General features: G+C 40.0%; 66 protein-coding genes and 3 pseudogenes (1 of these 69 only partly in view). 4 read left to right on the forward strand and 65 right to left on the reverse strand.

Annotated elements, in window-relative coordinates:
• The 18 genes and pseudogenes from LKD46_RS11775 to LKD46_RS11855 all read right to left on the reverse strand — a co-directional run.
• Positions 1-81, reverse strand: the beginning of a protein-coding gene (locus LKD46_RS11775) for a hypothetical protein (protein ID WP_110103126.1). 324 nt of this gene lie to the left of the window's left edge; the window shows 81 of its 405 coding nt (coding positions 1-81); its start codon is at positions 79-81; its stop codon lies beyond the left edge, outside the window.
• A 51-nt stretch (positions 82-132) separates the two neighbouring features.
• Positions 133-708, reverse strand: a complete 576-nt coding sequence (locus LKD46_RS11780) for a hypothetical protein (RefSeq protein ID WP_227574170.1) — start codon at positions 706-708, stop codon at positions 133-135.
• A 420-nt stretch (positions 709-1,128) separates the two neighbouring features.
• Entirely contained in the window at positions 1,129-2,931 is a 1,803-nt protein-coding gene (locus LKD46_RS11785; protein ID WP_147603554.1) for a DUF4209 domain-containing protein, read from the reverse strand.
• A gap of 123 nt (positions 2,932-3,054) precedes the next feature.
• On the reverse strand, positions 3,055-4,437 hold the full coding sequence (locus tag LKD46_RS11790; protein WP_227574171.1) for a DUF6034 family protein: 1,383 nt from the start codon (positions 4,435-4,437) through the stop codon (positions 3,055-3,057).
• Positions 4,438-4,547: 110 nt separating this feature from the next.
• Positions 4,548-5,807 (reverse strand): sensor histidine kinase, encoded by a 1,260-nt coding sequence (locus LKD46_RS11795; protein ID WP_118069960.1) that lies wholly within the window; start codon positions 5,805-5,807, stop codon positions 4,548-4,550.
• A gap of 2 nt (positions 5,808-5,809) precedes the next feature.
• A complete protein-coding gene (locus LKD46_RS11800) occupies positions 5,810-6,469 on the reverse strand; it encodes a response regulator transcription factor (protein ID WP_117738848.1) in 660 nt (219 codons plus the stop codon).
• Between the two features lie 170 nt (positions 6,470-6,639).
• Positions 6,640-7,419, reverse strand: coding sequence for a CPBP family intramembrane glutamic endopeptidase (locus LKD46_RS11805; RefSeq protein WP_227574172.1), 780 nt, complete (start codon positions 7,417-7,419; stop codon positions 6,640-6,642).
• Positions 7,420-7,522: 103 nt separating this feature from the next.
• Positions 7,523-8,779, reverse strand: a complete 1,257-nt coding sequence (locus LKD46_RS11810; protein WP_015525011.1) for an RNA-guided endonuclease InsQ/TnpB family protein — start codon at positions 8,777-8,779, stop codon at positions 7,523-7,525.
• 54 nt (positions 8,780-8,833) lie between these two features.
• The gene (gene tnpA / locus LKD46_RS11815; RefSeq protein WP_192925805.1) at positions 8,834-9,244 is read right to left on the reverse strand and encodes an IS200/IS605 family transposase; all 411 of its coding nucleotides are present in this window, start codon (positions 9,242-9,244) and stop codon (positions 8,834-8,836) included.
• 273 nt (positions 9,245-9,517) lie between these two features.
• Positions 9,518-9,787 (reverse strand): annotated as a pseudogene (locus LKD46_RS11820) (AAA family ATPase); the annotation flags it as partial.
• Positions 9,785-9,898, reverse strand: a pseudogene (locus LKD46_RS16875) (helix-turn-helix domain-containing protein); the annotation flags it as partial. The pseudogenes LKD46_RS11820 and LKD46_RS16875, both read right to left, overlap by 3 nt.
• A 119-nt stretch (positions 9,899-10,017) precedes the next feature.
• On the reverse strand, positions 10,018-10,413 hold the full coding sequence (locus LKD46_RS11825) for a DUF6483 family protein (protein ID WP_015525010.1): 396 nt from the start codon (positions 10,411-10,413) through the stop codon (positions 10,018-10,020).
• 24 nt (positions 10,414-10,437) lie between these two features.
• Positions 10,438-10,938, reverse strand: a complete 501-nt coding sequence (locus LKD46_RS11830) for a GNAT family N-acetyltransferase (RefSeq protein ID WP_110103120.1) — start codon at positions 10,936-10,938, stop codon at positions 10,438-10,440.
• A gap of 45 nt (positions 10,939-10,983) precedes the next feature.
• On the reverse strand, positions 10,984-11,361 hold the full coding sequence (locus LKD46_RS11835) for an SdpI family protein (protein WP_015525008.1): 378 nt from the start codon (positions 11,359-11,361) through the stop codon (positions 10,984-10,986).
• Positions 11,362-11,404: 43 nt separating this feature from the next.
• Entirely contained in the window at positions 11,405-12,421 is a 1,017-nt protein-coding gene (locus tag LKD46_RS11840; protein ID WP_110103119.1) for a PDDEXK nuclease domain-containing protein, read from the reverse strand.
• Between the two features lie 33 nt (positions 12,422-12,454).
• The gene (locus LKD46_RS11845) at positions 12,455-12,784 is read right to left on the reverse strand and encodes a hypothetical protein (protein WP_015525006.1); all 330 of its coding nucleotides are present in this window, start codon (positions 12,782-12,784) and stop codon (positions 12,455-12,457) included.
• Between the two features lie 126 nt (positions 12,785-12,910).
• Complete coding sequence (locus LKD46_RS11850; protein WP_015525005.1) at positions 12,911-13,090, reverse strand: hypothetical protein; 180 nt, start codon at positions 13,088-13,090, stop codon at positions 12,911-12,913.
• 97 nt (positions 13,091-13,187) lie between these two features.
• A complete protein-coding gene (locus LKD46_RS11855; protein ID WP_021652238.1) occupies positions 13,188-14,636 on the reverse strand; it encodes a L,D-transpeptidase family protein in 1,449 nt (482 codons plus the stop codon).
• 531 nt (positions 14,637-15,167) lie between these two features.
• Here LKD46_RS11855 and LKD46_RS11860 point away from each other — a divergent pair.
• Positions 15,168-15,581: a hypothetical protein gene (locus LKD46_RS11860; RefSeq protein ID WP_044961941.1), complete on the forward strand. Its 414-nt coding sequence runs from the start codon at positions 15,168-15,170 to the stop codon at positions 15,579-15,581.
• Positions 15,582-15,690: 109 nt separating this feature from the next.
• Here LKD46_RS11860 and galT read toward each other — a convergent pair whose 3' ends face one another.
• From galT to LKD46_RS11920, 12 genes are all read right to left on the reverse strand, one after another.
• Entirely contained in the window at positions 15,691-17,181 is a 1,491-nt protein-coding gene (galT, locus tag LKD46_RS11865) for a UDP-glucose--hexose-1-phosphate uridylyltransferase (protein ID WP_110103117.1), read from the reverse strand.
• Positions 17,175-17,525 (reverse strand): DUF2500 domain-containing protein, encoded by a 351-nt coding sequence (locus LKD46_RS11870; RefSeq protein ID WP_158526443.1) that lies wholly within the window; start codon positions 17,523-17,525, stop codon positions 17,175-17,177. Before LKD46_RS11870 ends, galT begins: the two co-directional genes overlap by 7 nt.
• Position 17,526: 1 nt before the next feature.
• Positions 17,527-17,706, reverse strand: a complete 180-nt coding sequence (locus tag LKD46_RS16770) for an AraC family transcriptional regulator (RefSeq protein ID WP_110103116.1) — start codon at positions 17,704-17,706, stop codon at positions 17,527-17,529.
• Between the two features lie 427 nt (positions 17,707-18,133).
• A complete protein-coding gene (locus LKD46_RS16880) occupies positions 18,134-18,244 on the reverse strand; it encodes a DUF2316 family protein (protein WP_158526445.1) in 111 nt (36 codons plus the stop codon).
• A gap of 12 nt (positions 18,245-18,256) precedes the next feature.
• Positions 18,257-18,736, reverse strand: coding sequence for a hypothetical protein (locus LKD46_RS11885; RefSeq protein WP_110103114.1), 480 nt, complete (start codon positions 18,734-18,736; stop codon positions 18,257-18,259).
• A 61-nt stretch (positions 18,737-18,797) separates the two neighbouring features.
• Positions 18,798-18,992, reverse strand: a complete 195-nt coding sequence (locus tag LKD46_RS11890) for a zinc ribbon domain-containing protein (protein WP_110103113.1) — start codon at positions 18,990-18,992, stop codon at positions 18,798-18,800.
• A 79-nt stretch (positions 18,993-19,071) separates the two neighbouring features.
• Entirely contained in the window at positions 19,072-19,452 is a 381-nt protein-coding gene (locus tag LKD46_RS11895) for a DUF4825 domain-containing protein (RefSeq protein ID WP_055056114.1), read from the reverse strand.
• A gap of 92 nt (positions 19,453-19,544) precedes the next feature.
• Entirely contained in the window at positions 19,545-19,877 is a 333-nt protein-coding gene (locus tag LKD46_RS11900) for a DUF1648 domain-containing protein (protein WP_110103112.1), read from the reverse strand.
• Between the two features lie 306 nt (positions 19,878-20,183).
• The gene (locus LKD46_RS11905) at positions 20,184-21,161 is read right to left on the reverse strand and encodes a hypothetical protein (RefSeq protein WP_055056117.1); all 978 of its coding nucleotides are present in this window, start codon (positions 21,159-21,161) and stop codon (positions 20,184-20,186) included.
• 85 nt (positions 21,162-21,246) lie between these two features.
• Entirely contained in the window at positions 21,247-21,450 is a 204-nt protein-coding gene (locus LKD46_RS16885; protein WP_055056118.1) for a PF20097 family protein, read from the reverse strand.
• Positions 21,451-21,550: 100 nt separating this feature from the next.
• Complete coding sequence (locus LKD46_RS11915) at positions 21,551-21,883, reverse strand: DUF3784 domain-containing protein (RefSeq protein ID WP_055056119.1); 333 nt, start codon at positions 21,881-21,883, stop codon at positions 21,551-21,553.
• A gap of 245 nt (positions 21,884-22,128) precedes the next feature.
• The gene (locus tag LKD46_RS11920; RefSeq protein WP_226844624.1) at positions 22,129-22,653 is read right to left on the reverse strand and encodes a hypothetical protein; all 525 of its coding nucleotides are present in this window, start codon (positions 22,651-22,653) and stop codon (positions 22,129-22,131) included.
• A gap of 506 nt (positions 22,654-23,159) precedes the next feature.
• Between LKD46_RS11920 and LKD46_RS11925 the strand changes: the two genes are divergently transcribed.
• Both LKD46_RS11925 and LKD46_RS11930 read left to right on the forward strand, forming a co-directional pair.
• Positions 23,160-23,639: a sigma-70 family RNA polymerase sigma factor gene (locus LKD46_RS11925; RefSeq protein ID WP_110103111.1), complete on the forward strand. Its 480-nt coding sequence runs from the start codon at positions 23,160-23,162 to the stop codon at positions 23,637-23,639.
• Entirely contained in the window at positions 23,636-25,078 is a 1,443-nt protein-coding gene (locus tag LKD46_RS11930) for a DUF4367 domain-containing protein (RefSeq protein WP_110103110.1), read from the forward strand. Before LKD46_RS11925 ends, LKD46_RS11930 begins: the two co-directional genes overlap by 4 nt.
• Before the next feature lie 274 nt (positions 25,079-25,352).
• On the opposite strand, the gene LKD46_RS11935 is transcribed toward LKD46_RS11930, so the two are convergent.
• The 20 genes from LKD46_RS11935 to LKD46_RS12025 all read right to left on the reverse strand — a co-directional run bounded on the left by LKD46_RS11935 (position 25,353) and on the right by LKD46_RS12025 (position 48,529).
• Positions 25,353-26,219, reverse strand: coding sequence for a DUF2971 domain-containing protein (locus LKD46_RS11935; protein WP_055056206.1), 867 nt, complete (start codon positions 26,217-26,219; stop codon positions 25,353-25,355).
• A 57-nt stretch (positions 26,220-26,276) separates the two neighbouring features.
• Positions 26,277-28,025, reverse strand: coding sequence for a M56 family metallopeptidase (locus LKD46_RS11940; protein WP_015542764.1), 1,749 nt, complete (start codon positions 28,023-28,025; stop codon positions 26,277-26,279).
• Between the two features lie 6 nt (positions 28,026-28,031).
• Positions 28,032-28,421, reverse strand: coding sequence for a BlaI/MecI/CopY family transcriptional regulator (locus LKD46_RS11945; protein WP_059085781.1), 390 nt, complete (start codon positions 28,419-28,421; stop codon positions 28,032-28,034).
• 132 nt (positions 28,422-28,553) lie between these two features.
• On the reverse strand, positions 28,554-29,456 hold the full coding sequence (locus LKD46_RS11950) for a hypothetical protein (RefSeq protein WP_015542765.1): 903 nt from the start codon (positions 29,454-29,456) through the stop codon (positions 28,554-28,556).
• Between the two features lie 411 nt (positions 29,457-29,867).
• On the reverse strand, positions 29,868-30,653 hold the full coding sequence (gene srtB / locus LKD46_RS11955) for a class B sortase (RefSeq protein ID WP_059085779.1): 786 nt from the start codon (positions 30,651-30,653) through the stop codon (positions 29,868-29,870).
• Positions 30,654-30,721: 68 nt separating this feature from the next.
• Entirely contained in the window at positions 30,722-37,240 is a 6,519-nt protein-coding gene (locus tag LKD46_RS11960) for a SpaA isopeptide-forming pilin-related protein (RefSeq protein WP_330409231.1), read from the reverse strand.
• Positions 37,241-37,394: 154 nt separating this feature from the next.
• A complete protein-coding gene (locus tag LKD46_RS11965) occupies positions 37,395-38,660 on the reverse strand; it encodes a DNA primase (RefSeq protein ID WP_110103109.1) in 1,266 nt (421 codons plus the stop codon).
• A 64-nt stretch (positions 38,661-38,724) separates the two neighbouring features.
• Positions 38,725-39,885, reverse strand: a complete 1,161-nt coding sequence (locus LKD46_RS11970; protein ID WP_110103108.1) for an ERF family protein — start codon at positions 39,883-39,885, stop codon at positions 38,725-38,727.
• A 36-nt stretch (positions 39,886-39,921) separates the two neighbouring features.
• Positions 39,922-40,635 carry a hypothetical protein gene (locus LKD46_RS11975; RefSeq protein ID WP_110103107.1) on the reverse strand — a complete coding sequence of 238 codons (714 nt, stop codon included), beginning with the start codon at positions 40,633-40,635 and terminating at the stop codon, positions 39,922-39,924.
• A gap of 16 nt (positions 40,636-40,651) precedes the next feature.
• Positions 40,652-41,170, reverse strand: coding sequence for a hypothetical protein (locus LKD46_RS11980; RefSeq protein WP_110103106.1), 519 nt, complete (start codon positions 41,168-41,170; stop codon positions 40,652-40,654).
• Positions 41,171-41,226: 56 nt separating this feature from the next.
• Positions 41,227-42,339, reverse strand: coding sequence for a hypothetical protein (locus tag LKD46_RS11985; RefSeq protein ID WP_110103105.1), 1,113 nt, complete (start codon positions 42,337-42,339; stop codon positions 41,227-41,229).
• An 18-nt stretch (positions 42,340-42,357) separates the two neighbouring features.
• The gene (locus LKD46_RS16555) at positions 42,358-42,489 is read right to left on the reverse strand and encodes a hypothetical protein (protein ID WP_005423021.1); all 132 of its coding nucleotides are present in this window, start codon (positions 42,487-42,489) and stop codon (positions 42,358-42,360) included.
• 476 nt (positions 42,490-42,965) lie between these two features.
• The gene (locus LKD46_RS11990; RefSeq protein WP_005423033.1) at positions 42,966-43,193 is read right to left on the reverse strand and encodes a cold-shock protein; all 228 of its coding nucleotides are present in this window, start codon (positions 43,191-43,193) and stop codon (positions 42,966-42,968) included.
• 113 nt (positions 43,194-43,306) lie between these two features.
• Positions 43,307-43,810, reverse strand: a complete 504-nt coding sequence (locus LKD46_RS11995; RefSeq protein WP_118050886.1) for a hypothetical protein — start codon at positions 43,808-43,810, stop codon at positions 43,307-43,309.
• On the reverse strand, positions 43,770-44,459 hold the full coding sequence (locus tag LKD46_RS12000) for a hypothetical protein (RefSeq protein WP_110103103.1): 690 nt from the start codon (positions 44,457-44,459) through the stop codon (positions 43,770-43,772). The genes LKD46_RS11995 and LKD46_RS12000 overlap by 41 nt, the downstream gene beginning before the upstream one ends.
• Before the next feature lie 70 nt (positions 44,460-44,529).
• Complete coding sequence (locus tag LKD46_RS12005) at positions 44,530-45,183, reverse strand: hypothetical protein (RefSeq protein ID WP_110103102.1); 654 nt, start codon at positions 45,181-45,183, stop codon at positions 44,530-44,532.
• Positions 45,184-45,201: 18 nt separating this feature from the next.
• Positions 45,202-45,654, reverse strand: a complete 453-nt coding sequence (locus LKD46_RS12010) for a zinc-finger-containing protein (RefSeq protein ID WP_110103101.1) — start codon at positions 45,652-45,654, stop codon at positions 45,202-45,204.
• A 91-nt stretch (positions 45,655-45,745) separates the two neighbouring features.
• Entirely contained in the window at positions 45,746-46,708 is a 963-nt protein-coding gene (locus tag LKD46_RS12015; protein ID WP_110925766.1) for a S1 RNA-binding domain-containing protein, read from the reverse strand.
• Positions 46,709-47,266: 558 nt separating this feature from the next.
• Positions 47,267-48,190 carry a thioredoxin-disulfide reductase gene (gene trxB / locus LKD46_RS12020; protein WP_059085771.1) on the reverse strand — a complete coding sequence of 308 codons (924 nt, stop codon included), beginning with the start codon at positions 48,188-48,190 and terminating at the stop codon, positions 47,267-47,269.
• Between the two features lie 15 nt (positions 48,191-48,205).
• Positions 48,206-48,529, reverse strand: coding sequence for a thioredoxin family protein (locus LKD46_RS12025; protein ID WP_005330449.1), 324 nt, complete (start codon positions 48,527-48,529; stop codon positions 48,206-48,208).
• A gap of 166 nt (positions 48,530-48,695) precedes the next feature.
• On the opposite strand from LKD46_RS12025, the gene LKD46_RS12030 reads away from it, so the two are divergent.
• Entirely contained in the window at positions 48,696-49,379 is a 684-nt protein-coding gene (locus LKD46_RS12030; RefSeq protein ID WP_059085770.1) for a Crp/Fnr family transcriptional regulator, read from the forward strand.
• Between the two features lie 120 nt (positions 49,380-49,499).
• Here LKD46_RS12030 and LKD46_RS12035 read toward each other — a convergent pair whose 3' ends face one another.
• The 15 genes and pseudogenes from LKD46_RS12035 to LKD46_RS12105 form a co-directional block, all read right to left on the reverse strand.
• Positions 49,500-51,191 (reverse strand): FAD-dependent oxidoreductase, encoded by a 1,692-nt coding sequence (locus tag LKD46_RS12035; protein WP_059085769.1) that lies wholly within the window; start codon positions 51,189-51,191, stop codon positions 49,500-49,502.
• Between the two features lies 1 nt (position 51,192).
• Complete coding sequence (locus tag LKD46_RS12040; protein WP_015524982.1) at positions 51,193-51,513, reverse strand: rhodanese-like domain-containing protein; 321 nt, start codon at positions 51,511-51,513, stop codon at positions 51,193-51,195.
• Between the two features lie 13 nt (positions 51,514-51,526).
• On the reverse strand, positions 51,527-51,832 hold the full coding sequence (gene trxA, locus LKD46_RS12045) for a thioredoxin (protein WP_005421612.1): 306 nt from the start codon (positions 51,830-51,832) through the stop codon (positions 51,527-51,529).
• Between the two features lie 92 nt (positions 51,833-51,924).
• On the reverse strand, positions 51,925-52,671 hold the full coding sequence (locus LKD46_RS12050) for an SDR family NAD(P)-dependent oxidoreductase (protein ID WP_005421611.1): 747 nt from the start codon (positions 52,669-52,671) through the stop codon (positions 51,925-51,927).
• A 154-nt stretch (positions 52,672-52,825) separates the two neighbouring features.
• Complete coding sequence (locus tag LKD46_RS12055; RefSeq protein ID WP_005339874.1) at positions 52,826-52,984, reverse strand: rubredoxin; 159 nt, start codon at positions 52,982-52,984, stop codon at positions 52,826-52,828.
• Between the two features lie 94 nt (positions 52,985-53,078).
• Complete coding sequence (locus tag LKD46_RS12060; protein WP_015524981.1) at positions 53,079-53,453, reverse strand: desulfoferrodoxin family protein; 375 nt, start codon at positions 53,451-53,453, stop codon at positions 53,079-53,081.
• A 183-nt stretch (positions 53,454-53,636) separates the two neighbouring features.
• Positions 53,637-53,837: pseudogene (locus tag LKD46_RS12065) on the reverse strand (rubrerythrin family protein); the annotation flags it as partial.
• A gap of 89 nt (positions 53,838-53,926) precedes the next feature.
• The gene (gene yaaA, locus LKD46_RS12070) at positions 53,927-54,673 is read right to left on the reverse strand and encodes a peroxide stress protein YaaA (RefSeq protein WP_005421606.1); all 747 of its coding nucleotides are present in this window, start codon (positions 54,671-54,673) and stop codon (positions 53,927-53,929) included.
• Entirely contained in the window at positions 54,673-55,128 is a 456-nt protein-coding gene (gene bcp, locus LKD46_RS12075; RefSeq protein ID WP_005421605.1) for a thioredoxin-dependent thiol peroxidase, read from the reverse strand. Before bcp ends, yaaA begins: the two co-directional genes overlap by 1 nt.
• A gap of 3 nt (positions 55,129-55,131) precedes the next feature.
• On the reverse strand, positions 55,132-55,344 hold the full coding sequence (locus tag LKD46_RS12080) for a DUF6219 family protein (RefSeq protein ID WP_005421604.1): 213 nt from the start codon (positions 55,342-55,344) through the stop codon (positions 55,132-55,134).
• Positions 55,345-55,523: 179 nt separating this feature from the next.
• Complete coding sequence (locus tag LKD46_RS12085; protein WP_015524977.1) at positions 55,524-55,673, reverse strand: hypothetical protein; 150 nt, start codon at positions 55,671-55,673, stop codon at positions 55,524-55,526.
• A 262-nt stretch (positions 55,674-55,935) separates the two neighbouring features.
• The gene (locus LKD46_RS12090) at positions 55,936-56,370 is read right to left on the reverse strand and encodes a bacteriohemerythrin (RefSeq protein WP_015524976.1); all 435 of its coding nucleotides are present in this window, start codon (positions 56,368-56,370) and stop codon (positions 55,936-55,938) included.
• A 76-nt stretch (positions 56,371-56,446) separates the two neighbouring features.
• The gene (gene rd / locus LKD46_RS12095; protein ID WP_015524975.1) at positions 56,447-56,611 is read right to left on the reverse strand and encodes a rubredoxin; all 165 of its coding nucleotides are present in this window, start codon (positions 56,609-56,611) and stop codon (positions 56,447-56,449) included.
• A 276-nt stretch (positions 56,612-56,887) separates the two neighbouring features.
• Positions 56,888-57,259 (reverse strand): hypothetical protein, encoded by a 372-nt coding sequence (locus tag LKD46_RS12100; RefSeq protein WP_059086885.1) that lies wholly within the window; start codon positions 57,257-57,259, stop codon positions 56,888-56,890.
• Positions 57,260-57,268: 9 nt separating this feature from the next.
• Positions 57,269-57,664 (reverse strand): ArpU family phage packaging/lysis transcriptional regulator, encoded by a 396-nt coding sequence (locus LKD46_RS12105; protein WP_015524973.1) that lies wholly within the window; start codon positions 57,662-57,664, stop codon positions 57,269-57,271.
• Between the last annotated feature and the right edge of the window lie 7 nt (positions 57,665-57,671).

Consider the following 57,671-nt stretch of genomic DNA (forward strand, 5'->3'; position numbering starts at 1 on the left):
TTCCTCGTTTAACTCATTGATTTCTTCACAATCCAGATTTTCAATAAATTGCAAAATATCTTCCATTATGTCCACAGACAAGCCATATCCTCCAGAGCTGTATTCATAGAATATATTTCCATAATAATCGCCTTATTTTAAGGTTATCGCAATCACATAGTCCCTGGATTTGTAATCATCAGATAGATCATGGTACATTTTTGTCTTCTCCTTATACTGATATCTGTTCTGGTTTTCTTCCCTATACTTTTCATTTTTTATTTTATCGACTGCATTTTGTTTTTCTATCTTTGCTTCCATTGCAGCATAACCATTTTGCTTAAATTTTTCTATCAGCTCGTCCCCATAACAATCACGAAATTCTTCTCTACATTTCTTTAATGCATCCAGCTGTGTAGATAAAAACTCATCAAAGAAGCTTTCCGGAATATGTAGCCTGCTTGAAAATTGTCTTTTTCTCTTTGGTATCGTTCTTTGAGTGCTGGCATATCCCAACACTCCCATAGACACATCTAACACCCCTGCTAGTTCTACCGAATTTAATTCATATACTTTTTCAATCGCATCATAAATATTTATTTCTACACCGACTCCCTGTTCATCCTGTTGTAAAAGATCCAGAAATTTTTCATAACTTATTTTACATTGATCATAAGGTTTCTTAATATACCAAGGTGCTTTTTTCGTAATCTCGGTATAATACTCCAAAGAAGCTTCCCAGTCATCGCACTCTTCGCCTTCCTTTCATGTGGTATACATGCCACACACACCATTGGAGTCAAATCCACACGTTTTACAAATCTTATCAATTCTCACACTTATCACCTCTCAATCCATCAACATTTTTCTGCATAGATAAATTTTTTCATCAATTCTTTCCTTGTAATTATACACTTTTTCTGATGATATTGTTATCTGCAAGGATATTTGAACTGAAAAACACTCTGACTACTAATAAGTTGGAGTGTTTTTATAATTCATATTATATTTATAGATTTACTCTCAGTGCTACACATTCCGGGGGTTGAGGCCGTCCCCAAAGTGCGTTTTGATGTCCAAACGCTATGCTTGCCAGATACTTCCGAACACTTTTTAAGGAAACCATACCATCCGTCCAACCATTTTATATTAATTCTCATCCATATTATCTTTCTTCTCCATCAGCTGTTTCAGCTTTTTATTTATTTTGCTTCTATTCTCCTCCTGTAATTTTCCGCAGAATAGATAGCAAAATTTCAGTGCAAACCACCAGATATACAAAGCTTTAAAGCTCTGGAATGCCTGATCATCCAGCATTCCATGTGCCACATTGTTGCGCATGTTAAATCCAAATTTTGAACAGAAAATCGTATTTAAAGCAAATATAAGGTCTTCATCCAGGCTTTCTTTTACTCCTTCCAATTCTAAGACAGCGTGCATTGGTTTTACTTCTTCAATCCCTTCTTCATTCATGTTGTAAACAGGTTCTCCACATTCCACTGCCAGATATCTTACTGCATTTTCTATCTGTGGAATCAGGATACTTAGCGCCGTCAAAAAATCTCCTGAAAAGCCAAACATAAGACCCTTGGTATACGATTCTTTTCTCCCCTCTGGAATCGCACAACTTACATCTACAATCTTTTTTACATCACTCTCTTCGATCACAAATCTGGAACGAATATATTCAAACGTATTTCTCACCAGAATCTGTGCAAAATAATCCATCTCCATGGCTGCTGTCCGCTCCATATTATCCTTAAGCGCACCTTCATCGATTGTTCCATCAGGCTTTTTCACAGGCCTGCTTTTAGCAATTAATTTTCCTCCTTTTCCAAGGATTGCCGCTGGAAATATCGTGTTCAGGATCCCAGTCCTATTTAATACTTGATTCTTTACCTTTTCTCTTACCGGAATCGGAAGAAATGAAGCAAAATAACATAATGCCTCTTCTTTATCAAGATCTTCCAGTTGGCGGAACAGTTCTTTTACAATGCCGCTGGCATCCTGTTTATCACTCCATACCATCATCTCCGAAAGGGAAGCTTCTTCTATCTGTGCTATTTCCTGCAACAGTGCCTTTCTTTCTTCTTCCGTACCCTGTATGGTCTTTAACAACTGAATAACCTCTTTCAAATAGTGAATCTTTCTCATTAAATTTCCTTTGGAAGAGGCCCCGGCATATTCAGCCTCCATCCGGATAGCCTGAATCTTACGTCTTCGTATCGCAATCAGTTTAGGTTCAGTAATACACTTTTTCTTCTGCCTCTTCTGCCAGTTATTTTTTCTGCAATAGAGTTCTTCCAACAGATCACAAAACTTACCAATGAGCGGTGCATCACAGCTATTATCATCGTAAGTTTTCAAGATATTTTCCACATAAGGGATCAGATATCCTGTATCCACTTTTTCCTCCATGGCGGTTTTTATCAAATATCCAATTTTTGCGTGGCTGCTGTTATCATACTCTTCTAATACTTTTATCAGCAGATTCTTTCGCACCTCTTCATTGATTTCCTTGCTTCGGATTTTTTTAGAGATAAACAAGATCCGGTTTATAGCCATGATATGATCTGCAAATGCACCGGTGTTCTTCAAGTGTTCGTAATAAGCCGTTTCTGCTATTTTAGCATTTGAAAAATCATTTTCCACAACCCATAAAAAATCCGATATCTTTGCCTTGTTGATCGGTGCGATGGGATAGCTTCGGATTTCCTCCAGCAATGCCTGATACTCTTCTCTATTTATATCTTTCCGATTCCAAATGCTGCGGGCATAGGAAAACGGTACGTCTTTAGGCGTATCAATCCATCGTTCCACAATAATATCCACCAGAAGATTCCTGAATTCCCCATCCATCGTTCCGCAGAAATCTGTCAGTGCTTTCTCTGCCGTTTGAAAATTAGGTCCTTTTAAAATCTCTGCAATCTGCTCTGCCATTTTTTCTGCCATACATATCCCTCCAACCTTTTTCTATAGGAAAAGTATAACGCATTTTTCTTTTTCCTGTAAAGCAGAAAGACCTGAAATTCCAGGTCTTTCGGTCATCATTGATTAGAAATTGAAATTCACACTCTATTTTATATCCTTGGAACCCATAGAAGCCGCCCATCCAGCCTGAATCCTTTGTATTACGCTTCCATCCCGTGCATCAATCGTAAGGAGTGGAACACCTGCAGCATCCATCGTTACGTCTCCCATGACCGGTCCATCCTCCCCATTTCCGTACTCATACTCTGGCTCTTTGGATGTCCAGGTTCCATAAAAATCCCACACCGGGATCAGGACTGCTTCGGTATCGCTGCCTTCACTGTCTGGCATGCACATATAACCCAGTTGTACCTTTGTTATGGTTATCTCCGCACTCTGTGCATCAATGGACGGATAACGGTAGTGGCTTCCTCCATCGACAGAGATCAGCCGATTCTTGTCTTCTGTCATTACCTGCAAAGTGATCGTTTTTTCAAAGATATCCTTGACCTCATCAAAAGGAAGTAAGAACAGCCTCTCATCGGAAGCATTCGATGCTTCTATGGGATTTCGGTGCAGAAAACTCTGAAGTGTCCCACTGCAAAAGTCCATCGTCAGTACTTCATTTTCCCATCCTTCAGACTGTCCTTCATGAAGTGTTCCATCTTCGTTTTCCCATTCAAGAGCCTGCTCATTAACAGGCAGAGAGGTTTCCCTCACATAATTAACCGGAACCCCGTCTATCATCCGTTCAAAAATGAAATCATCTTTTTCCAGGGTAGTGCTTCCTTCAGTAAGTGCTTTTGAGGAACTTTCAAATATCTCCCAGTTTCCGGACACAAGACCTGAAACCTTCTCCTTTGCTTCCTTTTCAGATACTTTCCCGCTTCCTGCCTTTATATAATTTTGAAAGCGTTCTTCCCTTTCTTTTTTCTCACTCGATTCCAGGGTCATGTCTCCACAATCGTCAAAGATAAACTTCGCTATCCCAAATCCGAGTTCCTCCACATCCGATACCTGCTCACTCTGTGTATAAGAATACCGATAGGTCAGTCCATCTACTGTATATGTCCCCGCCTGTTCGTTCTCATTCTTCTCTTCCTGCATGGGCTGTCCTTTTCCGAATGTGTCTTTTATTTTATTCTGTTCTTCTTCAGGAATCGCCATTCTTTTTACCTTTTTTAAACAGATTGCATCTACATCCGGCACTTTTACCGGTGCATCCGCTGTCAGGGTAAAATTCATCGGAGTTTCTTTATCCTCCCGGTCCGCTGATCTTAGATCTGCCTGGATCGTTGTCTGGTATGTTTCCGGTGCCTGTACCTGTTCGGCAACGGTTTTCTGAACTGTCTCCTTTTTCTCTTCTTTTTTCTGTTCTGTCTGATCCTTTTCTTCCACAACAGCAGACTGGACAATACGGTCACATCCGGATAATGTCAAAAGATTCATACACAGAACGGCTCCCATAAACATTTTTATTTTCTTCATCCTTTTTCCATCCTTTCCTTTCGGTATTAAAAAAGGTACCCTCTTCTTATGAGAAAAGAGTACCATATTGCTTCGCCGATGTATTCATCAAGATGTAAACAAATTGTAAATCAGAAGATGGCTCTTACCGTGGTCCCCTCTCTCTGTCTGCTTTCGATTTTCAAGCATCCGCCATGGATTTCAGCCACCTTCACACAGAGTGCCAGCCCAAGTCCGGATCCGCCTTCTTTTCGGCTTCGTGATTTGTCCACCATATAGAATGCATCTGTGATCTTTCCCAGTTCTTCCTCCGGGATCCCCATTCCGGTATCCGACACCTCAAAGATCTTTTTTCCAGCTTTCTCATAAGCCTTTACCCAAATGCTTCCACCGGCATCCGTAGCCTTTAGGGCATTGTCGATCAGGTTTATCAGAAGGCTTTCCATCAAGGCCGGATCCATTTTCATGGAAAAAGCTTCACATTCCATCTTGAGATGCACCGCTTTCTTTTCTGCCTGTTCTTTTTCCATGTCTATGACATGGTTTAAAAGGTCACCTGCCATGGTCATTTCCATCTGTATGGCATGGTTCTGATAAAGCCCCAGCATCTGCAGCATCTTCCCAGAAAGAGCCTCCAGGCGCTTTCCCTCCCGGTTGATATGTTCCAGTGCCCGGTCTTTCTGTTCATCTTTCAGCTTTACATGGCGCAGGGTATCCGAATACCCGATAATGGACGTTAACGGGGTACGCATTTCATGGGAAAGTGCCCCCATGAGCAGCTCCTGTTTCTCTGCCACTTCCTGTAACTTCTCCATCTGTTCCACAGTTCTTCGCATCATCATATAAATAAAAAGGCCGGCGATCAGGAACACAGCCAGATAAATTCCCAAAAACCAGACAGCGGTCTGTCTCAGCTCTGCAAAAAGCCCTGTGACTTCCCGGACAGAGAGGACTTCGTATCCTTCCGGTCTGGATAATGGTTCCAGCTGGAGAAGGAGGTATTTCTGTCCCAGTTTCTGTATCTTGTAGGCATACGGATCTCCTTCATCCTTTAAGCCTAAGTTTTCGAGCCCCACCACTTTATAATCTGTCAGGTTTTCAATGACGGCATTGCTTTTTCGGTCGATCAGGGCCATGCCTTCCCCACAGCATCGCTGGAACTGAAAGCCCATATAAGCCTGCTTTCCAGTCTCGGACATCTGCTCATATTTGCTGTTATCCCAAAATTGTTCCAGGAGTATCTTGCCATTTTCCAGCTGTCTTCCGTAGGTCTCTGCAGCATTATTGAGGCTTCGTTTTCCTGTGATATAAAGACTTAGCGTTCCCACTGGGATCAGGGCACATAATAGCGTTACCAGCATAAGAAGTACCGTTCGTTTCCACAGCTTCATCCTTATTCCTCCAGACGGTATCCAAGTTTCGGGATCGTCCTGATCTCATCATAAAGTTCCAGCTTTTTTCTGAGCTGTCCGATATGGACATCCACCGTCCTGCTTTCTCCCAGGTAGTTTTCTCCCCAGACCCGTTTTAACAGTTCTTCCCTTCCAAGCGCAATGTTCTTATTTTGCAGGAGCAGCACAAAGAGGTCATATTCCATTGGCTTTAGGCTTACCGGAAGCCCGTCTTTGTAGACCTGATGGCTTTGCATGTCCACCAGGATGTTCCGGACCGTTAAGACTTTCTTGGCCCGTCCCGTCCTCTCCAGCACCTTCTCAATGCGTACCAGAAGTTCCAGCATCTCAAAAGGCTTTACCATATAATCTTCCGCACCCAGCTTTAATCCCTTCACCTTGGAAGCCACATCATCCTTTGCAGTCAGGTAGAGCACCGGAAGCTTCTTCTTTTTAAAATCCTCCATCAATGCAAACCCGTCTTTTCCCGGCAGCATGATATCCACTACTGCCAGGTCCGCGTCCTCCTGCCATAAGAGCAGCCTCTGGGCTTCTTCCCCATCATACGCTGCCACAGTCTCATACCCTGCTGCCTCCAGGTTCATGCACAGCAATTCTGAAATTGCACGGTCATCTTCTATCACCAAAATTTTATTTTTCATTCCCGCTGCCACCTCTAACGCTTTTCTATAGTATAGTTTTTTAAATCCCAGGTCTACATTGCATTTGTTCTTGTTTTCTCATCATTTATACGCATCAGGGCACGATAATGTGACCAGCTCAATTCAGGGCACAGTGTGTCTCGAATTAGAAAAGTACAATAAAACTGAAATTATAGATTTTTGTCCCTTTTCTTTTTTGCCATTACGAATCCAAACATTAAAATCAAGTTCATAAACAGTACAACTATGCCACCTTCAATTTTACAGCTGCCACCCGACAAAATTGAATTTCCACTAATTACCATGTTGAACAAATGCGGATAATCTTCTGCTAATGATACTCCACCCAAAATAATTGCACCAACTCCATTCCATAAAAAATGGATTACAATCGGAGCAACTAAGGATTCCGTGTATTCCAAAACTGCCGTCACGAAAAGACTCATCGTTATAACGTTTAGTACAGGAAGTATTCCTGCCTCAAAAGCCCCACCATGTGCAAATGTAAATAATCCGGTAGATATAAGGACAGCGACAACTATGTTGTAATTATTTTTTATCATCTGATATAAGTAACCACGAACTAACACTTCCTGCATAACGCTATTGATAAAAGCTGAAAATAACCATAACCAAAGCATAGAAATTTGGTTTCTGCCATTAATATGTATGGCCCCTGTTAAAGATAATATTACAACAGATACTCCTAACCAAATAGCTCCTGTGATACACCCAAGTACGATATTATAAACAGGTTTTCCAGTCAGATGTAATCGTATGTTTCTTTTATCTATTAACCAGAAAATAATTGTAAAACCAATAACTGACAATAATGGAATCAATTCTGCCCAAAATCTCCAGACTGCCGCACTTTTTGTATCTGGTATAGGCAAAATTGAAACACATATAGCCCAGCCTACAAAAAAGGCAAACGTTTTTAATGATACCAATAGTGAACTACTCGGCAACTGAGTTATCAGAGCATCTGAAATCTGGCGGGATACTGCCTTTTTTCAGGGTGCGTCCATGACACCAATACTGCTTGCCTTTCGGCTATGCAGCTACTTTTATTATTTCTGGATTTTTTAGTCCGGTTACGGACAGTTCTTTCTGCTTTCCGGATACGGAAAGATATTTCCGCAGGATATTAAATGCTCCTACTGCATCTGCATTGTATCTTACTCCATCAGTTATATACATGCCCCGTTCTTTTCGGTTTGATGCTTCTGCATATCTTTTTGATACTTCCGGTGATAATGGGCTGCACTGGCTGGTATAGCTTTCCTCTTGTTTTATCAATGGAATCCCATACAGTTTCAGCTTATATTCCAGCATGATATACAGCTTATTATACGGCAGGCTGTGAAGCTTCTGGTTGGTCTTATGCCCCATATCTTTTTCTTTGCGGATATTTCGCATGTCTCCCACAACCACACAGCGGATATCTTCTTTTCTGCAGTATTCTGCAATCCATCTGGTCACTTTGTGAAGATAATCCTTTACTGCATTCTGCTTTTTCCTGTAAAATCTCCGGATATGTTTCGATGATTTTGGATATTTTATTCCTCTTTCCGATTGCTGCGCATACCATACTGACTGCACTCTGGCGATTTCTTTATTAAAATACCTTTCCAATGAAAGATATTTTCTTCCAAGGATAAAAGTCCTGCCATTTTCGGAATCATAACAGGTCATCAGATTATGAAGTCCCAGATCAACAGATAAATAATGTTCATTCTGAGAGAGCTGCTCTGGTTCTTCAATCTCATAGATAACAATAAGGTCGCATTTTCCGTTTTCCGGTGGATAAATCCGCAGCTGTTTTATATGATCCATGTCCCTGAAAATCTTATTTTCAAGATATAGAAATTTTTCATGGATCCCATATGTTTCTTCCATGTAGCTTTTCAGATCCTTTGGCAGAGACAGCCGCAGCTGGTCCGAACCTTTCTCATGCCGGAGCCCCATCTGCATGTATGTGACCGGTATATTTCCCTGTTTAAAATGAGGTGGATTTGGATCTTTGATCCCTCCGGTCTTTTTAAGGACATAAAAGGATCTCCATGCTTTGTCCAGCTGCTTGCAGGTCTCCTGTGCTGTCTGTGACGGAAGCTGTTTATACCACAGATTTCCTTTATGTGCTTTTTTCTGGTAATACCAGTCAGGATACTTTTCCAGTCCCAGTTCTTTATAATGGTGACGTTCGTAGTTACAGATATTCCAGAGTTTGGATGCTGCATAACACATATGCCCTATGATATTGGAATATTCCGGCCGGATTTTTACAGATGTTCTGTGTGACAGCAGCATTCCTCTTCCCCCTTCAGACAGTTATGCGGACCGCTATTCACAGTCCGTCTTAAATCAATACGACTTGCTCTGATGTTCAATATAACGGCGGATATTTTCCTCAGATACAGATCCGATTGTTTCCACATAATAGGAATGATTCCACAGCTCTCCCTTCCATAGCTGGTTTCTTATTTCCGGAAAACGTTCGAACAGTTTTCTGCCGGTGATCCCCTTCAGATACTTGACAATTGCTGTTATGGACAGCTTTGGCGGAGCTGATACAAAGCAATGGACATGGTCACCTTCACCACATTCGAATAGATGAACGGTAAACCCCTTATCCTCAGCAATCTGCTGCACCAGTTCCTGAAGGTATTCCTCAATTTCTGGGTTTAATATCTTCCGCCGGTATTTCACCGACCACACCATATGGTAGTTGATATTACATACACAAGTCCTGTAATGTATTAGATTTTCTTTCATACATATAGTATAACATGATGAGCGGAAATACGCAACAAAAAATCAAACATATTTTCGATTGATTATATGCCAGTTATGGCATTAATATCAAGGGAGATTATTATATTATCAGATTATTTCAATGTGCAGCCATGCACACTCCTGCGCTTTCATCTCGGTAATTGAATTGCCGAGGATTCCCGCTTATTGTCCTAATTTCTTCATGTAATATTTTCCTCTACAATCCTGATTTTCTTAATTTCACAAACTTGAATCCGTCGATTCCTTTCTTGTCTAATCTGTTAGCAATTTATCCAACAGCATCTGCCTGTTATTTATGAACATTTCTGTTACCCGATAGCTCTCTGTTTCTTCATATTCGCATAAATGTATTCGTCCATCATCAAAACAATAGATATCTGCATCAGGTATTCCTAACAAAATTGGCGAATGCGTAACTATAATAAACTGTGCTCCCTCTTTTGCACAACTATATATTTGCATCAACAATGTAAGCTGTCTCTGTGGGGATAATGCAGCTTCCGGTTCGTCAAAAAGATACATCTGTAAAATTCTTTGCAAATCTGGAACAGCTCCTGCACTTTCCCACTTAGATACTGCCTGTCTGGATACGCCCAACTGATTGGCTAGTTCTTCCGGTAACAAAATGTCAATAGTTTTTTAATCACTTTTTTCAAAAAGGCAAAAAAAAATAGAACGTATAGATTATTTCCATACGCTCTATCTCATATTTCATATTAAATTTTTGAATTCTACAAACTGGATTTTCTGCATTACTCATCATCCTTAATCATATATAACAAATTATTATATCCTGACTGCACAAGTAATTGCTTAAAGCCAGAAAGCACTTCTTCTTTTGTATAATTGTTGTTAATCAAAAACTCACTATCTTTCTCACTAAGGTATTGATAGAAAAGAGCTGCCGCCATCACTTCATCATTATTTGCATAATCAATGTTATCTAAAAGTATATTCTCTGCTTCGTTAATTTGCCCTGAATCAATCATATCAAGAAAACTTTTCAAATTTTTCCCTGACACTTCATATTTGTTTTCTTTTTCAAGCTCAACAGAAACATACTTTTTCCCATATATTAAAGAGAATAATATTCTCACCATTTCTTTTATCATTCGCATAATGTAATCTTTCTCATCCGTGAAATACATTTTCCACCTCCTCAAATTCTAAATTTATCTTACTTTCCCATAAATACATAAATCAAAAATATTGTTATTCTTAATAACTGCTTTTTCCATTTTTCCTTCAAGTAAAAAGCCATTTCTTTCTAACACTTTTCTTGATGCGATATTTGCTTCATATACAAGCCCTGTAATACGGATAATGTCTAATGTTTCAAATGCAATTTCACAAATCTGTCTTACTGCTTCACTCATAATGCCTTTTGAATATACTTCCTGCAATAAATAATAACCAATTTCAGAATCCTTGCGATACACATCGTCCTTCTGTTCAACAGATATCGTTCCTACAATTTTACCATCAACAACAATCTCTCGAAAGACACCTTTTTTACCTTCGTTGTCTTTTACCATGGTTAACCACCACTCAGCAGATGCATTTGTATATGGATTAGGTAATCTATCAGATAAAAAACTTCTATCAATTGAATTACACATTTTTATTAATACTTCTTTATCTTCAACCGACCACTTTCTTAATTCTATATTCATATCTATGTTCTCCTATAAATTCCGATTTTCTTGATTCTGCAAACTTTATCGTCTTGTTCCATTCTTATCAAAATTCTTTTTTAATGCTATTTCTGTTGGGAGAATAGACCCAATTAAAGGAATAAGTTGAACACCACAAATAATTCCTCCCATACTCCCAACACAATCTTCATTTTTTCCAATTACTAAAAGCATGAATATTACTGTTATCGGCAACATAACCATTCCACAGACATACCAGACTTTACCACAATATTTATGAGCAAATTCCCATGTGTCTTTATTCTTCATAGACATCGAAGTTCGATATCCAAATACTGAATTTATTTCCTTTGGAGCCTTTTTCATAAAATATCTTCCAAAACCAATCATCGTAAATGGAAGAAGCAAATCCATAATCAACATAAAAATCCAAAACTTCATTGTGAATCTCCTTTACTATAACTTCCGCTTTGTATTTTCGTTTTTATTCTTTTTTGTAAAATTCTTTCAAATTTAATTCACGTTTCAATTCTTCCTCTGACGGCAGATAGGTGAAATATTTCGATGCAAATATCTGGTGATTATCTTCAGGAAGCGTATATTTTACAATAGAATCTCCCTTATCTGCACAAAGTACAATTCCAATAGGCTGCGTGTCTCCTTCATTCATCATTTCACGAGTATAGTAATTCACATACATCTGCATTTGTCCTAGATCCTGATGGGTCAGTTTACCCATTTTCAAGTCAATGAGAACGAAACATTTTAAAATATAGTTGTAAAATACCAGATCAATAAAAAAGTCCTGTCCATCCAATGTAAATCTTTTCTGGCGTGCTACAAATGAAAATCCTCTTCCAAGTTCCAAAAGGAAATGTTGAAGATGATCAATCAATGCCTGTTCCAAATCTCCTTCATATACATGTGTGTCAGGCTGAATCTGCAGAAATTCCATAACATAAGGATCTTTCACTATTTTCTCATATTCTGGTTTTGGCTCTGTTATTTGAATTTCATTTGCAACCGCTATCTTATCCTGGCTTGCTAAAATACGCTGATAATACATCGTGTTGATCTGCCGTTCCAGTTGACGAACACTCCATGCTGCTTTTGCACATTCTTCCATATAAAATCTTCTTGCCTGTTCATCATTTATACGCATCAAGACACGATAATGTGACCAGCTCAATTCAGGACACAGTGTGTCTCGAATTGGAAAAGTGCAATAAAACTGCCTCATCTTACGAAGATTCGATTTATCAAAACCTTTTCCGAACTCTGCGGTCAGCTGCTCAGAAAGATATTCCAATAATTTCTTTCCGTATTCTGCGCGATCATTTTCTCCACATGCTTTAAAAATCTGTTCTCCAATTTCCCAATAAGTTGTTACCATAGCAGAATTTACCGCTGTGCTTAAACGATGTTGTGCAGACACAATAGAATTACGAATAGAATGATAAGTCTGTTCTGCATTTTGATTTTTTTGTAAATTATAATCCATGCTCTTTACTCCTCTGAATTTCCAAAATAGAACTTACTGTTCTTCTATTGATTCAATATTTTCAATCCGCATCAGCTTAACTACCTGCTTATCTTTTTTCTCTGTATAACAAATTTTTATCCATTCATCATCTGCGTCTATTATCTTGCAGGATAATTCAGTTTTTCCCGCAAAACTAAAAATGAACTCTGATCTGATAATACACTGTTTTCCTACAAGATCATTAATCAGCTTTGACATATATGCCACTCCTCTCTGCTTTTTCTCTAACCGTTTTACTTTCGTTTCCAAACGCTTTACTTTTCCCGGATACGCCGAATAACAAAGTAGCAGCAATAATGCTGCAATTCCAAACCATTCCATATTATTCTCCTTAGCAAACTTAACGCTAATATGTCTGTTCCTTAAAATATCTTTTGCCATTCAAATCATATCACACTATCAGCCATATTTCCATTTCAATTTACTTAGGCAAGTCACTTCGCTCAGCTACATTTCCCGTTGGCTTGCTTCTGTAACCAGCATCCTCTTGCTTTTCTCCTGCAAGGTTTCCTTTGCATCATCATCAATCGAATAGTTCTCATTTATCTCGATTTTTTTCGGTTGCCGGTCAAAATGGTCAAAGACTTCTTTCCATATCTGGATGGAACATACACACTTTTCTTCCATGAAACTATTGCTGATAATTATAAAAAAACAGAAGACCAATTAAGATCTTCCATTTTATAAACAAACCTCTATATAAAACTATATATCCTGCCCATTTTTAATAAAAACAGACAATCGGCACACTTTCGTCTATCCTATTATAAAGTTCTGCCGCTTTGTCCGCCGGAAGATTAATGCATCCATGGGATCCACCACCTTCTCGGAAACGATTTCCTCCAAAGTATGGCTGCCATGAAGCATCATGAAATCCAATCCCCCCATTAAAAGGCATCCAGTAAGTTACTGGTCTTTCATATTCATATTTCCCATTTTCCAACATCTTTCCTTTCAGCACAGATGGACTTTTCTTGTAATACAGTTGAAAAATTCCCGGTGGTGTCTGCCGTTCTGCATACTGCATATCTCCTGACACAATATCCGATTCCAAAATGATCGAACCATCCTGATAGTAATATAAATGCTGTGCAGACAGGTCCACTTCAATATACGTGCTGCCTATATCATTCATACCCCGTGCATTTGCCCGCATAGCGTATACCGGTTCCCGGTTTATCTGTACTCCTGCAATCATTTCCTGCATAATGGTTTCTATTTCCTTTTCCTGATCGATCTTCCATCCATAAACGGAACTATACACCTGAACAGTACGTCCGCTTGTTGTACAAAATTCCCTCTCTGTATTTACGGTATCATGTGTGGCAGCCAGCTTTGCCACATATTCTGCCACGTACTGTCTCAGTTCATCCTCATTTTTTTGCAGCCGTCCTCTCTCATCAAAAATGAGCCAGTTTCTGATCTCGTCCCCCTCCAATGTTACCGTTTCTTCTCCAAATATATATACGATTTTGGTCCGGATCAGATTTTGGCATTCTTCCAATGAATTTTTAAGATCTGGATCATCTTTCATTACTGCCGCTTTTACATAAACAGCCGGACAGCTATTCAGGTCAATCGTTCTTTTTTTGTCAGTAATCGCTTCTGACAGTGCCTGATAAGCTCCATTGAAATCCAGGGTATTCCCTTCTGTTTCCGGTACGATTTCAAACTTCGAATCTTTATAAGCTACATAAGCATCTTCTGGTGCTGTCTGATTCTCTTTTTTTACACATTCCAGTTTTTCCATCTGTTCTTTTAACTTCACTTTATCATAGGTCATGTTTTCCTTGGCTGTATAATTTTGCTTTTTCCAAAATCCCCGAACCCATTTATATGGTTTTTGTTCATCCAGATATTGGGAAATACTGCCATCCGAAACATAACGATATCCGATCAATTTTCCATTGATACTCTGTGATTTCAGATTTCTTGCCTTTACTTCCAGCAGATAATCCTCTGCTTTTTTAGCAACCGCCTGTTCTGCCTCTTCCGATGTTTTTCCAGAACAGTTAATTCCATTGATCGTTGTTCCCCGAAAAAATCTGTCTGAATAGTAATAAGACATTCCTGCATAGCCAGCCATAGCAAAGAACACTATGATGACAGTGATCATTATCCACATTTTTTGCTTTCCATTATCCTTACCGGTTATCTCTTTTCTTTTTCCCATCCATGCCCCCTGTTTTTAACGATAAACAGCATTCAGACAAACTTTTTAAATCGTCTGATTTTAATATCTCCGATTTAATAAAAAATAACCAAGGCTGCTGGAAAAAACATTTTCTTTTACAAACAGTAAGCTGATTTCTACAAAACATTTTTCCCCTGCTCTTTTACGGATAGGAACACCGCATCATCATTTATCTCACATTTAGCACTTTTGGGGTACTTTCAGACACTTTCCTTTTTCTCTGTGAACAGAACCCTGAAAACAGGAAAAAAAGGGCTGCCATGACCGGTCAGGGATTTTTCATCCTTGACTGATTCACGACAGCACCTAATCAGATCTCACTTATTTTCTTCTATACAAAATCGCTTCTCTGTTTTCTCCTTCTGTCCGGCCGGATTATACACGTGTTTGTTTTACACTAATCAGATGCAGATACAAGCAAATCGGTTCTCATAATAATAAATTTTTTCTTTCTATCGAATTTTCCTGGTTCATTTGATAAAATGTCCTTATCTAACAGGAGGTGATTTTTTGAAAAGAGTATTTGATAGTCCTTTTTTGAATAAAGCTGCACTGGTGCTGATCTGGCTTCTATTAATGGGCGGGACATTCTTTTATGCCAATAAAAACTATTTTCTTTACCATGAAAATCCAAATTTAATCAAAGCAGACGGATATTATCTTTATAATTTTGGTAGTCCGCGTCATTATTACTGGGCACTGCCTGTTAAATTCACCCATGAAGGCAAAGTATATCATTCTCAGCTTCCTTTAGATATACGAGATGAAAGTTCATCCTGTACTGTAGATCTTCGCATTTACATACCGGCAGATTCTTCTGGCAGTGCATTTGCATTCCGAAACAATATCACCATTCCTGCACTATGGAGGATCTTTATTTTTGTTCCACTGCTACTTCTTCTTACATCTAAAAGAAAAGCCTAGGAAGGTTTCACACCTTATAAAAAATATTCTATTTTCATCATCTTCCTTAAAAAAAAATGGGAGGTTTCACTTACCTCCCATTTCCCAAAGAATCCTTTTATTTCAATTTTTATAATGTTTCAAGAAAACGCATGAATGCTTCTCTTCCCTCGGTCGTACATTTGTATACTCCTGCATCTTCCAGAACATGGGTAAATACGATTCCAATCTCTTTCTGAAGAATGCCATGGATGTTTTCTTTTGTGATTTCCGGATATTTCGGAAGGAACTTCTTAACCCACTCTGCATGTTTCTCAATCTGCTCATTTGAAGAAATATCTTTGCCTTCAAGAATATACTCTTCCAAAAGTTCCATCTCACCTTTTAATCTGGCCGGAAGAACTGCAAGGCCCATAACTTCGATCAGGCCGATATTCTCTTTCTTAATATGATGATATTCTGCATGCGGATGATACACACCCAGCGGATGTTCTTCTGTTGTAATGTTGTTTCTTAATGTCAGATCCAATTCGTAGATATCCCCTACTTTACGTGCAATTGGTGTAATTGTATTATGAGGCTCTCCATTGGTTTCAGCATAAATAAATGCTGCTTCATCCGTATAACCTCTCCATACTTCCAGCACATGTGTTGCCAGATCTACCAAACGGTTAGAGTCTTTATGACGAATACGAAGTACAGATAACGGCCATTTTACAATTCCAGCCTCTACATCTTCAAATCCCGGAAGTACCACGTGCTGCTCAATTGGTGCTTTTGCCATTGCAAATGTATAATGTCCACCCTGGAAATGATCATGGCTTAAGATCGAGCCGCCTACGATCGGCAGATCTGCATTAGATCCAAGGAAATAATGCGGAAACAGTTTTACAAAATCAAACAGTTTAATGAATGCATTTCTCTCGATTTTCATTGGAGTATGCTGGCCGTTAAACACAATGCAATGCTCATTGTAATACACATACGGAGAATACTGGAATCCCCAAGGAGTATCATTGATTGTGATCGGAATAATCCTGTGGTTCTGCCTTGCCGGATGATTAACACGTCCTGCATATCCTTCATTTTCCGGGCAAAGAAGACATTTCGGATAGCTTCCGGATTTTACATTCCTTGCCGCGGCAATTGCTTTTGGATCTTTTTCCGGTTTGGACAAATTGATGGTAATGTCAATCTCACCGTATGGACTGTCTACCTTCCACTTTTGATCCTTCTCTACGCGATATCTGCGGATATAATTGCTATCCTGACTCAGTTTATAAAAATAATCGGTTGCTTCCTTTGGGCTTTTTTTATATTTATCCCAGAATTCTTTTTGCACCTGGCCCGGACGCGGCATCAGACAGTTCATTAATCTGGTATCAAATAGATCCCGGTATACAATACTGTCTTCGATCAGTCCTCTTTTTACAGCTTCGTCCAGCAATTCGCCCAATGTTGCTTCAAGATTAACAGGTTCCTCAATGCTGTCCGGTTTCTCATAGTCATCCTCATGAAAAACGTCCAGCAGAAGATTTGTTGTGTAATTTCTTTCACATTCTGGTGTCAGACCTGTTGTAATCCCATACTGTACCAGTTTTGCAATGCTTTCACTTAACATTTTTCTTCCTCCTGTGCTTCACTTTTAAATTTATATTTTTGGTAACATATATACCGATTTCCCTGATAAGTCAGCATACCTCGATCGCCTTTTTCCAATTCACGAAAATCTCCCTGTTGCATTTGAAATTCCATCAAACTTCCATCTGTCATCTCAAATACAACGCGAAACCAAGGTACATGTGATTCAGACTGCATATGGGTATAGATTCCTTGCTTCTTTTCAACTACAGTCGCATCAACAGATTCAACTGCCGCACTGCTGTTATTGCCAAAACTTAACAACATTTTGGTAAATACAAACATCATGATTATGAGTGCTGCTATACAGATTATAAATGCCATCCTATTTCTCCATTCCAGATATTTCATCCTGGGTCTGACTTATATATTGTTCACGATAAAGATTCCGGTATTCCCTTGACGTTACTTTATATCTTTCACGAGATACCCGGTTAAATGTCCTTTGGCTCTCAACTCCTGCATCTAGGCAAATGTCTGTGATACTCTTACCAGTACATTCCAATTAATCTCCTGCAAGTTTTGTCTACTTTTTCTTCCCATTTGGCAAGTAATATACGTCTTCTGATATTATAATATGCTTGTAAGATAAAGAAAGGAGGAAAACGAAATGAAAAGATTTAAAGCATATATCAACTACCTTATGAACTTCTATGCCAACTACTTCAGAATTTACCGCTATATGTAAAGGACACTCCTGCCATCACAGGAATGTCCAATACGGAAAACCCAGTTTTAATGGTTTCCCTTATTATACTCTAATTTAGTTGCATTTGTACATGAACAGAATTCTCGAAAACATAGACAAAATTGAACAGAATTATGAAAATACTCTTACCATGTTTTTTGATTTGTAAACCACTTATTAGCAGACGGATCCGCCAATGTTGAAAACGGATAGGCCGTTTTCCTTTCAGCTTTCAATTTGTCCATTAATAATCTCTGAATTTCCATACATCTGATGGATTTGCATTTTTCATCCTCAGCATTCTTTGAAGCTGCTCTTCTGTAAACCACAGATCGTGCAGTATTTTCCGAAATATAGAGGCTAGATATCAGACCGCTTCATTGCAATTATAAACTGTTGATTTACCAAGATTATTTACATATACGGTAATCAAGTCACCTTTTTTAAGATCCGGCTTTTCCCATACCAAACGGCTTTTGTGATAATACACTTTATCATGATATGTAAAACTATATAAAATCCTGTATGGAATCTGTCTTCTATATCTTGTGTATTTTTGCAAATATACTTTTTCTACCAAGCCCTTCACTTTTGTACCATTTTCGATTAATTGTAAATGTAATTTATCAAGCTTTGCAGTATAAATTCCCAGAGCAGCACTTATTATACACAAAAGCACTCCCGTTATAGAAAACACAGTTCCCAACATGTCTGGATTCTGAATGCCTGAGTTTACTGCTGGTTTTGATATTCCAAGAAAACTTAAGACACCGGAAACAAGAAAGAATATTCCTATCCAAAAGAAGATAACTCTCAATAAATCTTCTGTATAATTAAGTTTTTTCATATTTATTTTCTCCACAAGCATTCCATCAAAATTTTTTATCCTGTTTCAATCATATCTAATTTTACTTCAATTTAGTTAAATCCTCTAAATACATTTCTGTATGTCCACACTCTGGACAGACTGCAACTTTAACATCATCTATAGTTGTCGTTTTTTGTTTTTCATCTACATCTACAATGATCCCATAGCCACCGCCATTAACTTTAAGTCTTAAATCCGCTCTCATGACTGTTCCACACTTTTCGCATTTTCTCATTGCTGTCCTCCAAATATATATTTCGCTTTCCTATTTTTCTTACTACATAATAGCAGACAAAATATTAACCCTGAATGATCTACCGTTCATACGATGCAATGATTTCCTTGCTATCCGCTATTTTATAATCAAGTGTTTCCAAATTACCAATCAAATCAAATGTCATATCCGCATTAACTTGCAATTCATCTTCAATCTTAACTGCAGACGGCTCAACTTTTAGAAATACTGTTAATCCATAAGGCTTCGTTTCAGACTGTATCTGTATGCTATCATAAGAATATCCTTCCGGATACTCTTGCCCACTTACAATATTTATAACATTCGAAGAATCTCCTACATAATCTGTCTTGTACTGTGACAGGTCAGGAATCTCGTACAGTTCTTCTTTTCTGCCACATGCAGAAAGCAATATTGCTGATACCGTAAATAAAATAATTGGAATTACTTTTTTCATCATGAACCAGCTCCTCTTCACACTTTGATATAAAACAGCCTGCCCAATGAACCAGAAACTGCCATATATCTGCTTCTTTATTTATAGATCAGCCTTTAAACAAACGAAGCATAAATCATAAAAATTTCTGCGATCAATATAATTCCTAAAATACAATCAATCATCAGGTTATATTGACCAACTGTTAGCCAAGTCTTCGAATGCATCAGAACATACTTTATACTTTTTATACCACTCAAGATTGTAACAGCCAGAAGGAGTATCGGCATTAAAAAAATTTCTATCTTATTGCCAAAGTCATCTGCGACTCCATTCCCAGCAAAGTGAACGGGAATAATCTCCGGTAAGAAAAAGAAGCTTATTATCGCAATCGCAATTCCAACGATGCAAATTCCCCATGTTAATTTCCTGCTGCTTATACCATCCATAACAGTGCCTTCCTCTCATATGTCAGATACTGGTACTTACTCAAAGCCCTCTAATAAGCTTACTTTTTGAGCAATTCTATAACAACCCAGCATGTAGCTATTGTTTGCATCAGAAAAACGAAATCACACACTTATTTCATTCCAAATTTCATAGAAGAGCTCCCAATCAATCCAAAACCTATGCAAGTCGCACCTATGCTGAATATCAAAGCCAGAATACAAATAAGTACCTTATATTCTTTTTTCATATCCCTTTCCTCCCACATCTACATTAATTTGTTGATAAAGATTTAAGGTTCCATATTTCTATTTTACATGAAGAATATGCTGCCTTGCCTCATCCGGAACGATATCTAATAAATATGTTTCCTTAGAAGAAATTTTTTCAAGAAACTCATCCAGTAAATTTTCTTCCTTACCTTCTGCTATTGGCAGAAGTTCCTTATACAAAACCGTAGGAATTCCAATAGAATACTTTTCTTCCTCATATACGAGAGAACCAAATGTCCAGTCTTCCTGTTCCTCTGGGCCTAATTCCACAATCAACTCAACAATCGGCAAATAATGATATATTTGCAGGAAACTTAAATTGACTTCAATCTGTTCCATTCCACCCTCTGGGTCTTTTTCCGTTATCTCTATTCTCTTTCCTGTTACGGTCATTACAACTAAAGAATTTTTTGGAGGTTTTCCATTTATCTTATCTATTGATTTTGCTTGAATATAACCACGTTCCATAGCATTTGAATCATAAGCGCTATAACCTTTTGATTCGAAAACACCATAATAACGGTTCGAATTGTTTATTGCTATTAGATCCGGTGATTTGTATGTAGTTTTGCCATTAACTGAAAAAAATCGATGTTTTTTTATACGTGGATGTGAACTAAAGTTTGATATCATCGATAAGTGAACCATATACTCATAACCATATTTTTTCTTTCCCAGTACAGTGATAAGTATCATTCCAATCCAATAATTAATTGCACCAATTTCTGTACTATCCAAATAGACTTTTCTTGCAGGATCGAATAAAAGTTCTCCGTTTGGCAATAAAGCAACATATGTTTCAAACAATTTAATTTTGAAATATATCTCCTCTTTACGATTTCTTTTGTTCGCCTTGTTCAAATATATATCTGGCATCCCAGCTGACACAATAGCATCCATTAGTTCCACTCCGGTAAATGACAATGTTCCATTGCTTCTTTTATTGTGGTCAGAAATTTTTCCAGGTTCCAGATACAACTCTATATAGTAAATATCTCCACGTTTTATCTTCATCGCCTGATTCCTCGCAATTAATCGTATTCGAATTCAATTGGTTCCCATCTCTACTTAAAGCATATTTTTCAAAGAATTGAAAATCTCAATATTCGTAAGGGACAATAATCTTTCTGCAAAAATCACAATTATAGGCAGCTATGCGGTCTCCAGATATCCTTGCTGCCAACTCTGGATCCGTATTTAACCGCAAACTCTCAGAGCCTTCTTTCCACTCCAGTCCTGCCCCTGCACCAACCGCATGCAACTGACCCTTTCGCATTTTTCCTTCACAATATGGACATCTCATATTCACGTCATCTCCTTTAAGTAATTAAAGTTCCTCTTGTTCCCGAGAATTATCCTGTTCCTGGATAGCTTGTATATCTTCTTTCGCATATAATTTTTGCCTAAATGTTCTTTTCTATTTTTTCTCGTTTCATACGTTCTTTCATCAATAAAACAAATTGAACGGTCCATATTACACACGCTGCCAGACACCCGATTCCACTGTATAATAAATCTATGGCTGCCCCGGCTACAAATGGCAGTGCCATCCACATCATCCGATTTCCATATACTCTGCACATTTCTTTTTCATCATACTGTTTTCGTTCTTCCTTAGATTTCATATTATAGCCAGACAAAAATGCAGCGGCCTTTCCATTTGATTTTACAAAGCAGATTCCGAATAAAAACATAATCACTGCCATTCCCAAATCAAAGATAACACAAATTAGCATTGCAGACACCTCACTTCCCGCTCTGGCTATCAAATAAAAAAAGCCAAACACAACAGTAAAACTTATTATGTTTGGCTAGGTCAACTTGTTATTTTTTTATCACTTCTTATGGTTGTATTATACTATATATTTCTCTATAGTAAAACAATTTTTTATTTTAATATTATATTTCTACTATCATCAATTTTTCAGATATTTTCAACGCATAAACAATGCTATTAGCTACAATATTTCCGTAAAATTCATCATAGGTTTGTGTAAACGCAAAGTGTAAATGCCGCCAGAATCTTGGTAATTGCTAATTGTTTACGCCCGTATTCGGTGGTTCGCAGGATGCTGTCACCGCCCGTTTGATATTCTCCAGCGAAAGTAGGTACTGCGATTGCCACGCACAAAATAGCAAGGAACAAAATATAAAACTCAATATAATCAAAGGCATCTTTAGAAATTCCAGAATGAAGATAAAATGGCGTATCAAGTTCTGAATATTTTTCAAGAGCTTTCTGCTGTGCGGTTTCGTTTTCTCTTTGCTCGTTCCGCATGACATCCTGTAAATGTTTTGCGCACTTTTCATAATAGGCTCCGTTAATGTCATTCGGGTCAATATCCATTAAATCAGCACCAATGTCTGTTAATGGATCAGCAAACGCTTCGGACAGACCGTTCAGTAAAGGACGGATCGGGACGATTTTTTCAATATATACAGCCAGATGAAAGCCATCTTCCTCGACCGGCCCATATTCTCGACCGCAGCTTTGATAAGTTTCCAAAGCCGATTTGATCCTATCCGGGGTCGCATATTATCTGTCCTCCTTTTCCAAATCTGTCTGCGGAAACAACCACAGATACAGATCTTCCAATCGTGGTTCCGTTGTAACAGATTCATCAATTTCCAAGTGTTCGGACAGATAACGAATAGAAACCTGATTGTGATCTTCGCCTCGCTGATTGATAATGCGCAGCCGCATTTCACATTCCGGCAGCTTTGAGGTCGGAATTATGCAGTTCCAAACCTTGCCCTCAATCCGCTTGACAGATTGGAGATTTTTTTCTTTTTCACATCGGAGAGCGAAAGAATGTCCAACAAATGATTAATCTTTTTGGTAGTTATCTCATTCATTATGGAATACTATTGAAAGTAGACATTTTTTTGTGCAAAACCACGAACTTGTCCATTTATAAGAAAAAGAATAAATTATTAGGGATATTTTTGATTTCTGCACGTCTAATAGATGTAAAGAAAATGCTGGCTGGCAAAAAAAGAGGTGGTGTTTAAATGACAAAGGAACAACTTGGATCTCTGATCCTAGATTCAGAAAGACAATTATACTCAACTGCAAAAACAATTTTATTTAGTGACTATGACTGTGCAGATGCTATTCAGGAAACAATTGTGAAGGCTTTTTCCAACGTCGGTACATTAAAAAACGATAACTATGCCCGGACCTGGTTAATCCGTATCTTAATCAACGAATGTTACAGTCTTGTGCGTAAATCCAGTAAATTTATCCCATTGGAAAATCTAGCTGACAGACAGGAACTGGAATTAGAAAAAACAAAGAATTACAGTGAATTATATACAGCCGTAAATTCCTTAAAAGAGGAACTGCGTTTACCCGTTATTCTATACTATATAGAAGATTTCAGTGTAAAAGAAATCGCCCAGATCCTTGAAATATCGGAAGGTGCCGTTCAAAAGAGACTTGCAAGGGCAAGAGGAAAATTAAGGCAGGAATTACAGGAGGTGTCAATATGAGATTAGAAGATATGAAAAACGATATTCCCGAAACACCGGATTTTATCCATAATATGATTCAAAATGAGGTGGCAAAGCAGCTGGCGGATAATAAAGTGGCGAATCTGCGAAGAAGAAAACGATGGACAGCTCCGAAAGTTGCCGCAGTGGCAGCTGCGTGTGTGCTGGCAGTTTCCACGGCAGTATATGCAGGAGTAAATCTGTATCACTGGTTTTTGGAAAAACAGGGTTCTTATGGTGTTTCAGTCAAAATTGATGCTGGTGATGCAGCAAAGAAGACCGTACTTCCAGATGAGGTCCCAGAGGTAGATCTGTCTACTAAATATGTTCCGGAGGGCATGAGCTGGATTGACGAGTACCATCTCCAATATCCTGAGCATGACATGACTGGCGGGTTCAGTTTTTCATTTGTCCTGTTGGATAAAAATGATCTGGGACAGGTAGTACAGGATCAGAATGTTATTGATAGTGAAGAGCGTACATTTGGAAAATACCAGGGGATATATCTCAAATATAATAGCATTACCGAAAACGGGGCTCTTAACCAGAGAATTTATCTTATCTGCCCGGATTTATATCGTGTGCTTATGATCTACATCGGAGATGATGTGTCAAAGGATGAAGCCATAAAAGTTGCAGAAAATCTGGTGATTGAGGGAAACACGACTATGGTAAAGACCGCCGGATTACCTACATGGAGCGGAGAGATGATATCTGAAAAGACAGAAGATGATAATGATGAAATAAGTACTTCTGTAAATGAGAAAAAACTACCCATTTACCAAATTGGTGACACCTTTGATCTGGATGTGATTGGTGAAAACACAAATGGTGAATATCTGGAAAAAACGATTTCTGTAAAGGTAGATTCTGTTCAAATTTCTGATGATCTTCAGCTTCTCGATCCGGACAAAATACCACAAGAATGGGCGGAAGCCATTGATGCTGATGGAAAGCTATCTACAAACACATTGAATTATGTGAAATCTGGCGACGGAATCGATTCCCTGGATGAAATTGTGAAGTCAGAGGAAGTGAATCAGAAACTGGTCTATGTTACAGTTACCTATACCAATCATTCAAATGAGGAAATCGACCATATGCTTTATCTTGGTGCTTTACTGACCCTGACTAAGGAAAATGGAAAAGTACAGCTTTACATTCCAACAGAACAGGCCGGCGATGGCTATGACTACATTAGCTGGGACGGCGTGGCAAAGACTGGAGGAATGGTATATTATAGTGTCTCTGAAAATTATGGCAATGGTGGAAACTACATTTCCTCTATAAAACCAGGCGAAAGTGTACAGCTGAACATGGCCTGGATCGTAAATGAAAGTGACCTCAAAAATCTGTATCTGAATGTGACTGGAGACGGAGCTTCATATGAGTTCTCGGAATATATACTGAAAAAGGGACTGGTAGATATTCGCAAATAATATGCTATCGTTTATGATTCCATTTTTTTATATGTCATATATGAAAAAGCGTTTTTCGATTCCTTTTGGTTTCGAAAAACGCTTTATTTGCTTCTTCAATCTCTGCACATGAAGTGTAATCTGTGGTATCCAATACGATTTCCTCATTCTTTCCATTGCCGGTTAATAATTATAACGACAGTGTACTATATGAAGCAACCGACAACAACAAAAATCGATAGATGAGTTTCGACAGAAAAAGAGATTCCACACTGTAAGTGGAACCTCTTATCTATTAACGCAATGGACAATCAGATACTTTTATATTTTGAGCCAGTTTATGCAATCCAAGATGTCTGCAGTAGTTTTCCAAATCTTTTGGATTCTGGGATGAACGTGGTCCGATAATAATTGAATTGATAATATCTTCCCTGTGCATATTTTCTGTTTCTAAGACTTTTTGTAAATCTAAAATGTAGAACTCTTTTATTATATTGAATGTTTTGTATTCGATATGAGAATCGTTGTCCGTTACAAAATATGGTGCGATTCGGATTTCCTTTTCAGCAGTAAATGTAGGATGTTTGTGAATAAGGGCACATAATGCTAAATTATCAATGAATCCATCTAAGTTGGAAAATCCTTCCAGAATTCCAGTGGAAATATATGAAGACAATAATTTGTATAATTCATGATCCCTGGTCTCCTGAGTATAATACTGTTCGCCAATGATCATCCCATGATAATATAACAAGTTGTGCAATGCTTCGGTATTGAATTCTATTGCAACACCACGTCCATAATCGGCATAGCGGTCCCATTGAGCTGCATCGTCTAATGCCTGTGACAAACAGAACATAAAAAGGTGTTTTTGCGATGTTCTGTCATATATTTCTTTAAATATTTTATCAACATCACATTTGGGTTTTATATTATTTTGGGTAAGACCGTTCTCAATGTTCTGCTTCAGGTTATCAATAAACCCAATCACTTCTTTTGCATCATTCACATTCGTTGCGCTGCCAAACCAAATCTCTTTTTTCCTTAAAATTCCATCCAAGGCTGGAAAAGAAGTGTAATGCCATAAAGTTTTACCAACTTTCTGAACAAATTTGTCAGTAGATTCCTGTCTTTTCTGAATTTCTACTAAATTGTAGGTCATATACAATACCTCTTCTGAAATAATATCATTTGAATATGCATCGATCGGACAAATCCTTTATTCTGTATAGATGTTCCCATTCTCATCCGTCCAGGTACCGTCACCATTGTCTGTGTATCCGACCCCATCTGCGTCACAATAATAATAATCTCCGTTTGTTGTTTCTATTACATTAACAGTACCGTTACTGCCCTGGAGTTCATGCTGTTCCAGTTGGTTTCCGAAATGATAACCTTCGTCATTCCAGGTACGATATGAATTTCCATTGGCATCTGCCCAGTTTCCATCTCCCTGATAACTGTATCGGCTCCCATAATAATCAGAATAGGTCCCATCTCCGTTATCGTAAAGAACTCTGGATTCTTCATCTCCTCCACCCGGTGCTACAATTGATGCTACACCGGAAGTAGTACTGAATCCACTGGTATATGGTACGCCTGCTGGCAGATTTTCATAAGATGAAACAGACCCGTTGTTGTCAGAGGTAATTCCATCATCGGTCGTTTCACTTACCTGTCCGCTGTTTTCCATGGCAGGTTCATCGTTTGTTTCCGCATCTGCTTTTTCCTCTTCGTCTACAGAATCCTCTGTATCTGTATTCTCTGTCACTCCTCCTTCGTCCTGGGTTTCAGCAGCTTTCTGCATAGTTACCATTTCAGAAAATGGTGCATAATCCGGTACATTATTTTTCTCTGGATCTGCATTTTTTTCAATACCAGACTTCTCCGTCTCTACTGAAACTGTATCTGTCCCGGCAGAGACATTAAATACCAGATTACCGCCTGCAAGCAGCAGCGTCACAAGAATTCCCGGAAGAATTCCTTTGCGGAGTTTCCGAATGTTCACCATATACAGAATCCGATCTTTAAACACCATTTCGCTGTCATTAAGACTTGCTGTCACATATGGAATCTGATTTTCCATGGCTACTGTCCTGAGAAGCAGCTGTCGATATAATTTATGTTCCTTTTTATTAACTCTGCGAACAACTGCTGTATCACACAGATTCTCAATATCCTTATCCGCTTCTTTCAGCATGATAAGAAGAAAGGGATTGAACCAGTATATCGATGCACAGATTCGAAGGAGCATCTTATACCAGAGATCCCGATGGCAATAATGTGTAAGTTCATGGTAAAAGATAAGTTTTCTTTCTTCTGCTGAATACCCGGTTGCTGGTAGATACAATTTTGTATGTAAAAGTCCTGCAAGAAGCGGTGTGGTAAGACCTGCGTTTTGCCTGAGTTCCGGTATTCTGCGTACGTGCTTCTTTTGACACGCTGCACGGTACATCTGAATACTCACCGTATCACTTACCTGCAGACTCATCCGTTCCAGATTCCTTATAGAAAAATAATATGCCAGCAATTCTCCCGTCAGTTTAAGTACCGCTACGCTCAGCCAGACAGCAGCAAAAATCAAAGCCACAATTCCCAGCCATTTATCTGATTCGTACCTGACAGTTCTCTTTTGTTCCGGGATTTCTGTCAGATTTTTCATGTCTTTGCTCGCAGATGATACGTTTTCTGTTATCTTCTGACTTTCCTCTGGTCTGACTGCGTAATCCGTTATCTTCGGGCTTTGCGTATTCTGTTGACTGCTTCTAAGTACTTTGAAATCCACCAGTGCCAGATTCGCCGGAAGGCGCACCGGAACACAAAGGCTTATCGTAATCAACAGCCAGATAAGGTACTTCCATCTCGCTGATACACGTCCTTTAAACAGAGTCGCAAGCACTTTTACCAGTAAAATTACTACTGCTGCAATAACATTCAGTTTCAGAATGTGTAGAATGAAAACCTCCATAATTCGCTATTCCTCCCTGTCCTCCAGGTTCTTAAGAAATTCACTGAGATCCTGGACTTCTTCCGAGCTGATCTTCTTTCCATGATAAAGTGAAGTTACAAACTTTTTTAGTGAATTCCCATAAAGTTTCTCAAGAACACTCTGGCTTTCATGTGCCTGATAATCTGACTGCGAAACCAGGGGTGTATACAGATTCATTTTTCCCTGTTTCGTCACTTCCACGAAATTTTTGTTCTCCAATCTGGTCAGCAATGACAAAATTGTTGTTGATGCAAGTTTTTTCTTCATAGTGATCACTTTCTCAATCTCCGGTCTGGTCATCGGCGGAGTATTATTCCAAAGAACGAGCATAATATCCAGCTCTGATTCCGGAAGTCTCTGGTAAGTTTTTTTCACTTTTTCATACCTCCTGTTACATATTTTCTACAAATGTAGGAATAACTCTATTTTACCACGGTTCACGGAAATGGCAAGGGCTTTTGCACAATTTGCAAATGCCCTTGCCATTCCTGCAGCTACTGACCACTATCAGTCTATTTCTGTATAACTGCTGCCATTTTCATCACTCCATGTCCCGTCTCCATTGTCCGTAAATCCTGTACCATTTTCGTCCTGGAAATAATAATCACCATTTGTAGTTTCCGTAACCGTCACAGTATTACCGTTTGCATCCTGAAGGTCATGCTGTTCCAACGTATGTCCCAGATGATGAGTATCATCATTCAGAGCTGAGTAGGTATTTCCATTTTCGTCGGTATAAGTCTCATCCCCATTATCGGTATAGTTCATTCCATCATCTCCACGATATTCACAAGAATAATCTTTGTGAAGAATGTAATTAATCTCAATGGTATTTCCATCACTGTCAACTAATGTCATTGGTGAGGTAGAAAGGATATCGGAATCATCATTGCTGTCCGAGGATTTTGCAGAAGCATTTTCTTCTGTATCGGAGGAATCTGAATCTCCTCCTGACTTCTGACTGGCAGTATCTGTAGTTGCCTTATCAGAATCATCAGAAGAATCATCGGTCTGGTTTTCATTCTCCTGTCTGGTAAGTGAAGGATTTCCAGGATACGAAATATATTCTACAAATTTTCTGACGTCACTGATGTCATCTGCATCTTTTGCATATCCCACTGCCATATACAGGCTGTTTCCCTCTGAATAAATTGTCTGATAGCAGGCATCGTATGTGTCATTGCATTTGGCAATCCCTGTTTTGACATCCTCCAGTGAATATTTATAGATATTTACATAATCATTTCCGTTCGTATAGCTTGCATAGGTACCTTCCGTATCTGCTTTTTCCCATTCAGATCCAGCCGGCGGCTGTGTATAGAAATCGTTATTTCCTGCTGCCATAACCGTTGCAGCTGAAAAAATCCCAAGTGTTGCTACCGTCATAAGTGTCATAAATTTTGTCTTCATCGTGGATTCTCCTAGAATTTTATTTTCTACATCTGTAGAAGTTAATTGTATTCTACAACTGTAGAATACAATTGTCAATTCTTTTTTCTATATTTTTTTATCATCTCAGTTTAATTTCTATTTTTCCTTCCACTGGGCTATATAAATCCAGAGGATCTTCATCGCTTTCATAAACACGTCCTTCGCCTTCTCCAAATGATTTGCGGCATACTGGACATGATAGTCAGAACTAATATTTCTTTTTTCATTTTTCTGCAATCGTATTTCCATCAAAAGTGCCATTTTACGCCATTCTTGCAATAAAAAAAAGGTCCTCCCGGATAGACTATTATTGTTCCTGTCCATCCAGAAAGACCTGAAAATTAAAATGTTATATTTTTTAGAAATTATCCATTAAATTTCTGCAAACATTTAAATAAAATCATGGGTTTCGTTTTCTACAAACTCCCCATCTAAGAAAGCAAGATCATCCGTAGCTTCCTGTACTTCTGCTTCCTCGTCAGAATATTCTATCTGCCCACCTTTCTCTTCCTGCCTTTCACACCATATGACCAGACGTTTGGAGGCATCTGTTCCACAGGTGGAAAGCAGAAGCGTCGGGACTTCTTCCTGCGTTCCAAGTAAAAAAGCATCTCCATCTGCCGGTGTATACTCGCATTTTACGATCACAAAGATCCATACCCCTTCATCCGGAAGATACAGATAGAGGATATGGTGTTCTTTTAAAAATTTATCGCCAAGGAAATTTCGAAGTCCGCGGAACATGCTGCCATCTTTCATATTGTGACCATAAATGATGTTCTTGTCATCAGAAAAATCGGCATTGTTATCGGAATCCAGGAAAATGGCCCCTGCCACATGTTCTGTCTTCTTAAAAGTATGTGTCAGGTAATAGGAGTCATCGTTTCCCTGAACTACCGGGTAATCAATGCTGGTATCTGGGATCCGGATCCATGCAACGATATCCGGATTGATCTTTTTTAATGCCTTAAAATCAACCACGGTCTGTTTCCCATCGCTTCCGTCTGTTCCTTCTGTGTGGTCATCCTCATCTGTTTCCTTGACGTATGTACGCAGGTCTTCATATTCCTGCACACCTTCCCGGTACATAAAGTAAATGCCAAAACCGGTACATACGCAAAAACTGAGTACCATCAGGCAGACTGCCACGATCATGATTTCTTTTATGTATCTCATACAAACCTCCGATTATTCTTCCTGGAAAAAGGGCTGCCGGTAAATCGAGCAGCCCTGAACCGTATTCCTTAATTTCCTTTTTTCTTCTTATACCAGATCACGCCGCCAATGCCGCAGGCAGAAAGGACTGCCAGAAGGATCGGAAGCCAGATGTTGGTGCTGTCCCCTGTTTTCGGGCTGTTTCCTGTCGGTGTGCTACCGGAAGGGGATTTGGTGTTTTTGATCTCTTTTACGATCTCGATCACCTTGGTTTTTCCGTCTTTGTATTCAAAGCGGATCTCTTCTTTTTTGCTGCTTAATTCATAACCATTTGGTGCTTTGGTCTCTACCAGGATATATTCCACGGTTTTCTCTACTTTTCCATTTTTATAAGTAGCAATCGGAAGCTTGCCGCTTGTCGCTGTTCCGGTCTTATCCGTTACCAGTTTTTCTACGACTTTTCCGCTTTCCTTTTCACGCAGTTCAAATTCTGCTCCTGAAAGGGCTGCCTTACTGGTGGAATCGGTCTTTTTGATGACCAGTTTTCCATATGGATGTGCGTCCTTCATTTTGACTTTCTGGACTTTTCCGGTATCTTTTACCGTAAATTTCACATCTTCCGCAATGAGGTATCCATCCGGAGCCTGCTCTTCACGAAGGGTATATTCGCCTACCGGAAGTTTTTCGACCATATGCGGTTTATCCGTGGACGTCCAGCTTTCAACTTTCTTTCCATCTTTATCCAGGATGATCAGTTTTGCTCCCGGTACCTCACTGGAATCCGTAATGTCTTTCTTGCTGATTTCCACTTTGGTCACATCATCAAGCATCTGGTGTTTCTGTACTTCTTTTGTGTTTTCGACGGTAAATTCAATACTTTCCGCAGTCACATAACCATCTGCCGGCTTTGTTTCTGTCATCTTGTATTTCTTTCCTACGATAAGGCCCTTGATGATATGTGCTTCCTCTTTGGATACCCATTCATCCACCGTATTTCCATCCTCATCTGTTACCTTTAAGGATGCTCCCGGAAGTTCTTTTTTGTCCGTCAGGTCTGCTTTGGAAAGTTCTACCGTAGTCTGTTCATCTTCAAAGGTGAACGCATACTCTGCAACACTGGTTCCACTGCCCTGGTACTCAAAAGTGAATTCCTGCGGTTCCTGGTCTGTCACATAGCCATCCGGGGCGGCAAGTTCCTTAATGTAGTACCTGCTGTCAATCGGGAGATCTGCAACAAACTGGATCTTTCCATCCTCATCTGTGGTCTTCAGTTCGATCAGAGTGTCTTTCGCAAGGAGTACTTTTCCTTTTGAAGATACGATGTCGTCTGCTGCATAGAGGCCAAAGATTGCCCCGGAAAGTACTTTGTCACTGTCCTTTTCTTTTTTCAGGACTTCCACCTGTACCCTCTGGCGCGCATTCTGCCAGTCGGCACTATAAGTAACCAGAGGTGTATCCTGGTCACGGTATGTAAGATCCACATATCTTGGTTCATTATCCAGAACGTAGCCATGTGCGGTCTCTTTTTCCACGATGTAATAACGTCCAAGCGGGAGGTTATCCATCTGGGCGATACCATTTCCATCTGTTGTAATGGAGCCGACCAGTTCATCTGCCGCATAATAATCTGCACTTACCCCGTCTGCTGCACGGATGGCTTCTGCCGCGTAAACATTGAAGGTTACATCAGTCAGGTTTCCGGTCACATAGTTGAACAGGTGCTCGATCATGCCTTTTGCATTGTCAAGAAGGGATACGCTGTCTAAGAATTCCCCTTTCTTGTTTACCAGAAGTCTTGCTACCGGGACTTCATCTTCCATTTTGACTTTCTGTACTTCTGCAGTATCAGAGATCGTAAACTCTACGTCTGTTGCACGTAAGTAGCCATATGGTGCAAGCTCTTCACGCAGAATGTAAGTTTTTCCAACCTGAAGTCTCTTGATCACATGTGGGGAATCCTTTACGGATGTCCAGGAATCGATCACGTTGCCATCCTTATCCAGTACACTCATGGAAGCCCCGTCAAGTTCTGTTCCGGTCGTGATATCTGCTTTTGTTACTTCTACCGTTGTCGGCTGGTTTTTCTTCACGGATTTTAATTTGATCGTTTTTACGTCCTGGCCCTGGTATGTGGCATCAAATTCCAGGATCTCATCAGAAGATACATAACCCGCCGGTGCCTGCAGCTCTTTCACATAGTATCTGCCAAGCGGAAGATCCAGCGTAAACGCTGCCTTACCTTTTTCGTTGCTTGTGATCTCCTGAAGCAGTGTATCTGCTTTTACAATCACCTTGTCGCCGGAAGAAATTGCTTCTTTATTGTATAATCCAAAGGTTGCACCTTTTAAAGCCTTTCCGGTCTCAGCATCCCGTTTTTCCACACTCAGCTCTACTTTCTGGCGTTCATTGGAAAATTCCAGTTTTTCTTCGATCTCCGGTGTGTTCTGATCCTTATAGATAAAGGCTACTTCCTGACTGTCTGGATTTAAGACAAATCCGGCCGGTGCTTTTGTTTCTTTCACACGGTATTTTCCAAGCGGAAGGTCTTTGATAACAGCTTCCCCATTTTTATTAGTGGTCACTGTTTTTACCAGGGTATCCTTTGCATAGATCACGTGACGGTTTCCCTGCTCGTCCACCTGATGATCCGGTGTGAAAATATCTTCTGCTGCGTAGATTTCAAATTCTGCCCCTTCCAGGGAAGCTTCTTCGTATACAAAATCCTTTTTAAAGGATTTTAAGGTTTCACCGGATTTATGGATCACCAGTTTGCCCTTGACCGGATGGTTTTCATAGGTCACGGTAATGATGGCATCCCCGCTGACGGAATCCATCTGATAAGCTGTATTCTTATCAACTTTGATCTCCACATACTGGGTATTCTGGGTGTAGCCATCAGGCGCTCTCACTTCCTCAATCCTGTAATTTCCGCATTTTAAGGATTCCGGAAGAATCAGGTAACCATTTTCGTCCGTAAAATAGGATTTATGGACAACCGTATTTGGATAGGTCGTTACCTGTTCCACGTACTTTTTCGCATCCAGGTCGTACACTTTGAATTCTGTATTGGCAAGGAGGACCGGCTGTTTGGTCTCATCATCCTGTTTCACGATCTTAAGCTTTGCTTTGAACTCATCGTCCAAAAGGACTCTCCATACCTGCGGTGTGCTGCTGTTCTCGGTTACGGTTACGATAAAATCATCTACCGGCATGAAATTATGCGGTGTTGTGGTCTCACGGACAATGTAGCGTCCATAAGGAATCGGGATGCTGCACGCATAGCCGCGTTCATCGGTAAACATTTCTGTTTTTCCATCTTCCGTAAGAACGATCGGGGTCGCATTTGTAAAGTCATAGCTTCCATCGTCCTTTACAGTCAGGCTGCTGATCAGATAAGCAGAGAATCCGGCACCTTTTAAAAGGTCCGCATCGGTCTTATCATTATCCGCTGCTTTAATCAACTGGAATGGCTGTTTGATCACGTCTTCTTTGGAAACGGTATTTCGTTTTACCGTCTCTACCTGGTCTCCTTCGTAGTTACAGTTTACATCATGCTCCTCTTCGTCCAGAAGATAACCTACTGGAGGCGTGATCTCCTTCAAATAATACTTTCCAAGATACAGATTGCTTACGCTTGCTTTTCCCTCTTTATCGGTCGTCAGGGTAGCTACCTGTTCGTCCTTTTTATAAAGGACTCCGCTCCTGCCATCCGGATGGTTAATGTCTTCCCTTGCATAGAGCCCGTAAATGGCTCCTTCAAATACGGCATCTCCCTGTGCGCTGTTTCCTGTCTCGCTGTCTTCTTTTACCAGGTCGATTGTTGCATTTACACGCTTATTTGTAAAGGTATGGCTAAAGTTTACCTTTTCTTCCTTATCATTGGTGAACTTAAAAGTGAAGGTGTAAGTATCCTCACTGTTTCTAAGGTAAAGTTCCGGTGCCTGGATCTCCCGGATGCTGTAGCTGTAATTAATCGGAAGTTCCGCTTTATAAGAAGCTTTTCCATCGGCTCCGGTCGTTGCTTTTTCGATCAGGGTTCCTTTGGGAACAACGGTCTTACCATCAACTTTGATATCTTCTGCTGCATACAGCCCGTAGATGCCTCCGGAGAGCGGATTTTTTGTCTCTTCGTCCTGCTTTTCCACACGGACTGCAGCCTTCTGGCGTTCATTTAAAAATGTTGCACTGACAGTCTGCACTTCTACGGTCTGGCCTGCATACACAAGCTCAACAGTCTTAGACTCTCCTTTGCATACATAATTATCCGGAGCTTTCGTCTCGGTTACTGTGTAGGTGCCAAGATAGAGATCCTTTAACGTAACGCTTCCGTCATCTCCGGTAACCAGATTATCCTTGACAAGTGCACCTTTTTTATAGATGAGGGTGCCATCTGCCGCCTTGATATCTGCACCTGCATAAACACTGTAAACGGCTCCTTTCAATTTCCGTTTTTCGTAGGCAAAGGTCACACCATCTTCCGTGACGGTCGCTCCAGTAAGCACTTCTCCTTCTTTATAAATGGTGAGTGCACCTTTTTGCTCTTTATCCGTTAAGTTCTTGGAAGCGGTCTGCCCCACGACCAGTTTTACCCCATAGGCTTTCGTATCCAGCACATATCCGGATGGGCCTGAGATTTCACGAAGGTAAACGGTATCCTGTGTTTTGGTGATCTTTACTTCGGATTCCCCTTTTGCATTTGTTGCCGGCATTTTTTTGATAAGTTTCGTGCAGGCTTCATCTGCATAGATGCCGTAAACGGCACCTGCAAGGAGCGCGTTGCTTCCCTTATCTTTTTTGATGATCTTGACCGTTGCTTCATCCGGCCAGTCTACCTCCAGATTCAGCTCCAGTGTATCGGTATAATATCCAAAGCCGATATCCTGGCTGTTCGCCAGCTTTAAGAGCATGGCATGGAAATTAAGCGGATAGTTGGATGTGATCGCATATTTTCCTTTCAGGCTTCCAATATTCTGGGTGGTTGCTTCCAGATGGAATTTTTCACCGCCCTTTACGCTCACATTTCCGGTCCCGGTTTTTCCTGTCGTCTCATTTACAAGGGAGACCCCGTTTTCCAGATGGATCGTGATCACAAAAGCTGCGTTTGCCTTCCATGTGAAGGTCGGGCTCTGGTTTCCATTTGCAGAAGCACTGAGCCCAGGTGTCAGCTCCATGGTCGTTGGATCCGGCATCTTTGCAAGGGCTGCCTTGATCTCTTTTAACATGTTTTTGGCAGTTGTCGAAAGGGATCCTCCAAATCCGGATTCCCCGTCATATAAATAATCGACCAGATAATGCTGCATTGCACGGGTCTCGGAGGAACAGCCGTATTTTTCCATGATGGATTTGATATTATAGCCGTTGAATGTGCCGCCCCATCCGGGACCGCCATATCCGTAAAACATGGCCTTCCTTAAATAACGGTCATCGCCGCCCTCATCCAGTTCGACCATATTTTTATAAGTCGTTCCACTTGGCGGGGACTGTTTACTGTGCTGCATGCAGTATGCATAGACGGTATAAGTCTTTCCGCCTGCTTTGTAACGGATATACTTATAGGAATCATTTCCGCCCTGTCCCATAACAGAATCAAAAGGATGCAGTTTTCCATCTGAATAATAGTAATAGGTATTAGCTTCAATGTCTGTTGAATCATCCCACAAGTCTCCATCGGAAGCTGCCATGGTACTAATACCGCCCTCAGCCTGGTCATATACCACACTTAATGCAACATCATCTTCCGGCATCTCAAAGCTGAAGGAATTTGTTCCCTCATCGTAGCTTACTTCTGCATACAGAAGATCTTCGGTATTCTCTGTCTGGTTTGCTTCGACAAGACTTGTTCCCACTGCGATCAGGCTTCCCTGCGGGATATCACCGGAAAAGTTGACCGTCTCCCCCGTCTGGTAACGTCCGTCCTCGTGGTCCAGTTCAATATTGAATTCATTTCCCTGTACGATGCCAACCTGATGGCTTCCATCCTCTGGTTCCTCATCGGAAAATTCTTCTGCTTCCTCTTCTTCTGGCTCCTCCGTTTCTTCCGGCTCTTCCAGGGTTTCCGGGGCATCTTCCGGGCTTATGGTCGGGAGGACGGGGTCTGCCTCCGGTTCGTCATCGCCGCTTTCCTGTTCCTGACCGCCATTGGATCCGTCTGTTTCTGCTTCCCTTGGTGTCACCGTAATGTTTCTGGCAACCAGATAGGCTTCCCCGGATGCGGGTGTAACAAGATATACGCATTTATAGGTTCCCGCATGGTTATAATCAAATACAGTCCCGTCTTCCATTGCTGCTTTTTTCAGTTCCACATGGTCTCCGTCAGAGAGTTTCAGTCCTGTAAAATCATTCTGGATATCAAAGGCTTCCCCTTCGGTAACCATAAGCGCAAGTTCCGGATCAGCAACGGTTTCCTCTATCAGTTCCTCCTCGTTTTTCTCCGTCTGCGTTTCTGGCCGTGTTTCTGTCTGTACCTCGATCTGCGTCTCGCTCTGTGCGGAAACGCCTCCCACCTCAGCGGCGGATACTGCAGAAGCTCCCGTCTGCAAGAGCGTAGTGCAGCACAGAGCAAAAGCCATCGCACCCGCCATCCATCTTTTCTTCCAGTTTTTTTCCAAGTGCACGTTCTCCTTTCATGATCGCTTTTTTCCCTGCAGTTTTCTTTTGGTCCGTCTCTTATTTGCATCGCTTTCTCCTTTCTTCCGGCTTTTTCAGCCAGATAAAAAGGAAACTGAAAAAAATTCCAGTTTCCCTTTTATCTGACCAAACATTTTATGCCGTCTTCCTGTGTTCTTTTTCCTCTTTTTGAAGGATCCAGTCATCCACGCCTTTGTAGTGTTCCATCCAGGTACCGGATGCATCGGTATCCCAGGTGACTCTTTTGCAGGATACATTCAGTTCCTCACAGATCTCATATAGTTTTATACAGCCTTTTCGGATCATGTCCCGCTTTCTGCGCTTTTTGGGGCATTCTCCATGATACAGATAAATTCCATGTTCACATTGCCGGCACGCACTTTTTTCATCGTGCTTACAGGACAATTCCATCATTTTATCCATGTCGTAACATTCGTAAACTCTTTTTAACCCCTGCTCTTTCAGGTTTCGCAAGACAGTTTCCAGTCCTTTATGATTGGAGACTCCAGGGACTCCGATATAAGGATTTCCTGTACACATCCATGCGATCTCTGCCTTTAAGATACCTTCCGTTACGTAAACCGTGCCATCCTTTATTTTCCCAAACATTCCTGCCGGGCTGCCGCTTGATGTGCCTTTTTCTAAGCCGCTGCTGGTAAACCAGAGGTACTTCCGTTCTTTTAAAGGAACATCCAGCCGGATCTGGAATCCTATGATCCGTTCCTTCCCATCCCGGACCGGGCAAAGATACCCGTTATTCTTCCTATAAAAAGCAGCTTCCCAGTCACCATCCCGGTTGATGAAAAATCCAGGAACCCCATCCAGGCGAAATCCCTTTTTTAAGAGCTTTCTGGCAATGGCCACGGAATTCTCCTCATCCGTACTTAAAAAACCTCGTTCTTCCATCTGTCTGACCTCATTTAACGTCAGCCCACGCAGGAGAAGGTTCCTCCGGTGTGTTTCCTTAAGCTTAAGAAAAGTGAGCATTTCCTTATATACATGGTCCCGGTAATCCCATTCCTCTTCCGTAAGGGAAATGCGTTTCTTTTTAGAAACGATAGAAGCGAACCCATTTCGTGTCGTGGACTGCTGTCTTTTATCCGTTCCAGAAAAAGAAAGTGCCTGCTTTATCTCCCGGTAGGCTTCTTTATACCGGTTTCTCCCGTAAATGCCGGATAGTTCCGCATACAGTGTCAGCATGTTTCCGGCTGCCCCGCAATGATAGCAATGGTAAACATTCTTCAGTTCTCCATTTTTGCGGATGCAAAAACTGCATTTTCCTCTTAAATCCCCGCAAAAAGGACATTCCACCGGAAATTCGTCCTGGTAAGAATCACTCAGTCTTCGGATTGACAAAAGATCTGCTACTTCTGCGATCGTAAACGATTCTCTGGCATACATGCCTTCCTCCTCTTCATAAAAGATGGCCCCGTTCCCGGAGCCACCTCAAACTATTTCTCTGTTTTCAGGCTGCTTTTTGCATTTCCTTTTCATGATCCAAAAGAATCTTCGCAGCTTTCTGTATTTCCTGATTCTGGCCTTTGTAACGCTGTACCAGCCATTTGATCGTCTGGTAACCTCTGGCATCCTGCATCATTTCCCCAAGAGGGGTCCCGGCATAGACACCAAAATTGCAGATAACCTTTTCTGCCCATTTCACTTCATCCTCTGCATCCTCTTCGTGAGCCATATCCTCCAACACTTCCTCTGCAGTCTCTTCTGGTGTTTCTTCCTCTTCTTCTGCATCAAAAGAAATCTCATCATCTTCGTCAAATGGAACTTCATCCGTTTCTTCTACTGCACGGAAACCGTCTGCATCCGTCTCGGCAGTAATTTCCTCATCTACGGAGATTTCCTCGGTCTGAACCGGATTTTCCGCTTTGGTTTCTTCAGCGGAAAATTCTTCCAGTCCGCTTTCACTTTCTTCCATTCCAAAAGTCATCTGTCCAGGAAGGTTTTCTTCTGTATCCGTCACTGCATATTCCACTTTTACAGTACCTTCTGATATGGCATTTCCATCACGCAGTTTTTTACGGTCCGTTTTCTTTTCCCTGACCGATTCCGTTTGCTCCTGCTTTGCTGTGGTTTCTTTTCTTTCTGTCTTTTCCTGTTTCTTTTTCGGCTTTTCCGGTTTTACGGAAGCTTCCTGCTTCGGCATTTCTTCTTTTTCCGTCCCACGCATGTCCGGATCGTCTATTCCAGATGCCTGCATGATGTTGAATTTATTTAAGAAATAATACTTCAGGCCATACGTCCATGCCGCACCTTTTGCTTTATCCGGTGCTTCATTGGTTCCAATGACATGCAAAAAGCTCCGTACCTTGTCTCCCGGACGGTCAGCATTGGTCCAGCACAGCTCCAGGTCAGCCTCATATCTCCAGAGTGCTCCCATTTCCTTTAAAAACACGGAATTGCCCTGTTCGTCCATCTGTGTCGGCCTTTCACTTAAGATGTCAAAATCGACCCCGTATTTATTAAGGGCCGGTGTCAGGCATTCATAGATATCATCCAGTTTTACAAAATCATAAGTAACGTCCTCACTGTACCGTTTGCGGATCAGCTTCGGCACCTTTCTTCTAATCCTGATCATCTTCTGGTTCAGATTCATGTAATTGTATTTACCCATATTATTCGTTTCCTCCTGATTTTTTCATTTTTTATACTAAGCAGAACGCGGAAGGCTTACCTCTGGCCCTGTCCCAGTCTTTTTTAACATTTCTTCCATTTCCTCCCGGATACATCCGATACAGATCTTCTTTTTTGAAATCTCCGGAAGTTTTTCAAGCAGCCACTTCTGGGCGAAAAGCTCTGCTGCCCGCTGTGGGTTGCTTAAATATTCCAGAAACATCCAGTCAGAAAATTCCCACTTCATATCCGCAAAATGAAACTGCGGCTGATAGATCAGATCCTCCGGCCGCTTTCCTTTTTTAATAAAACGGTCTGCATTTAGCTGGATATAAACCCTGCTGATCTCCGGGATCATCTGTGCAGCTGCATACCCGCCTTTTAACAAAAGTTCATCCCATTGTTCCCGGATAAGTTTCTTTCCAATGCGGCTTATCTGTGTTTCCAGTTTCGGGATCAGATCCTCACGCACAGGAAAACCAAAATCATCCGGTATCCCGATCGGCTTCAGAAAAAGATCTTCTGCTTCATAAAGGGAATACTCCGGCATGTGGATCACGGCACACCAGTTCCGGTCTGTTTTTCTGTTTTCCTTTAAACAGTCAAAGAAAAAGAAACAGTTTCCATATCTTGCCTTTATAAACAGCTGTCCGGAAAATTCTTTTACTTCACAATCCGGCGATTTCAGCCATGCGATCAGTTTTTCTGCCTCCCTGCTCTCTTTTAACCAGTCCGGAAGTTTTCTATCCATCACATACCTCCGTAATTTAGATATATGGCAGGGAATACCTGGAATACACCATCTTTGCCTGTTTTAAAAATGCAGAGCCTTTTTCTGCCTTTGCAAACCATTCCACGAAAAACCGTGTCAGGTTCTGCTGCAGTGTCCGGTGGGTATCAAGGGCATAATCCACAAATTCCCCATATCCGTCCATACTTCCTGCAAGCAGGTAGCAGGTAAACATTTTTGCCATCTGCTCTTCATCTGAAGGATTGATTTCCATTTCCTCTGCACCTTCATACACCAGGCGCACCCTTTCTGGCTGTTCCTTTACATGCAGACACAGATCATCGGCCATCAGTTTCGATGCTTCGTTTCGAAGGTCGTAATATCTGACCTCTGAAAGACCTTTTAGCCAGGCAAAGCCAAGATACGTGTAATTGTCTTTTATTTCCTGCTGCTCTTTTGCCATGGACTCCATAAATTTTTTGTGTCCGGTGGGATGGCAGTTCAAGTATTCATCTACCAGCAGCCTTGCCACATCTTTTCCATTCGTAACCTTCATGTTTTCCTCCCATCAAAAAAAGACAGTCCATGCTGTCTCCATTCTTTTAAATCCTGTTAGTATTTTACAGTGCCAGGAATATCATATTCATGCCAGCGTTTTGACACACAGCCGGCAATTTTTTCTTCCAGAGCTAAAAGTCCTCTCTCATTCGTCTTTTCCTGCCTTGCAATGATAATGGATTCACAGATCCCGCAGTAGATCTCGTATGCGCTGCATGGCTCATTCCCGGTAGTAGCCTTAAACTGCTCCACGGTTTCTGCAAGCAGTTTTTTTCCAAATCCCGCCTGCTTCATGATCCCAGCCATGGCATTTGCCGGATGCTCGATCCAGATATCACACAGCCGCATGACCCCTTTTAAGACTTCCCGGTAGTAATCAAAGATCGACTCTATGTTTTCCGTGAAATCTTCCATTCCTTTACAGTTTTTGTGCGTAACCTTCAGGGCATTGCCAAGGATCACATTTCTTGTCGGCTCCTGCAGGGAATAAAAAATATTCGCTCCGGACACACCAACGTCTGACGTAGTGATCCGTACAACTGCTTTTATGTCCTTATCGGTCTTTCTTCCATAATTCTGCATCAGTTCCTTATAAACATCTGTAAGTTTCGTATCTTCCAGCTGCCAGGACGCCGTAACAGAATAATGATCTGCATAGCCGTTTAAAAACGTTGCCTTCTCATAGTCCCCATGGATATATGCCGAGGTAACCATGTACATATCCGGCATGGATATGATGGCATAATCTTTTTCATCACCAGACAGGACTGCCCTTATTTTTCCTTCACAGAAACGGATCAGTGCTCTTCCTCTTGCAACCTTCAGGCATTTATTCAAGATCTCTGCCAGTGTTTTCTTATCGACATCTGCCAGGGCTTTGCCATCAATCCTGGCCCGTCCTTTCAACGATTTGATTGCTGAATTTCCTATATAACAGATCCTCTCGGGCAGGATAAGAACCAGCCTGGAATGAGATAAAGTATCTTTTTCCAGTGCTTCCAGGGAAATGCCCGGAACCTCTGTGCAGGTTTCCTCTCCTGCTGCTGCCACCTTTAATTTCTTACTGGTGATCCGGATCCATTCTGCCCGGCTGTCTATCTCTTCCAGATACTCGCACAGTTCCTTTTCTGTCCGGAACTCCTTATAAAAGTCATCTTTATAATACATAATGTCCGCCTTTCCACGCTAGCTGAAAATCCGGACTTCAACAGCCTGTATCTTTCCATCTTCGATGCAAAACACATAGCCGTCTTCTGCCATCTCCATAAGCATTCCAATTTCCAGTGCATTTGCGTTTTCCCATTTAATTGTCTCCATAATCGACCCTCCTGATTTTACAATGTGTTTTCTTTTTTTGATGTTTTTAAGGTATTTCTTTTTGCAGTTTCCTTAACTGCCAGTTTCATTCGTGCTCCTCCTTTCTGCTTTTTATGCAATAAAAAAAGACACAAAAAGAATCTTCTTTCCTTCTTGCATCTTCCTTATATTTTGCATATCCATTTTTTCTCATTAAGGGCAAGACCGCCCCAAAGTGTTTCTTCCGGAATGTCCGGAACTAAAGAATAACCACAGTCTTTTATAGACTGTTAAATTATTTTTCATTTAAAGACTACCACAACATTTTGTGGTTGTCAATTAATTTTAACTATATATTGTGTTATTGTGTGAGTTATCTTTATTATTCTGCTACATGTTGTGACAGGCGGCATGATACCGCCTGTCTTTTCATCCGTCTGCATAAGTGCATGTATCTGAGGGGAATAGGTAATCTGTGCATGCACTATGAAAACGTCTTACTCAGCGTTTGGATCCGCCGGGGAAATATTTTTGGCAAGGCTTCGCCCATTGGCATCCGTCCCTGCTTCAAAAAGGACCGGCTGGCCACCGCTTAATTTCCGGTATCCATCCATCTGGATCTCCGAAAAGTGGGCGAAATAATCAATCCCGTCTTCACCGGTGATAAAGCCGTATCCTTTCTGTGCGCTGAACCATTTCACGGTTCCCTGTAGTGTTTCTGACATATCCTTCTCTCCTTTGCTGTATTTCCCGCAATAGTCTTTTGCGGAAACAGGGCAGCATGGAATCGAACCATGCCTGGTGCTCCCCTCCCTGCTATAAAAGGAATCTCTTCCTCTTATATTTCTTCGTTTCCCAAAAAAGTACCGTTATTGAGTGCTGCATCCACCCGGCGAATTCCTACCAGCTTCTTTTCATTTATGCCAAAATAAAACCGGTAACGTTTTCCCTCCAAAACTTTTACGTTTTTATCCAGCAAAAGTTCACTCTGCCGTCCGGCCGGATCACTTACCCGGATCTTCCGTAATCTTGCAAAGGGATTTTTCCCGTCTATCCCGGTTACCAGCCCTTCCACGATTTCATAGGTCTTTTTATCCGCGGTGCGGAAAATAAGATATGTTCTTATAAATCCGATAATCCCAAGCAGGAAAGACCAGAAAATAAAAGTTTTATCTTTCATCCATGTTCCCATAAATGATCCGAAAAGCAGGATAAAAAGAGACAGGATACCATATCGCTGGATCCTGTCCTTAAAAAAATCCGGTATATTCTGATAACGTGTGCCAAAATCTTCCAAGCATCTATACAGCCTGTGCCAATACGGATGTTCCGTTTGCTTCAAGGCAGTCCTCCCTTCTTATGTTGTCGATCACAAGCTGTTTCTTATAGTAAAGCTGCGCTACGCGGCTTATAAATTCCCGTTGTATCTGTTCCTGGAGGGAATCTGCTAAATGGGGTTCCCTGCTTTTTGCCTCTTCCTTTAAACATTTCAGGTGGCAGGAAACATCCCCTTCTCTTTGAAGATAGGAAAGTAGCTGGTATTCCTCTTCTGTAAGCAGCGGCTTTTTAAAGGCCCTCAGTGAAAACTTCAGTCCTTTTCCCATGGAAAGGGATTCCATAAAATGTTTCATGCGTTCCGCCGGTGAAAAGATCATGGGAGCCATGACTGACCGGCTGATAATGCTGTATACAGCTTCCTCTCTGGTACATCCTTCTGTCAGCACAACCAGGCCCCGCTTTACCAGACGGTTCAGGCAAAACTGAAAATCCTCTTTGTCCGCCCATTCCTGTGCCTGTTTTTCTCCAAGGCTAAATACAAGAAGACGATGCATCTGGGAATGGACCTTATCCTCTTCACAGAAAGACCAGGTGAGCGCAGCCCACAAAATAGTTTCCATTTCTGTAAGTACTTTTTCTTCCCCATCTACCCAGACACAAAACCTTCCATCTGCATCATCTTTTTTCATTCCGATTGCTGTATACCATCTCATGACATTTCCTCCTTGTCATTTTCACTCTTTCTAATCTCTGCTTCTGATCTGTTTTCTTTCATATAACTTGTTACCCATACATCATTTCCAGGAGTTTTGGAAGTACATACCCCAAAAGCATGCCTGCTGCCGTACAGATTCCGATATTCGGCCGCCGCAGTTTCCATACTTCCTGTGTTTTGGTCCCGATAATCCTTGTTCTTCCCGGTACGATCCACCTGAGTTTCCGATAAAACTCCATGAATCCCTGATTGTCAAAGCCAAAGGATCGTACACAGAAAACATCCCGTTCCTGTTCTTCTTCATCCAAAAGGAAAAAGCTTTTCTGTTCTTTCCCTTCTTTTCGGATCACGATATAAAATTCCGGAACTCCCCGCCTGGTTCCTTCTACGATCTTGTCCATCTCATCGTAAAAGATCCTGCAGGACTCATATTTTCCGTTCTTTTCCGGCTGGCAGACTGCCAGGCTGTCCTCTTCAAGTGCCATATAACAGTTTTCTGCCTCCATGATCCTCCGGCTGATTTTTATGGCCTGACGAAGAAGCAGGATTATCGCAAGCGCCAGTGCAGTACACAAATATACAAGATCCCAGCATCTTTTCTGGTATATGAAAAAGTATGCGCTGATTCCCTCTGCCACACTGCATATTGCTGTCATAATAAAATACTGTTCTTTAAGGTCCATCAGATGATATACATCATCTTCTGTCGCCTGTAGTCTCAAGGGCATCCATCCTTTCCGTCATGCCACGCTTATTTTATCCGGGGATTTCTTTTTCTCCTCTCGGCTTTTTATATAGTCTGTACATTCCCGGATGGTCTGTTCACACAGGTAATAAGAAAATTTCCCGATATGTGTGTCCTTTTCCCGGAGATTCAAACGGTTCTGAAGCCAGATATACGTGCTATGTTTGGTCATATAACCATTTTTCCAGATTGCATCCAAAGCTCTGTGTGCTTCGATCCGCTTATTACGCAGATTGCTGTCAGCCATGGTTCCCATGGGACGCATACTTTTTTTGTGTGCCCCAATGTATGAATCACAGGAAGGATAGCCGCTGCATACATACAGGTATTTCTCCGGATCCAGGTTGTTATCTCCATAGACATAAGCTGCAGGCCTAAGTACCCCGGGTCTTTTGCAATATGGGCAGTACAAGGTTTCCCGTATCTGTTTTTTCTTCTTTTTTGCCATCTGACGTCACTCCTTTCCATCTTTATCTCCGATGTTAAAGAAATCCCTTTTTCTGTGTCAACAGAATTCTTTGAAAATCATAAAAACATTTTCAGGAAGCTCTTTTGATAAGCCTTGTGATAATGCCTTCTGCCACTTCATAGTTGTCGTTGATGCGGGTCACCACAAATCCAATCTTATCTTTCTTTCCCGGAAGTGCGGACATATTGCAGGAATGTGCCACGGCATTGACTCCGATATCAAGGCGGATAAAATAGGTTCCCTTATAGACTTCCGTAATGATCCCTGTATATTTTCCCTGTTTATGGCATTTCCGGAGGTTATCTTTATTGATATTGGCTGTCGGACTCTTTGCATCCACTTCTATAATGATCTGGTCAACAGAGCTTGCTTCCACCTTATTGACCATGACCAGCACCAGATCACCTACCTGGAATTTTTCTCCGGCATCTACCATCCACTCCCAGGCCATGTCCCTGGCCCGGACAGATACTTCTACACCAAAGACTTCCAGGCGGACTGCTTTGGGAGCTACCGCGATCACCCTTGCTTCTACGATCCTGCCTTCATAGAGCATTGGTTTTTCTGTATCTTCCCCAAGGTAAAAAGTCTGTCTCTTTTTAAGCATTGCATCTTTTCTGGATGCTACAACGCTCCGGCTCTTGTTATCCAGATCTTTGATGATGAAATCAATATCACAGCCGAGCATGTTGTTAGCAATACGGACCTGACGGTTTAAGGTATCCGCGTTTTCACGCCCGTCTCCCTGAAGGTTGATCATCATTTCATTCATTGGGATAATGATCCGGAAACCATTAAAGTATGTAACAGCAACCATCCATCCACTCTCCAGTTTTTCAATGCCCCCGAGCTGGCCCGTCAGGATCTTTCTGGTACGATGTGCATTCAAAAGCTGATGCCATCTGGCTTCTTCCTGTTCCTCCATGCTTTCAACCTGCGCGTCTACATCGATTGTCAAAACACCATCGTAGACCGCACGCGGAACATCTTTTTCCCCGTTTCCCGCCAAAACTGTTTTTTTGGTATCCTCCATATACTTCCTCCTGTTCTTATTTATTTTTGTCTTCTCTGCTCCATCCAGAAAACTCCTTTTCCTCCGGTACTCAGGAAAGACAAAAGAAGACACAAAAAAAGCAGCCCGTTTAAAGCTGCTTTCTTCATGCCTTCTTTTTACAGATACCATTCTATAATACATGGAATTCTATGTCAATATTACCTCGATTGCAATAGTGTCGCATATTAGTTCCTTTTATGAAGCCTGTACGACAGAAGGATTTGGTAACACTAAGAACTGCCAGATTCCTGTGTCCTTATAGAAAATTCCATCTCATATGTAATTGTTTCATTATATAGTGTTTATTTCTTCCTCTTAATCGTCCCCAATAAGACAACCGAGCTTCTTGTACATTTTTAAACTATAGATATTACGGAACAGTTGCAGTAGATATATATTTTTTCAAATAGCTGAAGGATAATACCTGATTATCTGTTATTTATATACATAATACATATTGAATTTTAGTAAAACTAGAGGATACATAAAAATGCCATTAACCAAAGAACAATTTCTTAAACAATTAAATTCTGATTGTTATTTCTCCACATACTCTTCTGCCATATGTACTGCCATAGCACCATCTGCCACTGCTGTTACTATCTGACGAAGTAACTTTGTTCTGACATCTCCTACAGCATAAACACCCGGAATACTCGTTTCAGTGTTTTCACCTGCCACAATATATCCTTTATTATCCAGTTCTATCTGATTATCTAAAAAATCTGTTGTCGGTTTTCTTCCTATACTCACAAACAGGCCGTCACATTCTATAATGTTTTCTTCTCCTGTAACTGTATCTTTCAACCGCACACCAGTCAATCGTTCTCCATAAATCAGTTCATTTACTGTATTGTTCCATCGAAACTCTATATTTTCAGTTTTCATCAGCTGGTCATGGTAGATTTTCGTTGCACGTAATGTATCTCTTCGATGAACAATGATGACTTTCTTAGCAATTCGACTTAAAAGAACAGCATCTGATACAGCAGAATTTCCACCACCAACAACCACCACGATCTTATCTTTATAAAACATACCATCACAGGAGGCACAATAAGCAACCCCATGACCTATCAATTCTTTTTCTTTAGCAAGACCAAGTTCTCTTGGATTTGCTCCAGTAGCAATCACTACTGTTTTCCCAATATAAATTCCCGAACTAGTTTCTACTCTCTTAAGCTTTCCTGTTAAATCCATATTATAAACTTCAGCATATTCACTTTTAGCGCCAAATTTTTCCGCCTGTTTTTGCATTTTCTCTGCCAATGAAAATCCGTCAATTCCATTTTCAAAACCAGGATAGTTATCAATCTGCCAGGTCAATGACATCTGACCACCTGCAGATAATTTTTCTATAACAATTGTATCAAGTCCTGCTCTGGCTGCGTATAATGCTGAAGTATACCCTCCAGGTCCTCCACCCACGATAATCATATCGTAAACATGATTTTCATTCATACAGCAGTCCTCCTTTTATTTTTCCAATGCTTCATTAATAAAATTCTCTATCATTATTTTTGATTCAGGTGCAACAATAGAATCTATTGCCTTTCCATCCCGATATAAAACCAGCGTAGGAATTATCTCAATCTTTTCAGCTTCTGCAATCTGTGGTTCTTCATCAATATTTACTTTTCCAGCAATAAGAATATCGCTGTATTCTTCACTTATTTTTTCATAAGCCGCTCCAATTCTACGGCAATAACCACACCACGGTGCCCAGAAATCAACCAAAACCGGTTTTTCCTTATGAATTAATTGTCCAAACTTTTCTTTATTTATATTTATAGATGTCATATTTTTCAACTCCTTCTCCTATTTGAACTTAATATATCGCATAAAAGATCTTGCTTCTGTGATGATATCACAGAAAAGATAATTTACTTTATTACACTTCTTTTTATTTCTATTTATGGCATATGCCAGTTACATAATTGACGCATCTAAAAAAAGCAAGTATACTATGTTCGTAAAGGAGATAACGGTTATGAACTTCGAAAATTGTTTTCCACTATGGAATGACTTAAATACAACACAGAAAAAAATAATTTCAGACAATTTAATCACACAGTATGTAAAAAAAGGGACAATCATTCACAATGGAAACCTGGACTGTACTGGATTATTACTGGTTAAATCCGGGCAGCTTCGAACTTACATACTTTCAGATGAAGGACGGGAGATTACACTTTACCGTCTGTTCGATATGGATATGTGTCTTTTATCCGCCTCATGTATCATACGCTCCATTCAATTTGAAGTAACCATTGAAGCAGAAAAAGATACTGATCTTTGGATCATCCCTGCTGAAATCTATAAGGACATTATGAAGGAATCTGCTCCCGTCGCAAACTATACCAATGAGTTAATGGCCACCCGTTTTTCTGATGTCATGTGGCTGATTGAACAAATCATGTGGAAGAGTTTGGATAAGCGTGTTGCTTCATTTCTTTTAGAAGAGACCTCTATCGAAGGAACAAACGAGCTGAAAATCACTCATGAGACGATTGCTAATCATCTTGGTTCCCACAGGGAAGTTATCACTCGAATGCTTCGATACTTTCAAGGCGAGGGTCTCGTCAAACTCTCCCGCGGCAAAATCACAATCCTTGATCCAAAAAGACTGGAAACACTCCAAAGGTCATAAAATTGTTTTTCTGTAACATATAAAGAAGAATCCTCCATTTATCAGAATTATGGAAGTCATTCTAATAAATGGGGGATCTTTTTATATTACAATCAAACTATAAAAATATTTTATTTATTTCTAATAATCCATACCACATGCATATGATCTTTCAATCAGTGCATGGTCATTAGCCACTGCATCATAAAAGCGGAATCCACCTGAAAAGTTGTATGTTTCATATCCATTTCCTTCCAAAATACGGCTTGCAATATAACTGCGTAGCCCACTCTGGCATATCAGGTAAACAGGCTTTCCCTTCTCAACTTCATTGATACGTTCCCTCAGTTCATCTACAGGAATGTTTTTGAATCCATCCATATGCCCCCTGTTAAATTCACCTACAGTTCTCACATCCAGCAACACAACACTTTTATCTCTAGAAATCTTATCCATATCTTCCAGATGCCATTGTTTTAAGGTACCTTTTGCTATATTGTCTATCATGAATCCTGCCATATTTACAGGATCCTTGGCAGAGGAATAAGGCGGTGCATATGCGAGATCCAAATCCTTCAGCTGGGTTGCCTTCAGCCCTGCATGAATTGCTGTTGCCAGCACATCAATACGTTTATCAACTCCTTCATATCCAATAATCTGAGCACCAAGCAAACGATAGGTCTCTTTTTCAAAAACCACCTTCATGGTCATCACTTTTCCACCAGGATAGTAACCGGCATGACTCATAGGAGAAAGAATTACTGTATCTACCTCTAATCCTGACTTTTTGGCATTGGTTTCATTGATACCTGTAGTGGCTGCTGTCATATCAAACACTTTTATAACGGAGCTTCCCTGACTGCCCAGGTAACGACTATCACCGCCACAAATATTATCAGCGATGATTCTGCCCTGTTTATTGGCTGGTCCTGCCAAAGAAATCAGCGCATCATTACCCGTAACATAATGTTTTACCTGAACTGCATCACCTGCAGCATAAATATCCGGTACAGAGGTTTCCATTCTGTCATTCACTACAATACTTTCCTTGATGCCAAGTTCCAGACCGGCTTCTTTTGCTAATACTGTGTCTGGTGTGACTCCGATTGCCAGAACTACCATATCAGCCTGAAGGGATGGATTATCTTTCAACAGGACCTCCACTCCGGTGTCTTTTTCTTTAAATCCTTCTACTGTATAGCCCAGTACCAGTTTTATCCCATGTTTTCTCATTTCATTATGGATCATGGATGCCATATCCGGGTCAAAAGGGTTCATCAGCTGCTTAGGCCGCTGGACAATCGTAACATCCATGCCAAGCTCCCTCAAATTTTCTGCCAGTTCCAGACCAATAAAACCACCACCTGCCAATACAGCCGATTTTGGATGATTCTTATTTATATATTCCTTTATCCGAAAAGTGTCTTCTACAGTACGAAGTGTAAAAAGTTTATCAATACCTACTCCGGGAAGTCTCGGCTGTGTTGGCTTTGCACCTGGAGAGAGGATCAGCTTATCATATTTTTCTTCAAATATCTCACCATTCTCTAAATTTTTCACTGAAACCGTTTTACGTTCCGGATGTATGGAGATAACTTCATGATGAATTTTCATGTTAATACGGAAGCGTTTAAAAAAACTCTCTGGTGTCTGTAGTGTAAGTTCTTCCGGGTCTGTGATCACGTCTCCAATATAATATGGAAGTCCACAATTTGCATAGGATATGTATCCGGATCTTTCAAACACAGTAATTTCAGCATGTTCATTCAGTCTGCGTATTCTTGCTGCGGCTGTAGCTCCTCCGGCTACACCTCCTACAATTATTACCTTCATCTTATTTTTCCACCTTTCCTGAGTAAGCTACAATGCCACCGATATTATTTACTTTAGAATATCCCATTCGTTGCAGTATCCCAGTTGCCTGGCGGCTTCGTGAACCGGAATAACAGTATACAAACAGTGGGATATCCTTATTCTTCGCTACAGAAGCAATATTGTCAAGTTGCTGCAACGGCACATTTTTACTTTCTGGTATATGTCCTTCCTGATATTCCTGCGGTGTACGTACATCCAGCAGAACTGCATCATCAGTCCTTTTATATTCTTCTATGCCTTGATTAATATTCGACTGTTTAAAGAGATCAAAAAATCCCATTAGCACACCCCCCCTAAAGCATTTCTAAAATCGCATTCTTAGGTCTCGCCCCTGAAACCTGCTGTACAATCTTCCCATTCTTCATAACCACTAAAGTTGGAATGCTCATAATACTGAACTTATTTGCCAGTTCAGGCTCTTCATCTACATTAATCTTTCCAACTTTAATATCTCTACGCTCACTTGCAATCTCCTCTACAATAGGTACTACCATACGGCAAGGCGCACACCAAGATGCCCAAAAATCTAAAAGAACGGGTTTATCGGAATTCAGTACTTCGTTCTGAAAATTATTTTTATTGATATTAATAGCAGACATTTTACAGTCCTCCTTATCTTTCTCTTTTTGTAGATTTATTATAGTCTTAATTTCATTTATTTTCCGTGATTACATCACCATACCTCATTAACTTAACTTCTTGCCATACCATCTACACTTAATATAACACCTGTAATGTAACTCGCCTCATCTGAAGCAAGAAACACAAACGCGTTGGCAATATCTTCTGGCTGTCCAAGACGACGCAATGGAATTCTTTCAATCATAGGTTCGATAACTTCCTTTGGCACGGCCTTCATCATATCAGTTTCTGTAATTCCAGGTGCAACAGCATTAACACGAATACCTTTAGGTCCTAGTTCTCTTGCTAATGATACAGTCAATCCGTTTACTGCAAACTTCGATGCCGGATAAGCAAACCCACTTGGCTGTCCCGAAATACTCACCATGGAAGAAGTTGAGAGAATGACCCCCTTGCCTCTTGCCACCATACATTCTGCTGCTACACGAGTAGTATTAAATACTCCTTTTACATTTAGATCCATGACTTTATCAAAAGTCTCCTCTGTATAATCCATAAATGAGGTGTTTTCTGAAATCCCTGCATTATTTACCAGTATGTCGACACATCCATATTTTTCAGTTGCCTCTTTAAAAGCCTTTCTGACAGACTCCATGCTTGCCAGATTTGGACTAATTCCAGCAACTATTGCATTGGGATATTTTTCTTTTAATTTATCTACAGCAACATCTGCCGATTCCTGTGAACTTGCTGCCAACACAACTGAAGCACCTTCCTTCAAGAATTTATCAGCTGTAGCAAATCCTATACCACGGCTTCCACCCGTAATGATTGCAACTTTATCTTTTAATCTCATTTAGACTACCTCCTTACTTAGTTTCTAACTACATTATAAGCAAAAGGTAGATTATTTTCTGTGATATCATCACAAAATATCGCAATAAAAAACCCTGTTGCTCACGCACCAGGGTTTTGGTTTATCCATCTGTATTTAACACAAGATTAGGCTTCTATTCAACTTCTGAAAACTGATCTTTTCCAACATTACATAATGGGCATTCAAAATCTTCTGGAACATCCTCCCACTTTGTTCCTGGTGCAATACCACCTTCAGGATAACCTTCCTCTTCATCATATTCCCATCCGCAAACGTCACATACATATTTCATTAGTTTATTCCTCCTTATAAATATATTAATACACAGCATATATTACTGTTGTATCTGAATTATTTTGTAATCTTAGCACGAAAGTCAAGTGTTTTTAGCATTTCCAGAGTCCATGAAGATTGCAGTATGCGTATACTTCTTCTACATATTCTCCATCACAGAGGCAGAAATCCGCAATAGGTTCCTGTCCTGGAATTAGCTGTTTTCTATAAATACCCTGATTTGTATTTAGTGTAATCCATTCAATGAAATGATTATCAAGCATTGGATGTTTTATTTCACCGACCACAACATGTACATGCTGTTTGTCCACTGTATATACAGGTACATGCTTCTCAACAGCAGCATCTGTCACTCCAGCTTTTAACTCATGCATAGCCTCTCCGCAACACATTACTGGTACGCCTTGATCCTTTAACATTTCAATAATGTTTCCACAATGATTGCATACATAATATTTTACTTCCATCTTTTTTATCTTCCTATGTTTAAAATTTAAAATCCAATTGTTTCTATAACTTTCTTCAAAGCATCCGTCGATTCTTAAACTTTAATGCTTCTTTACCAACCGATGCAGAACCAACAAAGCCACAGCCTATCATTACTGCTTTTTTTAATAATCACTTTCTTCTTTGTAATAATCTCCTTCTCTTTAATAGTTCTCTTCACGTATTTCGAAATAACTCTGTGGATGGTTACATACTGGACATATCTCAGGTGCCTTTGTTCCTACCACAACATGTCCACAGTTACGGCATTCCCATACCTTAACTTCACTCTTTTCAAACACCTGTGCAGTTTCAATATTCTTAAGAAGTGCACGATATCTCTCTTCGTGGTGCATCTCAATCTGTTTATTGTCAATAGATAATAGTAATAATTACTATTATTATAATAATCAATATTACTGATTACCTTTTATTTAAAATAATCATTCAATCATCATTTTTTCCGTTCAAAAACATATTCTGCATCTGATGATAAATCAGAGCGGAATGAATAGCCTAGTCTATCAAATTTCTTAATATCCTCAGGATTTTCAATTCTGTTTTCAGCCATGAACCTAACCATTTCACCACGGGCCATCTTAGCATATGTACCTTTTGTCACCAGTTTATCTCCTGATAACTCACAAAATGTAATCGTAATGTATCTATCCTGTCGTGTCAGATATTTTTCTATGCACTTAGAGTATTCTTTCGATGCCAGATTGATTATAATCCTGCTGTTATCAATCACTGAGCGGTATAATAAATCTCCCCAGTACTCATACAGATTTTTTGTTTCTCCTATTCCAACCTTCGCCTGCATTTCCAAACGATAAGGTGTCACACCATCCCTTGGTTTTAGCACACCATAAAATGCAGATATTATTCTCAAATGATTTTGTACATACTCGAATTGACTGTCCTCAAACACGGATGGAGCCATATATTGAAAAGCAATTCCTTCATATGATAAGACAGCTGGGGTAAGTAAATGATAAAGATCCATGTTTTCCAATCTATTGAAGTTCTGTTCTGTAATTTTGTCATTACATTTCCAGATAGTCTTCAGTTCTTCTTTTGACTTACTTTTCAACCAACTTTGTATCTCTGTCGTCTTTTCAATAAATTCAGGCAATCCATCCGGCGCTATGCTGTCAGTATCTGTAATCATCTTTTTAGCAGGGGATAATATTATCTTCATTAATCTAATTCCTTGAGCATATTTTCAGGATCATCTGCAGCCTTGACTTTATCATTTGCCTTTATAATAATCCCCTGTTCATCAATAAGATATGTGGTTCTTACTACTCCCATAGAGACTTTGCCATAATTTTTCTTTTCTTTCCATACATCATATGCTTCAATAACTTTCCGCTCTGGATCTGCTAAAAGTGTAAATGTCAATCCATATTTTTCCTCAAATCTCTTATGAGAGGATACAGAATCCTTACTGACTCCAAGAATAACTGCTCCTTTTTCGGTAAACTGAGGGTATCGCTCAGAAAACCCACATGCCTGTTTCGTGCATCCCGCTGTATTATCCTTGGGATAGAAATATAAAATCACTTTTTTTCCTGTATAATCCGATAATCTATGTATTTTCCCATTTTGATCTGGCAACTCAAAATCCGGTGCCTTAACCCCTACTTCCAACATTATTTATCCCTCCCTTTCTGTATCTTTCTCTTTATTCGCCTTTTTCTTCCTATTCCCGGTAATCATTTTATGACCTGTATATATCGCCATTACCATACATAACATAGAACTTAAAGCAAAGTATTTGTGACTTGATTTTTGCTTTTTATATCCAGTGTAAAAAGTCCCAAGCATTGTGATCAATGCTCCTACTGACCAATATTTATGTGCTTTCATGTAATTCCTCCATTTTTTCAGTGTATTCAATTCTAATTATACGCTACCATATTCCTATGTCAATTTGATAATAGAGCATTCCTATAAATTTTTTCAAAATATCATTGTCAAAACTATGTATTGTTATCCTTTAATTTTTCTTTGAAATAATTGACAAAAAGCTTGCTTTCAGGAGATTACTATTTAATCTCTTTTCCATCTATATATAGTTGAAATTTATCAGGATTATTGACAACATCATAGTCCTTTCCGTATTCTACAGGTCTATATTCGGCTGTCATTACCGATTCCCCGTCTTCAATATCCTCTTTCCATAAATAGATGTTCATATCAATGCTCGTCGCATATCCTCTGTCTGTGGAGAATTTTGTCGAATGAAAAGAGACTTTACAACTTAAAATTGGATAAAAAGGACAAAAAAAAGAAGAGCTGCTTGCTCTTCCCATATAGTAGTAGTAAAATAATATGTCATGCCAGCGCAATATATTACCTAGAATATCGCTATAACAGGAAAGGGGCTGCATTGTGACAGCCCCTAATTTACTTCATCACGTTGTCTACATTCTGAGTGAACTCGTTCCCTGGTTTATTTTAGCATCGGTCTGGATTTTGTTTCATAAAGATAAATTTTGCCACAGAGCGGTCGTATGTTTTAATGTGTCCAAACAGCCAGTCGATTACATTTTTCTGTACAAGTTCACTGAACCGATCTGTTGGTCCTTCATACTCCTGAAGGTATTCATACAGTTCTTGAATTGTCTTTTTAAACTCTTCATGTTTTTCATAATGTTTTTCACGCTCTGGATAACCGGATTTTTCCTGAAGCTTTTCCTCTTCTTTGAAATGAAAGTCAGTATATTCATCCAGATAATCCAGCATTTTGATTGCTTTTACTTTGCTGTCGCCATTTTGACAGGCAGTTACAAAGTTCTGGATACGGTCAATCAATTCTTTGTGCTGTGTATCGATTGTTTTATTTCCTGTTACTAAATTGTCATCAAAGGTAATGTTTAAATCGTAAGTCATAATTTGACCTCCATTTCTTTTATATGTTCTCTTAGGCTCTTTTAATGTCTGGCAGTTTCGTACCTGCATTTTCTGCTTAGTCTTCTACAGGAACGAAAACATCTTTTCCTAATCCGCAGATTGGGCATGTCCAGTCATCTGGAATATCCTCAAATGCAGTTTCTGGAGCGATACCGGCGTCTGGATCTCCTACTGCCGGATCATAAATATATCCACATGGTTCACATTCATATTTTTTCATAGTCATTTTCCATTTTCAATGTCGATTTATTTTTGTTACCAAGTTCCTAGCAATTTTTCTAACACTTTGTTTCTTGTATATCTGTATTATACATGATAATTATTCTTTTGTCAATAATAGTAATTATTATTATTTTTGCACTTAGCATAAACTGATATTTGAATTGCACATTTACATATTGTATATATCATGGGAATAGTTGAATAAAAAAATGAACTCTATTCATTAAAGACAGAGTTGCTGGAAATTATTTCTCTCCAACAACTTTCTTCGTCTTTAAGTCCTTGAAACACAATACTGTCCCATCAGATTCATCCAACTGTTATATTTATTCTTTTCACACACCTTTCGACAAATTTCATTTTCCATCAATACACAGAACATCTTATCATAATCAAATGCCCAAACAGCACCATTCACATGGTTTTCCACTGCTTTCTGATCTATGTACTTTAAACGTGTGACCATTTTTTCAATTTCTCCATTTCTCAAGTTACCGATATTTTTGCAGATAAACCGAAAGAAATTCAACGTTGCATATTCGTCATGCCAATGGAACTCTTCTGGATTGTTTTTAATTTTACTGGCTCGCTGCTGTTCTTTGATTATTTGATCAGCTACACCTTTCATCGAATCTTCGTATCTCATATTACTCACCTACTCTTCCTCAACGCCCAGTGACGGTTTAAATCTTTTATCCTTTGCCTGCGGTACCACGATCTCGTAAAAATAAAATCCTAAATATCCAAGTGCCTGCTTCTTCATTTTATAAAAAGAAGTCCTGCCTATTCCTAGCTCCTGCTGTACTTCCACATCTGTCTTATTATAATGACTGCAAAAACAGGAATGAAGGATTTCACTGAGCATCACACCATTCGGTGCATAGAACTTCACCAGTGTCATTCCACGATAGATCATATCAGACAAGCCATAAATGATCATCAGGTTATTCATTTCCCGGTGCATCTTTGGCACATTCAGCTGATTGTTATAAATGCTCAGATAACTCAATGCATATGCCATATCTTCATTGATTTTCTCCTGGCACTCCATATCCAGT

The organism is Blautia fusiformis (assembly GCF_020686995.1).
GTDB lineage: Bacteria > Bacillota > Clostridia > Lachnospirales > Lachnospiraceae > Blautia_A > Blautia_A fusiformis.

What these genes read in the sequence shown, in the direction of transcription:
- LKD46_RS12040 (WP_015524982.1), bottom strand. Translation starts at nt 51,513, where the DNA reads ATGGGATTTTTTGATCTCTTTAAACAGTCGAATATTAATCAAGGCATA.
- LKD46_RS11985 (WP_110103105.1), bottom strand. Translation starts at nt 42,339, where the DNA reads ATGTATTATAAAGATGACTTTTATAAGGAGTTCCGGACAGAAAAGGAA.
- LKD46_RS12085 (WP_015524977.1), bottom strand. Translation starts at nt 55,673, where the DNA reads ATGAACATCTATTTATGGAAAGAGGATATTGAAGACGGGGAATCGGTA.
- LKD46_RS12000 (WP_110103103.1), bottom strand. Translation starts at nt 44,459, where the DNA reads ATGAGATGGTATACAGCAATCGGAATGAAAAAAGATGATGCAGATGGA.
- LKD46_RS12035 (WP_059085769.1), bottom strand. Translation starts at nt 51,191, where the DNA reads ATGAAGGTAATAATTGTAGGAGGTGTAGCCGGAGGAGCTACAGCCGCA.
- srtB (WP_059085779.1), bottom strand. Translation starts at nt 30,653, where the DNA reads ATGAGATACATAAAAGAAATCATGATCGTGGCAGTCTGCCTGATGGTA.
- LKD46_RS11990 (WP_005423033.1), bottom strand. Translation starts at nt 43,193, where the DNA reads ATGTCAGAAACACTACAGGGAACCGTGAAATGGTTCAGCGCACAGAAA.
- LKD46_RS11845 (WP_015525006.1), bottom strand. Translation starts at nt 12,784, where the DNA reads ATGGAATGGTTTGGAATTGCAGCATTATTGCTGCTACTTTGTTATTCG.
- tnpA (WP_192925805.1), bottom strand. Translation starts at nt 9,244, where the DNA reads ATGAAAGAAAATCTAATACATTACAGGACTTGTGTATGTAATATCAAC.
- LKD46_RS11915 (WP_055056119.1), bottom strand. Translation starts at nt 21,883, where the DNA reads ATGCTAATTTGTGTTATCTTTGATTTGGGAATGGCAGTGATTATGTTT.
- LKD46_RS11850 (WP_015525005.1), bottom strand. Translation starts at nt 13,090, where the DNA reads ATGGAAGAAAAGTGTGTATGTTCCATCCAGATATGGAAAGAAGTCTTT.
- LKD46_RS11970 (WP_110103108.1), bottom strand. Translation starts at nt 39,885, where the DNA reads ATGGGTAAATACAATTACATGAATCTGAACCAGAAGATGATCAGGATT.
- LKD46_RS12010 (WP_110103101.1), bottom strand. Translation starts at nt 45,654, where the DNA reads ATGGCAAAAAAGAAGAAAAAACAGATACGGGAAACCTTGTACTGCCCA.
- LKD46_RS11900 (WP_110103112.1), bottom strand. Translation starts at nt 19,877, where the DNA reads ATGGATGGTATAAGCAGCAGGAAATTAACATGGGGAATTTGCATCGTT.
- LKD46_RS11950 (WP_015542765.1), bottom strand. Translation starts at nt 29,456, where the DNA reads ATGAAGACAAAATTTATGACACTTATGACGGTAGCAACACTTGGGATT.
- LKD46_RS11890 (WP_110103113.1), bottom strand. Translation starts at nt 18,992, where the DNA reads ATGAGAAAATGCGAAAAGTGTGGAACAGTCATGAGAGCGGATTTAAGA.
- LKD46_RS11975 (WP_110103107.1), bottom strand. Translation starts at nt 40,635, where the DNA reads ATGGATAGAAAACTTCCGGACTGGTTAAAAGAGAGCAGGGAGGCAGAA.
- LKD46_RS11870 (WP_158526443.1), bottom strand. Translation starts at nt 17,525, where the DNA reads ATGGCATTTATAATCTGTATAGCAGCACTCATAATCATGATGTTTGTA.
- LKD46_RS12105 (WP_015524973.1), bottom strand. Translation starts at nt 57,664, where the DNA reads ATGGAGTGCCAGGAGAAAATCAATGAAGATATGGCATATGCATTGAGT.
- LKD46_RS12090 (WP_015524976.1), bottom strand. Translation starts at nt 56,370, where the DNA reads ATGACTTACGATTTAAACATTACCTTTGATGACAATTTAGTAACAGGA.
- rd (WP_015524975.1), bottom strand. Translation starts at nt 56,611, where the DNA reads ATGAAAAAATATGAATGTGAACCATGTGGATATATTTATGATCCGGCA.
- LKD46_RS12100 (WP_059086885.1), bottom strand. Translation starts at nt 57,259, where the DNA reads ATGAGATACGAAGATTCGATGAAAGGTGTAGCTGATCAAATAATCAAA.
- LKD46_RS11825 (WP_015525010.1), bottom strand. Translation starts at nt 10,413, where the DNA reads ATGTATTTCACGGATGAGAAAGATTACATTATGCGAATGATAAAAGAA.
- LKD46_RS11925 (WP_110103111.1), top strand. Translation starts at nt 23,160, where the DNA reads ATGACAAAGGAACAACTTGGATCTCTGATCCTAGATTCAGAAAGACAA.
- LKD46_RS12060 (WP_015524981.1), bottom strand. Translation starts at nt 53,453, where the DNA reads ATGGAAGTAAAATATTATGTATGCAATCATTGTGGAAACATTATTGAA.
- LKD46_RS11790 (WP_227574171.1), bottom strand. Translation starts at nt 4,437, where the DNA reads ATGAAGAAAATAAAAATGTTTATGGGAGCCGTTCTGTGTATGAATCTT.
- LKD46_RS11905 (WP_055056117.1), bottom strand. Translation starts at nt 21,161, where the DNA reads ATGAAGATAAAACGTGGAGATATTTACTATATAGAGTTGTATCTGGAA.
- LKD46_RS12030 (WP_059085770.1), top strand. Translation starts at nt 48,696, where the DNA reads ATGTTCGTAAAGGAGATAACGGTTATGAACTTCGAAAATTGTTTTCCA.
- LKD46_RS11830 (WP_110103120.1), bottom strand. Translation starts at nt 10,938, where the DNA reads ATGAATATAGAATTAAGAAAGTGGTCGGTTGAAGATAAAGAAGTATTA.
- LKD46_RS11930 (WP_110103110.1), top strand. Translation starts at nt 23,636, where the DNA reads ATGAGATTAGAAGATATGAAAAACGATATTCCCGAAACACCGGATTTT.
- LKD46_RS11940 (WP_015542764.1), bottom strand. Translation starts at nt 28,025, where the DNA reads ATGGAGGTTTTCATTCTACACATTCTGAAACTGAATGTTATTGCAGCA.
- LKD46_RS12080 (WP_005421604.1), bottom strand. Translation starts at nt 55,344, where the DNA reads ATGAAAGCACATAAATATTGGTCAGTAGGAGCATTGATCACAATGCTT.
- LKD46_RS12025 (WP_005330449.1), bottom strand. Translation starts at nt 48,529, where the DNA reads ATGACATCTATAAATATAAATAAAGAAAAGTTTGGACAATTAATTCAT.
- LKD46_RS11795 (WP_118069960.1), bottom strand. Translation starts at nt 5,807, where the DNA reads ATGAAGCTGTGGAAACGAACGGTACTTCTTATGCTGGTAACGCTATTA.
- LKD46_RS11885 (WP_110103114.1), bottom strand. Translation starts at nt 18,736, where the DNA reads ATGAAAAAACTTAATTATACAGAAGATTTATTGAGAGTTATCTTCTTT.
- LKD46_RS12055 (WP_005339874.1), bottom strand. Translation starts at nt 52,984, where the DNA reads ATGAAATATGTATGTGACGTTTGCGGATGGGAATATGATGAAGAGGAA.
- LKD46_RS11855 (WP_021652238.1), bottom strand. Translation starts at nt 14,636, where the DNA reads ATGGGAAAAAGAAAAGAGATAACCGGTAAGGATAATGGAAAGCAAAAA.
- LKD46_RS11810 (WP_015525011.1), bottom strand. Translation starts at nt 8,779, where the DNA reads ATGCTGCTGTCACACAGAACATCTGTAAAAATCCGGCCGGAATATTCC.
- LKD46_RS11800 (WP_117738848.1), bottom strand. Translation starts at nt 6,469, where the DNA reads ATGAAAAATAAAATTTTGGTGATAGAAGATGACCGTGCAATTTCAGAA.
- trxB (WP_059085771.1), bottom strand. Translation starts at nt 48,190, where the DNA reads ATGAATGAAAATCATGTTTACGATATGATTATCGTGGGTGGAGGACCT.
- LKD46_RS11835 (WP_015525008.1), bottom strand. Translation starts at nt 11,361, where the DNA reads ATGAAGTTTTGGATTTTTATGTTGATTATGGATTTGCTTCTTCCATTT.
- LKD46_RS16885 (WP_055056118.1), bottom strand. Translation starts at nt 21,450, where the DNA reads ATGAGATGTCCATATTGTGAAGGAAAAATGCGAAAGGGTCAGTTGCAT.
- LKD46_RS11935 (WP_055056206.1), bottom strand. Translation starts at nt 26,219, where the DNA reads ATGACCTACAATTTAGTAGAAATTCAGAAAAGACAGGAATCTACTGAC.
- LKD46_RS12050 (WP_005421611.1), bottom strand. Translation starts at nt 52,671, where the DNA reads ATGAGATTAAAAGATAAAGTTGCAATCATTACGGGTGGAAGCCGTGGT.
- yaaA (WP_005421606.1), bottom strand. Translation starts at nt 54,673, where the DNA reads ATGAAGATAATATTATCCCCTGCTAAAAAGATGATTACAGATACTGAC.
- LKD46_RS11840 (WP_110103119.1), bottom strand. Translation starts at nt 12,421, where the DNA reads ATGGATTATAATTTACAAAAAAATCAAAATGCAGAACAGACTTATCAT.
- LKD46_RS12015 (WP_110925766.1), bottom strand. Translation starts at nt 46,708, where the DNA reads ATGGAGGATACCAAAAAAACAGTTTTGGCGGGAAACGGGGAAAAAGAT.
- LKD46_RS16555 (WP_005423021.1), bottom strand. Translation starts at nt 42,489, where the DNA reads ATGGAGACAATTAAATGGGAAAACGCAAATGCACTGGAAATTGGAATG.
- bcp (WP_005421605.1), bottom strand. Translation starts at nt 55,128, where the DNA reads ATGTTGGAAGTAGGGGTTAAGGCACCGGATTTTGAGTTGCCAGATCAA.
- galT (WP_110103117.1), bottom strand. Translation starts at nt 17,181, where the DNA reads ATGTTAAGTGAAAGCATTGCAAAACTGGTACAGTATGGGATTACAACA.
- LKD46_RS11965 (WP_110103109.1), bottom strand. Translation starts at nt 38,660, where the DNA reads ATGTATGCCAGAGAATCGTTTACGATCGCAGAAGTAGCAGATCTTTTG.
- LKD46_RS11785 (WP_147603554.1), bottom strand. Translation starts at nt 2,931, where the DNA reads ATGGCAGAAAAAATGGCAGAGCAGATTGCAGAGATTTTAAAAGGACCT.
- LKD46_RS11980 (WP_110103106.1), bottom strand. Translation starts at nt 41,170, where the DNA reads ATGAAGGTTACGAATGGAAAAGATGTGGCAAGGCTGCTGGTAGATGAA.
- LKD46_RS11895 (WP_055056114.1), bottom strand. Translation starts at nt 19,452, where the DNA reads ATGATGAAAAAAGTAATTCCAATTATTTTATTTACGGTATCAGCAATA.
- trxA (WP_005421612.1), bottom strand. Translation starts at nt 51,832, where the DNA reads ATGTCTGCTATTAATATCAATAAAAATAATTTTCAGAACGAAGTACTG.